The following is a 57,671-nucleotide window of genomic DNA, read 5'->3' as shown; positions in this document are numbered from 1 at the left end:
ATCGGCAATGGTCCGTGCTACTCGTAAAACCCGATGATAAGCACGTGCAGATAAATTTAAACGCTGCTGAGCCATTTCAATCATTCGCTGTGACGTGTCATCCAGAATAGCGAACTGCTCTAATTGTTTTGGTGAAAGCGCTTGATTTAAACAATTTTGTCTTTGCATTTGTTGTTCATAAGCTGAAATTACACGCTGTCTTACAGTTGTAGAGCCTTCAACAGGCGTTGGGTCTTGTAGTTCCTGAGCTTTTAAAGGTGGTACATCAATATGTAAATCGATACGGTCAAGTAAAGGTCCTGATATACGATTTTGATAACGTTTAATACTCTCTGGTGAACACTGACAACGACTGTCTTGATTAAATGCATAACCACATGGGCAGGGGTTCATGGCTGCAATGAGCTGAAAGTTTGCAGGATAAGTAATTTGCCGGGCTGCACGTGAAATAATAATTTCTTTTGACTCGAGCGGCTGGCGTAAGACTTCTAATACTTTGCGATCAAACTCGGGCAATTCATCTAAGAATAGAACACCTAAATGGGATAATGTAATTTCACCCGGTTTAGGGTGTGAGCCGCCCCCAACTAGTGCAATTGCTGATGCTGTATGGTGGGGTGCACGAAAAGGACGCTGCCCAAAAGTATGGGGCGTATTTGAAATCGAATAAATACTAGCAACTTCAAGCGTTTCTTGAGTAGATAGTGGCGGTAAAATTGAAGGAAGACGTGAGGCGAGTAAAGTCTTCCCTGTGCCCGGTGGTCCTTTAAAGAGCAAGGAGTGCCCTCCAGCGGCTGCAATTTCCAATGCACGACGTGGGCGTAGCTGACCTTTTACATCTGCAAGGTCAAATTTATACGGCATGTCATTTGAGCGGGAAGATGATTGGACCTGAGATAGCTTAGTATTTCCTAAAAAGTGTTCACAAACTTCTTTTAAATGGCTCACCGGATAACACTCAAGATTTGGTAAATGACTAATATCCTGACTATTATCTTGGGGTAAAACAATTTTATGCTGAGCTTGCTGGCATGCCATTGCCAAAGTTAAAGCACCTGAAACAGGTCTTACATGACCATCTAGTGCTAACTCTCCAATAAATTCAAAGTCTTCTGTGCAGTTCTCTGGGAGTTGACCTGAGGCAATTAATATCCCTAATGCAATCGGTAAATCTAAACGTGAACCATCTTTGGGCAAATCTGCGGGAGCAAGATTAATGGTCAGCCGTTTAGTCGGAAACTGAAATCCACTATTAATAATGGCTGAGCGAACTCTGTCTTTACTTTCCCTCACTGCCGCTTCAGCTAGCCCGACAATCGTCAGAGAGGGTAAGCCTTGACTCACATGCACCTCTACTTCAATGAGAGGGGCATGCAAACCTAAAAGTCCCCGTGTATAAATTTTAGAAAAAGACATCTTATTGTTCCATTATGGTGCTTAATTTTTAATCGTTGTAAAGTATAAGTGCGCTACATTGGTGCTTATTTTTTATTCTTTAAAGTTTCTTCTAATAGACTCACTTGTTTTTGTAGCTCTTCTAAACGTTGGTTGGCTAAATGAAGTGCAGTTTTTTGTCTTTCGATTTCTTGTTTAGATACGAGGTCTAATTTCTCGACAGTTTCATTTAATAATGCACGTAAGTTTTTTTCTAAATCTTTTTTAGGCTCGTCAATTTGTTCCAAAATAGCCTGTAATAGAGTTTCTAGCATGAGATATCCAAACTGTTGTATTACCTTATGCTTGCCAGTTTAACACTGCTTGAACCTCGGATATAGGCTTCTCGGCTTTTCCATATGGGATAACGATAAAACGAAATAAAAACAGGACTGCAAATTCATTTTATTTTTAGTAGCTCATCTACATCTTGATAACTAAATAGGTTATAAAGAAAGCTCATGCAAAAGATTCATCTCCTCCAACCTTTGAAATATTGGCATGAAAATTGAACATAAAACCTTACTGGTGAAAAGAAGCCGAAGGAAACAAACATGAAGCTTGTAACTGCAATTGTAAAACCGTTTAAATTGGATGATGTGCGTGAAGCACTCTCTGACATTGGTGTACAAGGGATTACCGTAACTGAAGTTAAAGGTTTTGGTCGTCAAAAAGGGCATACAGAACTTTACCGCGGCGCGGAGTATGTGGTTGATTTCTTACCTAAAGTAAAAATCGAAATTGCGATTAGCGATGAAATGGTCGACGCAGTAATTGAGTCAATTACTCGTGTGGCAAGCACTGGGAAAATCGGCGACGGTAAGATTTTTGTGACTAACCTGGAACAAGTCATCCGTATCCGTACGGGTGAAACAGGACCAGATGCTGTCTAAATTGGCACAAAGCTTGCTGAGCAATAAATAGCTCGCAAATGAGGTTGGGGGACACGAATGAAAAAAATGCTTATGGCGCTGAGTCTAACAGGCGCACTTTTGGGTGGTACTGCCGCTTGGGCAGAAGAGACTGTAACAACACCGACATCTGAGGTTACAGCAACATCAACGTCTGCAGCTCCTGCAACAACTGCAGCAGCACCAGCCGCCGCAGTAACTCCGGCAGCTCCAGCACCGACACCAAAACTCGATACCGGCGATACATCTTGGATTTTAGTGTCAACAGCTTTAGTACTGTTGATGACGATTCCTGGCTTGGCATTATTCTACGGCGGTATGGTCCGTAAGAAAAACGTCTTAAGTACCATGATGTTCAGCCTTTCTGCTGCAATTTTGGTAAGTTTGCTTTGGGTGATTGCGGGTTATTCAATCGCGTTCTCTGGCACAGGTGCATACTTTGGTGACTTGTCTAAAGCTATGCTCAATGGTGTAGGCTTTAATGCACTAAGTGGAACAATTCCTGAAAGCTTGTTTGTTATTTTCCAAATGACTTTTGCCATCATTACTGTCGCAATTTTGAGTGGTTCGATTGCTGATCGTATGAAATATTCAGCTTTCATGGCCTTTATTACAATTTGGGTACTTGTGGTTTATGCGCCAATTACTCACTGGGTGTGGGCAACAGATGGTTGGTTATTTAAAGCAGGCGCATTAGATTTTGCTGGTGGTACAGTTGTACATATCAACTCTGGTGTTGCTGGTTTAGTCGCAGCTTACATGCTTGGTAAACGTATTGGCCTTGGCCGTGAATCTATGGCACCGCATAACTTAACTTTAACTGTAATCGGTGCAAGCTTACTTTGGGTAGGTTGGTTCGGCTTCAATGGTGGTAGTGCGTTAGGCGCTGGTGCTCGTGCAAGTATGGCAATTCTTGTTACTCAAGTTGCTGCCGCTGCTGCTGCGTTCTCTTGGTTGGTTGTAGAACGTATGATTCGTGGTAAAGCTTCTGTATTAGGTGGTGCATCTGGTGCTGTGGCTGGTTTGGTTGTGATTACACCAGCAGCTGGTTTCGTCGGTGTCGGCGGAGCTTTAGTGATGGGCTTAATTGGTGGTGTGGTCTGCTTCTGGGGTATTACAGCACTTAAACGTTTACTTAAAGCGGATGATGCATTGGATGCCTTTGGCTTACATGCAGTAGGTGGTATTGTCGGCGCAATTTTAACTGGCGTGTTCTATAGTGATGAAATCATCAAAGCAGCTAGTGTAACTTTAGCTCCAACATTTGCAGGTCAATTGTGGGTACAAGTTGAGGGCGTATTGGCAACTATGGTTTACAGCGGTATTGCAACCTTCATTATTCTTAAAGTGATTGATATTGTGATTGGTCTGCGTGTTAATGCCGATGATGAACGTATGGGTCTGGATTTAAGCCAACATGGCGAACGTATTGAATAATTCGTAATATAACTGTCTTATAAAGAACAGTCTTGCGCTGTGATCAAAGCGATGCTTTGATCTTGCTCAGGACTGTTTTTTTGTCTCATAGAATGCTGGTTCTGTAAGTGTAGAAATTTTGCTACACTAGGTCAAAGTAATTGACCCTATTAAGTCCGCTATGCATTGTCCATTTTGCAACGCCGCAGATAGTAAAGTCATCGATTCGCGTCTAGCCGCAGAAGGTTGTCAGATTCGTCGACGTCGTGAGTGTGTAAGTTGCGGTGAACGTTTTACCACTTTTGAAAGCTATGAAGTGGTGATGCCCCGTGTGATCAAATCGAATGGAAAAAATGAACCGTTCGATGAGGCGAAGCTACGTCGTTCGCTTATGCATGCCTTACAAAAGCGCCCAGTGACACAAGAGCAGATCGAAACGGTTCTAAGCGATATTCAATTGCAGATTCGCCGTTTAGGTGAGCGTGATGTTAAGTCTAGAACTATTGGTGAAATTGTCATGCAATCTTTATTTGCACTTGACCACGTTGCCTATGTTCGTTTTGCTTCGGTTTATCAAGACTTTCAGGATGTTGAAGCGTTTCGCCGTCAAATTGAGCAAATGCAACAACGTGAGCACTAAATATTTGAGATTTATATGTCTGAGTTGAAACAAGATCAGTACTGGATGCAGCAAGCCATTGAACTTGCCAAACGAGGACTCTATTCGACAAAACCAAATCCAAATGTCGGTTGTGTCATTGTCAAAGATAATCAAATCATTGGTGAAGGTTTTCACCCGAAAGCTGGTCAACCTCATGCTGAAGTTTTTGCCTTACGTGAAGCTGGTGAGCAAGCGCAAGGTGCAACCGCTTATGTAACGCTTGAACCGTGTGCTCATTATGGACGAACACCTCCGTGTGCTGAGGCACTTGTAAAGGCACAGGTCAAAAAAGTGGTTGTGGCATGTCCCGACCCAAACCCGCTTGTTGCAGGTAAAGGTGTTCAAATTTTAAGAAATGCTGGTATTGAAGTAGAAATCGGTATTTGTGAAGGCTTAGCCGTTAAACTTAATCAAGGCTTTTTAAAAGCGATGTCTACGGGCATGCCATATGTGCGTTTAAAAGTTGCTTCTAGTTTAGATGGGCGTACTGCAATGGCATCTGGTGAGTCGAAGTGGATTACGGGTTCTGCTGCCCGTCAAGATGTTCAACATTGGCGTGCCATTTCAGGCGCCGTGATTACAGGCATTGATACTGTGATTGCTGATGATTGCCAGCTTAATGTACGTTCACTCCATGATATTGAGATCGAGACGGTTGCTCAACCAAAACGGGTAATTCTAGATCGGAGAGGGCGCTTACCGCTCACCGCTAAAATTTTAGAAAATCCTGAAACTGTCATGGTGATGGGGCCATATCGTCAGGAACTTGCTGACTTAGGCGTGATACAATTAGAAATTCAGCCTTTAAAAACACTATTACAGACCTTATCTAAGCAATACCAAATTTATGATGTGTTGGTTGAAGCTGGCGCAACTTTGTCTACCGCCTTTTTACAAGAAGGTTTGGTGGATGAAATGATCAGTTATGTTGCCCCGACTTTATTGGGGCAAAGTGCAAGAGCCATGTTCAATGCAGATTTTGAATATATGGCACAGCAACTTCGTTTTAAACTTCTTGATGTAATACAACTTGATCAAGATATACGCTTAAGGTTAATCCCTACGCAAGAGAAAGTATGAATTCAGAGCCTTCGGTTTACCACAAACGTCGTCATGCAGCTCGCACGACAGACGAATATCTTTTTCATCAGCTTGTACCATACTTGGGTAACAAGCGCCGATTGCTCCATTTGATTTTAGAAGCTCTGGAAATTACAGGGACGCTGAATAGCAAGAAAAAGAATCCTCCAATTTTTGCCGACTTCTTTGCGGGTAGTGGTGTGGTGTCTCGTTTGGCACGTCAAAATGGTTACCGAGTCATTGCGAATGACTGGGAACCTTATAGCCATGCTTTAAATCATGCGATTTTAGCTTGTGTCGATGCACCTGCGTTTAAAGAGTTGGGTGGATATCAGAAAGCCATCGATTATTTAAATAGGCTGCCTGAGGTTAAAGGTTGGGTAACGCATAACCTTTGCCCTCGTAACGATGATGTCTATGATCCGTCGCGTGACCGTTTGTTCTTTAAGCGTCGTAATGGTATGCGCATCGATGCGATTCGCCAGCAAATTGCAACATGGCAGGCACAAGGCGCAATTAATGATGTAGAAATGAGTGCTTTGCTCGCACCATTACTCTATTCGGCAAGTTTTGTAAGTAATACTAGTGGTGTATTTAAAAGCTTCCATCAAGGGTGGGGCGGACGTACACAAACGGCGTTAGAGCGCATTGAATCATTGCTGTGGCTCACACCTAGCCGTTTTTGTGAGATTGGTGACCGTAAGCGTCCAGCTGCTGAAATGTGGTGTGTAGATGCTCAGCATTTAGCAAATCAGATGAGTGGTTTTGAAGTAGATGTAGCCTATCTTGATCCACCTTATAACCAGCATGCTTATAGTAGTAACTACCACGTTTTAAATGCATTGACGTTATGGGATCAAGTCGATTTACCACCGCCAGATACCAAAGGCTATAAGAGTGGTATTGACCGTGCATGGCGTAAAGAGCGTCCAAGTCCGTACAACTCGTCTAAACATGCAAAAGATGCGTATGAAAAATTACTTTCAACCATCAATGCACGTTATATTCTGACCAGTTATTCGACCGATGGTAATATTGAGCCAAAAGATCTACTGATGGCCAATCTGGAGCGTGGAAAAGTCACTTTACTAACTCAAGATGTTCCACGTTATCGCGTAAGTAAACAACGACAGTCAGAGCGCGCACGTGTGCTTGAGTTTATTGTGATTACCGATACTCATGCCAAACCAGGACCGCCATTACGTCAATTGTTAGGCCAGCTTTACCACTTTGCCGAGCTAGGTGGTGTAGATACTTCAGGTAACAGTACGCAGCTCGCACTTTGGTAAGCGCTGCAATTTAAGCAGTGTAAAAGATTTGGAGATTGAGCCATGTTTACAGGCATTATTGAAAGTTTAGGTAAAGTAGAAAGCCTGCAAAGTGTAGGTGGCGATGTGCGTTTACGTATTCAAACCGATTTGGATATGTCTGATGTACATTTGGGTGACTCAATTGCAACCAATGGAATCTGTCTCACCGTGATTGAGTGGGGTGACAATTGGTACGCAGCAGATGTTTCTCGCGAAAGTTTAAACCGTACTACTTTGGGTAACTGGAAAGTGGGTCAACGTGTCAATGTTGAAAAAGCGATGCTGCCGACAACCCGTTTTGGTGGACACATTGTTAGTGGTCACGTTGATGGCGTAGGTGAAATTACCGTAGTACGTGAAGATGCTCGCTCAATTTATTATGAAGTGACAGCGCCTGTAGAACTAGCTAAATATTTAGCAGAAAAAGGTTCTGTAACTGTAGATGGTATTAGTTTAACCATTAACCATTTGCGCGGTAATATTTTAAGTTTGAACTTAATTCCACACACAGCAGAACGTACCAATATTGGAACATGGCAAGTAGGTAGCAAAGTTAACCTTGAAGTCGATGTATTAGCACGTTATATCGAGCGTTTATTACTGGGTGATAAAGCAGCTGAACAAAAAACCGAGTCAAATATTAGTATGGCTTTCTTAGCTGAAAATGGCTTTTTAAAATAAAGTTTTAAATCGCTAAAATAAAAAACCGGACATATGTTCCGGTTTTTTATTTTTGAAATTAATGCTTGGTCAGAGTAACCGAGTGTGTGCCGACCCATGGTTTATTATGCTGGGTGCGTGTAATTGAAAACTCACCTTTTTCTGACGCTCGTGTAAGCAAGATTGAAAGCGAATTAAAGTCGTTATGACTCATATAAAGTTCTTGTGCTGAAAATGTCCATTGCTCACCCTGATTAAGCTGCTCAAGTTGCGTTGAAATCTGATGTGGAATGTCCATTTTTACCCTCATTAATTTTCATAAGTAACCATGCGTTATTCTAATAATTATTTGAACTAAAAGAATATTATGCATGAACATTTTGTGATAATTAAATGTCATTTTGATGACAAAGATGGTTTTACAAACTTTACTTTTCTATTTTTTCATCAGAAAACTTAGAATTCTTTAAAATGTATTCAATTTCTTCTTGAGCTGCCGAATTTAGCTTAGCTCGGAAAGCCGTTACAGACTGTTCAATTAAGCTCTCAGCTTCAAGTTCTAAACGAATGCGTAAACTTTCAAGCTCAGATAAGATTTGATCATCGGTAATACTAAGTTTTACGCCAGAAGAGTAGTTAACTGCTGGTGTTTCAGGATTTTTCTGATAACGCGCAGTTTGTTCTGCAACTTCTTGTTCTAGGTGACTGCGGAAAGCTTGTAGAGCTTCGGTTTGTTCACTAAATTTACGAACTTCGTCTGCTTGTAATTCAGCAGCATAGGCTGCTTCCATTGCGCGCTTATCTGCAAGAGACTTTTCTAAAGCAAGCTGACGACGAATACGTGCCTGTTCGATTAACTCTGCTTTTAAGTCAGCATAAGCTTGTTCAATGTTTTGCTGTGACTCTAGTTGGGCCTTCTCATCATTGAGTACCCAAAGTTGAATAGGCGTCTGAGGCTCTAATAAATCACAAATACGTGCCAAATCCTGTTGATAGGCATGACGGACAGCTTCAGGCGCATTTAACCATCTTTTTTTAAAATCTTGCCCGACATTTAATGCCACCACAGTTCTCCTTTGTTCAACAGTATCTACATTTTAGCGCGTTATAATTTAAAGGTTCGAGGTTCTATACCCAAACGACGATACATTTTAAATTTTTCTCGGCCAATTTGCTTGGCTGCTTCATTATTTTCAACAATTTCTATAATGTGGCTAAAATGATTCACTTGTTCAAGTGCATGATTGTTAAAATTAAATACCAACCAGCCTTGTTCAGATGGTTGTTTAGCCGAAATACATACTGCTGCGTCTGCCTGATCAATCCCATGTGTAATGAAACTGGTCGGATCAAAGCTCCACAATTTTTCATCAAGTGTTTGTTGTAACTGTACATCTGGGCAATACCACCAGATGTTTGAATGCTTCAGCAAGATCTTTCGACATAAACGGCAAGCACTATCGACTTGCCGTTCTTCACTGGTTTCAAACAGATAAAAGCTAACTTTAGCCATTCGTATTTACACGGTTAGCCAAGAATTGCATAAGTAGTGGTACTGGACGGCCAGTTGCACCTTTGGCTGTACCTGATAACCAAGCTGTTCCTGCTACATCTAGATGAGCCCAACGATAGTCACGAGTAAAACGCTCAAGGAAGCAGGCTGCTGTAATTGCACCACCATGTGGTCCACCAATGTTAGCGATGTCTGCAAAAGGTGAGTCCAATAGTTCTTGATAATCATCAATCACTGGCATGCGCCATACACGGTCAAATGACTGCTCACCCGCTTGTTGAAGCTCAGCTGCTAAGGCATCATCAGGAGAGAATAAACCGCTTAGCACTTTACCTAATGCAACTACACAAGCACCAGTTAATGTTGCGATATCAACAACGACTGCCGGATTGAAACGTTTGATATACGTTAACGTATCGCAAAGAACCAAACGGCCTTCTGCATCCGTATTTAAAATTTCAACAGTTTGACCACTCATGGTCGTTACGATATCACCTGGACGAGTCGCTTTACCTGAAGGCATATTTTCTGCGGCTGCAATTGCACCCACCACATGGATTGGAAGGCGTGCTTCACATAGTGCGCGAATCGTGCCGAGTACAGAGGCTGCTCCACACATATCGAATTTCATTTCATCCATGCCAAGGCCTGGTTTTAAAGAAATACCGCCTGTATCAAAAGTAACGCCTTTGCCGACAAGTACGACAGGAGCTTGTTCAAGCTGTGCTTGGTATTCAAGAGTGACAATACGACCCGGACGCTCAGATCCTTTGCTGACTGCAAGGAATGCATACATGCCTAAGTCAGCCATTTGCTGTTCATTTAAGACAGTCACTTTGAGTAAATCAGGGAATTCTGCTGCTAAAGCTAAAGCCTGTTCAGCCAAATATTCAGGGAAACAGATATTACCTGGACGGTTTCCTAAGTCACGCGCAAAAGACTGACCAGATTGTACCGCGTGCACTAACGCAAGTTGATTTTCATCAAGGCTAGTTTGTGGACTAATTAAATCAACTTGTTGTAACAGAAATTCATTTTTTTTCGATTTAAACTCATCATAACCATAAGCTGCTTGAGTTAAGCTTAAGGCGAATAAATAATGGTATTCGACAGGTAATGCAGCAATATCAATTGCGATATGCTTAAATTTATTTTGTGTCGATTTGATAATGGTTTGTGCCAATTTAGCTAACTTAACTGCTTGAAGTTCAGCTGCTTTTCCTAAACCAAGTAGTTGGCTGTGAGGTTGAGTGCTAAGCTGACCAAATAATGGCAGTGTCTCATTGAAGTTAGCTTTATATTGAGTCGCCGTAAGAATACTTTCTAGGTTATTGATTTGATATGTATTGAGGTTGCTTTGTAGCTGTTCTGAATCAACTAAAACCCACAAAGATTCATTAGATGTTTGTTCAGGAAAAGTTGTATAAGTTGTAAATTTCATGGCTGCCGTGATTGCCTATAGAAAGTTATGTTGGATTAAAACATTGAAACACTTTCAAGCATAGCGTTGCAATGTGCGGTTTTATATTTTTAACATTCGGGTAAACTAGCGTTCGTCCCGTTTAGCCTTTTGGAAGTATTAATTTGATTATTCGGCGTTATCTCGTCAAGCAAGTTGTCTCTACCTCATTGGTGGTCATTGCATTATTGACCCTAATCATGATGGGTGGTCGTCTGATCAAATACTTTGGTGTGGCGGCACAGGGGCGTTTAGATGCAAGTATTTTATTTAGCATCATTGGATACCGTTTACCTGAATTTTTAACCCTAATTTTACCACTGGGATTTTTTATTGGTTTAATGTTGGTGTTTGGTCGTTTATATGTTGACCATGAAATGGCTGTTTTGAATGGTAGTGGGGTAAGCCGTCATCAGTTAGCGCGTTTACTCATTCCAATGACACTGGTTTATATGGTTTGTCAGTCTGTACTTATGCTATGGATGACGCCGTGGGGACTCCGTGAATTTGAAAAACTAACGACGACCCAAGCTGTACGGACAGGCTTTGACTTGGTTCGACCAAGAGAGTTTATTTCTTCGGGGCCTTATACGATTTATGCAGGCTCATTGTCGGAAGACCGTAAAAACCTCAAGGATATTTTCTTTTATCAACGTGCGACCAAAGAAGGCAAGCCAGATGTCATGATTTTGGCAAAAGAGGCAACACGTGTTGAGATGGCTAATGATACAGCCAATGTTGTCGATCTGGTTCAAGGTCGCCGTTATGAAATATATCCGGGACAACCGAAATATACGCAAGCAGAGTTCCAGTCTTACCGCTTAAGACTTGAGAATGATAAAGACGTCAAGTTTGAAAGTAGCGAAGTAGAAGCACTTCCAACTTCTAAGCTATTGGCTAAAACAAATGATCCAGTCATTAGAAGTGAATTGGGTTGGCGTTTATTTGGTCCGTTTACCATTATTGTTGCCCTAATGATGTCGGTTGCATTGTCTGAGGTAAGTCCTCGACAAGGTCGTTATTATCGTCTTATTCCATCTATTTTTATTTTCGCGAGCCTGATTGTGCTTATGATTGCGATTAAGACTCGTATTAGTAAAGGTGAGTTGGATATTTGGGCTTATCCAGCGGCTTTATTGGTTTATGCAATTGCAGCTGCCTTATTTTCACGTAAACAGAAATTAGGGCCGAAAATCAAGAAACAGATCAAGCGAGTGAAATTATAATGTTAGCACGTCGAATAGTCGCCAAATATGTGACGAAAACCACTGCGCTTGCAATGTTTGGTACCACCATTGTCTTATCTGTTTTGCAAGTCTTGTTTACCTATTTGGGTGAGTTGGGTGAGTTAAAGCCTGACTATAATGCATGGCAAGCTTTTATCTATGTATTATGGGGCGCTCCTCGTTATCTATACGAAATTTTGCCTATCTCGGCCTTAATTGGTGCTGTGATTGGGTTGGGCGCTTTAGCATCCAACAGTGAACTCATCGTGATGCGCTCAGTTGGGATTAGTTTATGGCGTATTGTGGGCTGGGTGATGCGTTCAGCTTTGCTACTCATTGTTTTATCTTTTGCGTTAAGCGAGTGGGTTGTTCCCTATACCAATGAGAAAGCACAAAGTATCAAAAGCCATCGTTCAGTAGCGGCTTTAGGCGAAGTGAAAGGTTATTGGTCACGAGAAGGGCAACGCTTTATTTATATTGATTATGCAAACTCGCAAGGAAATTTAAGAGATATTCAGGTGGTCGACTTTGACAAAGAATATCACTTGCAGTCGGTAATTAATGCAGAGCAAGGAAAGTTTATCAAAGACGGTCAATGGTCTTTGCAAAAAGCTAGCCAGACCGACATTCTTACAGATGGTAATTCAATACAAAATAACCATGATCAGCAGTCTTTAGGGTTGGCTTTACAACCTAAATATGTACACATGGTGACTTTAGACCCTGAAGACTTATCTCCAAGTCAGCTCATTAGTTTTATGCGCTATATGGAGGAATATAGCCAAGTTCCTAAAACTTACCAATTGGCTTTCTGGCAAAAAGTTGCCTCTCCATTTTCATTGATTACTCTTGTATTAGTGGCGTGTTCTTTTATTTTTGGTCCACTACGTCAACAGTCAATGGGTTTCCGTTTGGTGATTGCACTCTTTATTGGTTTAGGCTTCTATTACTTGCAAGATTTCTTGGGTTACGCAAGTTTGGTATATGCACCTTCTCCAGCTTGGTTTGTACTTGTACCTATTATTTTAATGTTTGGTGCCGGAAGTTACTTACTTTACCGTGCCCGCTAATTTGAAAGAATATGAATGGCTTTCTCAATGATGTGCATTGGTGAAAGCCATAGGAATAAATAGAGTCTTCACCGAAAATTCGGTAAGATATTGCGATGAAATTGTAGACAAAAGAGAAATTGATTATGACGGATGCAACTGCTGGCAAGATCCCTCACGTTCTGGTCATTATGGATGGTGTTGGACACCGTGAAGCGATTGAAGATAATGCTTTTCTTGCAGCAAAAACCCCGAATTTAACTGCAATGAAAGCAAAGCATCCAAATAGTCTGATTTCTGGTTCTGGCGAAGATGTAGGTCTACCTGACGGACAAATGGGTAACTCCGAAGTTGGCCATATGAACCTTGGCGCTGGCCGTGTGTTGTACCAAGATTTTACCCGTATTACTAAAGACATTCGTACTGGCGATTTTTTCAAACATGAAGTGTTGATTGACGCTGTTGAAAAAGCAAAAGCGGCAGGCGGTGCAGTTCATATTATGGGCCTACTTTCTGAAGGTGGTGTTCATTCACACGAAGACCATATTGTGGCAATGTGTGAGCTTGCATTAAAACGTGGTGCAAAAGTTTACCTTCATGCATTCCTTGATGGTCGTGATACTCCTCCACGTAGTGCTCAACCTTCATTAGAAAAATTAGACGCTTTGTTTGCTCAATATGAAGGCAAAGGACGTATTGCAACCATGATTGGTCGCTACTTTGCAATGGACCGTGACAACCGTTGGGACCGCGTTGAACAGGCTTACCGTTTATTGACTGAAGGTGAAGCAGTTCGTACTGCAAATACTGCAGTTGAAGGTTTAGAGCTTGCCTATACAGCTAATGAAAATGATGAGTTTGTAAAAGCAACTCGTATTGGTGATGTGGCCAAAGTTCAAGACGGCGATAGCGTTGTTTTCATGAACTTCCGTGCTGACCGTGCTCGCGAAATTACTCGTGCATTTGTTGAAAAAGACTTCGCCGGTTTTGAGCGTAAAGTTGTACCGAACCTTTCTAAATTTGTCATGTTGACACGTTATCAGGCAAGTATTGATGCACCTGTGGCATATATGCCTGAAGAGTTGAAAAACTCACTTGGTGAATATTTATCTTCTCTTGGCAAAACACAATTACGTATTGCTGAAACAGAAAAATATGCTCATGTCACATTCTTCTTTAGTGGTGGTCGTGAAGATGAATACCCAGGTGAGAAGCGCATTCTAATTCCATCACCAAACGTTGCAACATATGACTTAAAGCCTGAAATGAGTGCTTATGAAGTAACTGATGAACTCGTTAAGGCAATTAACTCAGGTGAGTACGATTTACTTGTTGTGAACTTTGCCAATGGTGATATGGTAGGTCATACAGGCGTATTTGATGCTGCTGTTAAAGCTGTTGAAGCGGTTGATACATGTTTAGGTCGTGTATACGAAGCTGTGATGGCGAAAAAAGGCCACATGCTTATTACTGCTGACCATGGTAACGTTGAGCAAATGCAGGACTACGAAAGTGGTCAGGTTCATACTCAACATACAACAGAGCTTGTACCATTTATTTATGTTGGTCCAACACAAGCGACTATTGCAGAAGGTGGTGTACTTGCAGATGTTGCACCGACCATCCTTAATTTAATGCAGATTCCTGTACCTGCGGAAATGCAAGGTCGTAATCTGATTACATTATCTGCATAAGCGATAGGTGACTAAATGCTGCAACACAATATATATAAAGCTTTTTTTGGTAGTGTATTGATGTGTTGCAGCCACCTTGCTCTTGCTGCTCCTGTTGTAAAAGAAAAATTATCGCCTCAGCATGCTGATTCACAAGAATCTGAAGAAAGTTATGCAGAAGTCCCTATTGAATCGATTCAGCAGTTTGTACAAATTTACGGAATTGTTCGCGATAACTATGTCGATGAAAAGTCGGACGACGCTTTATTTTTACAAGCAATTAAAGGCCTTGTTAGTGGTCTAGACCGTTACTCCCGTTATTTGTCAGCTGAAGAATATCGTCAACTCATTCAATATACCGAAGGCGACCTTGCTTCGGTTGATTTCGCGTTAAGTCCAGAAGCACATATTCATAAATGGATGATTCGTGACCTGAAGGCGGGTTCAGACTCATATAAATTAGGCTTAAGAAATGGCCAAACTATTTTAAAGATCGACAATCAAGAGCTTAAGAATCTGACGCAAGATCAAGTATTTGGTTTGCTTTATGGATCGATAGGATCAACACTTCAAGTACAGACAGAAGAGTCAAATACCCCAATCAGTTTGGTTCGTAATAAAAAGATTGAAACCGATATCGAACCTGTCATGTTACACAATCAGGTATTGGTCTTAAAAATTAGAGTATTCCAGCAAGATACTGCCAATGAGATCAAACGTTTAATTGAAGAAAATAGCTCTTCACGTTTAAAAGCCGTATTAATTGATTTACGAAATAACCCAGGCGGGCTGTTATCTGCTGCTGTTGAGTCAGCCGATTTATTTTTAAATCATGGCATTATTGTTTCTACAAAAAGTCGTTCGGAAGGCAATCAGCAATTTCAGGCTTTACCGGGAAACGATTTTCAAAATATAAAAGTTGGTATTTTAATTAATCACCGATCTGCATCGGCTGCAGAAGTTTTTACTGCTGCAATGAAAGAGCACCAACGTGCTTGGGTCATTGGTGAGAAAAGTTATGGAAAGGGCGTTGTACAAAAGCTTTTCCCTTTACCAAGTGGGGCAGCCTTACAAATGACGGTCTCACATTACTACACACCAAATGGTAATATGATTGAAGGGCAAGGTATTCAGCCTAATCAGACCTATCCCTTACCTCCAGAAATGAAAGAAGAAGTTTATTTAGATCGTGTTGCCGATCTCCTTCTAAAAAGGAAGTAAGCTTTATACTTCCTGTTCAGTTTCAGTATCTAATCCAAATTTCTTCAAACGATAGCGTAAAGAACGGAAAGTCATTCCTAGTTTTTTAGCTGCTAAGGTTCGATTCCAATGGGTCATATTGAGTGCATTGAGCAAGATATCTTTTTCAATACTTTCTAAATAACGCTCCAAGCCCTCAGTAGGCAATTTCTTTACAGTCTGTGGAGCAGCATTCGCCGGACTCGGTAAGCTTTGAGATGCCGATGTTATTGGATGAGGAATATTTGCTCTTAAAGGTGCAGGATGCAAATGTGGTATATCAATGTTGGCATCGTCACTTAAGGTAATTGCTCGCTCAATCATATTTCTTAATTCGCGAACATTGCCCGGAAAGTGCTGCTGTAACAAGTAAGTTTCAGCTGCTTCGGTTAATTGCTTAGGTGGGGTTTCCCACTCCATACAAATTTTCTGAATAAAGTGATTTGCAAGTAACAAGACATCTTCACCACGTTCACGTAGAGGCGGTAACATCAGGTCCATAACGTGGATACGGAAGAATAAATCCTGACGGAATTTGCCTTGTCTAACCAATAAATCTAAGTCTTGATGACTCGCACTAATTACCCGAAAATCAACATCAATTTCCTGATCGGAACCGACAGGACGGATCTTTTTTTCTTGTACCGCACGGAGTAGTTTAACCTGCATACTGAGTGGTAATTCGGCAATTTCATCTAAAAATAAACTACCGCCATGAGCCGATAAAATTAGGCCTTGTTTGTCTTGCGTGGCACCGGTAAAACTACCTTTTTTATGCCCAAACAGCTCACTTTCCATGAGTTCGGTTGGAATAGCACCGCAGTTAATCGCAATAAAAGGACCTTCACTACGGTTACTCAGCCGATGAACTAGGTTAGCAACTACTTCTTTACCTGTTCCAGACTCACCCGTAACAAATACCGGTGCTTGAGAGCGAGCAATTTTTTTAATTGCGATGCGTAATTGTTGAATAGGCAGAGAACGACCGATTAATAATTTGTTTTCTAAAGCACTCTCGGCAAAATCATACTCTGTTTTTTGCCGATTCAAGGCTTTCTGTAATAACTGATCTAGATGTACTTGGTTGATGGGTTTGCTTACAAAATCAAAAGCACCTGCTTTTAATGCTGCAATTGCAATATCCATATTGCCGTAGGCAGTTAAAACCGCAATGGGTGTGTTGGTGTAATTTTGAGAGACATGTTTGACTAAATCTAACCCACTTCCATCGGGTAGGTTTAAATCGGTTAAACATGCATCGTAATGAAACTGTGTGAAGAGTTGTTTGGCCTGTTCAACCCGATAAGCAAGATGTGTTTTAATCCCCATTCGTGCAAGTGTCATTTGCATTAAAAGGCACAAATCTTCTTCATCGTCTACAAGCAAAACGAGTGGTTGCTGTTCTGCCATTTCCCCAAAAACCTAATAAAAAAATCAATATATTATTGGACATTCTATTCTGAAGCATGCCCCTTGTTTTTGCTCTACATAGGTGAGCTTTGCATGGTTTGCCTCACAAAAACTATGAGACAAGTATAATCCTAAACCAGTTCCATTAATTTCGGTACTAAAAAATGGTTTAAATAATTGAGATATATCACGTTTTGAAACACCTTCACCGTAATCGATCACATCAATATAAATTTTATTTGTTTGTGAATGAATGTCGATCATGACATTCGGTGAGTCGGGTGCATTGTGCCGTAGAGCATTTCGCACCAGATTGATCATGACTTGTCTTAATTGTTTTTCGTCAAATAAAAATTTTAAAGAACGATCAGAAATTTTGAGCTGAATAGAATGCTTAACGTCAGATAAATCTTCATCGAGTAATGTATTTATAAAGTAGTTTAAGTCAATCTGAATGGGGTGTGTTCTTTCACTACGAGCAAGTCCTAAGGTGTCTTGAACAATACTATCAATGCGTTTGGTCTGTTTGCCAATCATATGGCGTAAAGTATTTTGTTGTTCTGGGCCGCTGTCTTTAAGTAGCTCATTTGCTTGAACAATTGCAGCAAGGGGATTGCGAATCTCATGTGCAATACTTGCTGAGAGTTGCCCTAAAGCGGCAAGTTTGAGCTGCTGTGCTTGCTGATTAATTTGCTGGGCATCTTGTAAAATAAGCAGTGTTAGCGCTTGTTGCGGAACTAAAAGATGCTGCACTTTAATATTAATAGAATAGGCTGATAGCCGAGACTCAAAAATAAATCGGTCACCTTCTTGTAAGTCACCAAACTTCAATATTTCAAATAAATCAGCATGCCATTTAGCCAAAGGATATTTTTCATTGGCAAACTGGGGAGGAATGCCAAGCAGTGAGCAAGCGGCCGGGTTGCTGACAACGATGTCGTAGTTTTCATCTAAAACTAAATAGCCTTCTTCAATTTGTTCTAAAATATAACGGTTAATATTTTGTAATTGATAAAGTTCTATTGATTGGTGAAAGGTGAGTGCTTCAAGTAATTTAAAACGCTGCACGGCAATTTGCCCAATACCATGCACCACAAAAAATAAGAAGGCCAGTAGGGCGCTGTTACCGATCGTGTTTAGATTATTGTAGTCGAACAAACTACCCACGAAGCGCTGGTAAATAACCGCAATGATCGCAAGTAAGGTAATGATCAAAGACATTCTTGCGCTGAGCAAAATTGCCGAGGTAAAGATTGCAATTACATAAAGTAGACTAAGCTGTAAATTTGGTTCACCAACAGAAAAAGTCAGCAAACTCAAACAAATAACATCGACAATAAAAAATAAAGCAAGCTGGCGTGTTGCTTGAGTCGCAACCAATTTAAAGCATAACAACTGAATAAGGCTTAAGAGCGAATAGCCGAGTAGTGCGTAAGAATATAAAGCAGGGTGCTGCAAACTATTGTCGGTTTGAGCATTGGTTGAAACCAAAATAATAGTCAGGCTAACCGCAATAATAAGACGGTATAAACCATACCAAGTGCCCAAACGAAAAATCGTATGGGACAGGGATGAATTTAAAGGAGAGTGCATGTAAGTCTGATTATGGTTTGATCAGACCGTAACGAATCGCAAGATGTGTGAGTTTTACATCACTATCAATTCCTAACTTTTCAAAAATACGATAACGGTAAGTATTTACAGTCTTCACACTCACAAAAAGTTTATCGGCAATTTCTTGTGCGCTAATACAGTTGACGACCATCATCGCAACTTGCATTTCCCGCTCCGATAAAGAATCAAAAGGGGATTGTTGAGTGTCGGATAAATAAGAGCTTGCTAGTTGCTCGGCAATATCGGCACTAAAATATTTACCGCCCTGCATGACTTTATTAATTGCACGTACCATCTCGGCAATTGGCGCACCCTTGGTGATGTAGCCTTTTGCACCAGCTTTTAGCAATAAAGATGGGTAGGGTTCTTCAGCAAGGCCACTTACAGCAATGACTTTGGTCTCTGGGGCTGTTTGTAATAAACGACGAGTTGTTTCTACACCACCGATGCCCGGCATGTTGACATCAAGTAGTACGACTTGCGGATGTTGCTGGCGAACGATAGCAATTGCTTCTTCCCCAGATTCGGCTTGTCCAATTACCTCAACATCTGCATGATCTTCTAACATACGGCAAATACCCGTACGTACCAGTTCATGGTCATCGACAACTAAAACTGTAATCAAGAAGACCTCCTTTCTTTCAAAAAACAAGTTTTTTGTTACATAAAGCAAAATAAGCTTGCAATGGAATGACAAAATTAGCAATCCTATTCTTCTATAGTGAGCGAATAGTTGTGCACAATTGTGTCGGTAAAGCTTTATACCTTATATCCCAAATGTAAGGCATAATGATAGTAAGCGCAAATGTGTGTCACCCTGAGTCGAGTATTGTGCCGTGAAAAATTCTAAAAAGTCTTTAATGCATGTGCTAAGCATGTCTATTTTGCTTAGTTTGAGTTCAACAAGCTTTGCAGAACTCGTCAATAACCCGTCCTCAGGGAGTACTGGTACTGCAAGTTTAAATTGGTCAGCAGCGGATGCTAGTCAGCTTTTAAATGATGAAGATGATGAGCCGACGCCGCAAGGTTCAACTTCTGTAACTACAACTTTGCGTGGCGGTAATGCGCCAAAAGTTATTAGCTCTACACCTAGAGTTGCTCCAATCCGTGATACTGGGGGTTATAACGCCCAGCCGAGTGTCAGTGCACGTGCTGCACTTGTGATGGATGCACAAACAGGTGAGGTCCTTTATAGTAAAAATACCAACGCATCGGTACCGATTGCGTCTATTACCAAATTAATGACAGCAGTTGTAACGGCAGATGCGCGTTTAAACATGTCAGAAGAAATTACACTTGAGCAAATCGATTTTGCTGGTGCAAATGGTAAAAACTCAAGCTCAACCTTACGTGTTGGCGACAAGATGAACCGTGCAGAAGTTCTTCTGTTTGCTTTAATGAAGTCTGAAAACCCAGCAGCGGCAGCTTTAGCGCGTACTTATCCGGGTGGTCGTCCTGCATTCGTAGCAGCGATGAATGCGAAAGCACGTTCTTTGGGTATGAGTGCAACTCATTATTATGAATCAACTGGTTTAGACCCACGCAATGTCTCTTCTGCACGTGACTTGGGGATTTTGGCGAGTACAGCATCTCAGTATGGTTTGATCCGTCAATTCTCGACAACACCGACTTATGATTTTAACTTGGGTTATCGCGTATTGAAATCTAACAATACCAATGCTTTAGTGCGTAATGGTGGTTGGAATATCAACTTATCTAAGACTGGTTATATTAATGAAGCAGGGCGCTGTGTTGTGATGCACACGACTGTAAATTCGCGTCCAGCAGTGATTGTATTGCTTGGTGAGCCAAGTACACAGGCACGTAATAACGATGCAACTAACTTATTAGGTTGGTTGAGTAATTTGCCAAAACGTATTTAAGTTCAATATTTTAAAAACGCTTCTACTAAGAAGCGTTTTTTTATGCCATTTAAAAAGCATAAAAAAACGGCTGTATGAAACAGCCGTTTTTTATAAAAACTCAGATCTTACATATTAGATAAAATCGAATCTTTTACTTGGTCCATTGTTGCATCAATTGACAACATCACTGCATCAGCACATTGTTTGATTGCAGTATCAGGATCTTTCAAGCCATTACCAGTTACTGTACATACGATGACAGAACCTTCAGCAATTTTACCTGCTTTAATGTCACGGATTGCACCGCCGATAGAAGCAGCAGACGCTGGCTCAACAAATACACCTTCATACATAGAAAGTAAGCGTTGAGCTTCTAAAATCTCGCTGTCTTGAAGTTCATCAAACCAGCCTTTAGAGTCACGTACTACAGCTTTTGCATGGTTCCAGCTTTGTGGGTTACCAATACGGATTGCAGTTGCAACTGTTTCAGGGCTTTCAACTGGAGCACCACGTAAGAATGGAGCTGCGCCAGAAGCTTGGTAACCTACCATTGTTGGTAAGCCTTCTGGTTTAGGGCCAGTGAATTGATCAGTTGCAGCGTCGTAAACAACTTGTTCGAACTGATCAGCAGGTTGGTTTGCTACAGCTTCTGTATAACCCATCCAGTGAGCGGTGATGTTACCTGCGTTACCTACTGGTAAGCAGTGATAGTCAGGTGCGCGGCCTAAAGCTTCAACGATTTCATAAGCAATGGTTTTTTGACCTTGCAAACGGTAAGGGTTGATTGAGTTTACAATCGTTACAGGTGCTTGATCAGCCACTTCTTTAACTAGACGCATACCATCATCGAAGTTACCACGGATTTGCATAGTGATCGCACCATACATCATGGCTTGAGCCATTTTACCCATCGCAATTTTGCCTTCTGGAATCAAAACAAATGCTTTGATACCAGCGCGAGCAGCGTATGCAGCAGCAGCAGCAGACGTGTTACCTGTAGATGCACAGATAATCGCTTTAGAACCTTCTTCAACCGCTTTGGTTACAGCCATGGTCATACCACGGTCTTTAAATGAACCAGTCGGGTTTAAGCCCTCATATTTCACATAAATTTCAACATCTTTGCCAATAATACGTGGAATATTCTCAAGTTTAATGAGAGGGGTGTTGCCTTCACCCAAAGAGATAGCACGAGTAGTTGCCGAAACTGGCAAACGGTCACGATAACGATCTACAAGACCAGTATAACGATTGGCATTAGACATGATGGTGTTCCAATTATGAGGTGAAGCGGGAGAGGGAATCTTTCCCTCAACCTGATTAACTATCGAGCGATTCTAAACGAATTCTTACGATTTCGCCACGAATTGCAGGTAATGCTTGAATTTGCGCAAGAGCGTCATCCATTTTTGATTCAACGATTGGATCGGTCAAAATTACGATTGGAATGAGGTCTTTTAAGCGTGATTGTTGCATGATGGCATCAATACTGATTCCGGCACGGCTTAAGATGGTCGTTACATCTGCAAGTACACCAGTCTGATCTTCAGCATTTAAGCGGATGTAATAACCTGTGGTCATTTCTTCACGGCTTAAAATTGGCATATTTGTTAATGCTTCAAAAGCAAGTTGAGGAATTGTACCTGCGCCATCTTCTGTATAAGAGATGTCACGAACAATATCAATCACATCGGCAACAACCGCAGAAGCTGTTGGGCCTGCACCAGCACCAGCGCCGTAATAAAGCGTTGGACCCACTGCATTTGCCTGAACTAAAACAGCATTTTTAACACCGTTTACGTTCGCAATAAGTTGCTCATCTGGAATAAGTGTTGGATGAACACGTAATTCAATGCCATGTTCAGCACGACGGGCAATACCTAAATGTTTAATGCGGAAACCAAGCTCTTCGGCATACTTCACATCTTGTGCAGTAATTTTGCTGATACCTTCGGTATAAACTTTATCGAATTGAAGAGGAATACCAAAAGCACAAGACGCTAGAATGGTAAGCTTGTGTGCAGCATCAATACCTTCAACGTCAAAAGTTGGGTCTGCTTCTGCATAACCGAGTTCTTGAGCTTCTTTTAATACATCATCAAATGCACGACCTTTCTCACGCATTTCAGTGAGAATAAAGTTACCTGTACCATTGATAATGCCTGCAAGCCACTCGATATGGTTTGCAGCAAGGCCTTCACGGATCACTTTAATAATTGGAATACCGCCAGCTACTGCTGCTTCATAAGCAATTTGCACAGCATTGTCTTCAGCTGCTTTAAATAGTTCATTGCCATGTTCAGCGAGTAAGGCTTTGTTTGCAGTAACAACTTGCTTACCGTGTTTGATCGCTTCCATGATGACTTCGTAAGCAGGGTGAATACCACCCATCACTTCTACAACCACATCAACGTCTGGTTGACGAACGATATCAAGTAAGTCTGCGCTTTGTTTAATCCCTTCTAATTCAAGATCTGGACGAGGGCGGCGTGTTCCAACGTGGGTAATTTGAATTTCTCGACCGGTGCGACGTTTAATTTCAGCGGCATTTTCTTGTAGTAGTTTAAGGGCTCCTCCACCTACGGTTCCTAAACCGAGTATTGCCAGGCGAACTGGTTTCACGTCACACTCCATATCATCATTTAATCATTTAGTTGAAGCTAGATCATAGCTAAAAAAAACGCCAGACTCTAGCGCTTTTCGTGCCTGTTCAATCAATTAGAGTGCGATGTTCGGAAAAGCAAAGTAGATCAGTCTTTAAACACTGATAGAAAAAGTATTAATTATTGGAAAAACAAAGTGCTGCAATAAGAGCAGCGCTTTGTTGAAGAGATAGCTGATTAATCCTTCATCAGCTTGATGGATGTTATTTATCCAGTTTTTTAACCAATTCATCTGGTGTTAAGTAGCCACCCAAGTACTCGCCATCAACATTATAGATTGCAGGAGTACCATTTACGCCCATGTTTAAACCAAGTTGATATTGTTCGCGAACAGGGTTTTTACATTGCGCAGGTGGAATACTAACGCCTTGTACAGCTTGGTTAAATGCAGCTTTACGGTCTGCACTACACCAAACGGCTTCCATGGTTGGCATGAATTGCTCACCACGTGGCCAAGCAATGTAACGAACCTCAATACCCTTTTCATTAATTTCAGGTATGTGCTCATGTAGTTTATGGCAATAAGGACAGCTTGCATCGGTAAACACATAAATTACATGTTTAGCCTTACCACCCTTGGCTGGGTAAACAATCAAATCTTCATTTTTTAAAGCAGCAAGGTGCTTTTTATTTTCTGAAGCTTGCAGGTTATCGCCAATATTATGTAGCTCTTTACCGCCTAAACGGATGACATCACCTTGAATAAGGTATTTACCATCACTAGTTGTATAAATCGACGTCATGCCTTCGAGATTTACCCAATATAAATTAGGAACTTCAGTAGGCTTAATGTCTAAAATTTTGGCGTTGATATTTGCATTCTTAAATTGTTTTTGCAAAGTTTCAATTAAACGCTGTTTAGCATTACGTTCAATAATAGTTGAAGCTTCCCCAGTAGCAGGTGCGGTCGCTGTGAGCGCATCTTCTTTTTGTGGTTTGTTTTCTTTAGAACAAGCACTGAACAACAAGCTAGAAGCCAAAGCACAGGCAAGAAAAATTTGAGATCGGGTAAAGGACATAGATAACCCTTATTTCATCAGTATTTATAGTCAGAAGCTGCTAAGCATAACAAAAAATCTAGTATGTATTGTTAAAACTTTCTTAACCTTTGTGAACGAAATCAAACGATTGTTTGATGAATTTCAAATAATTCGTTTAAAAATTTTTAACCTCTAGGGTGATGTTTTTCATGTAATTGTTGCATTCTGACTTGTGCTACATGGGTATAGATTTGGGTAGTAGATAAATCACTATGACCCAGTAACATTTGTACTACGCGTAAATCGGCACCATGATTAAGTAGATGTGTTGCAAAGGCATGACGTAAGGTATGAGGCGACAGCTCAGCCTGAATATTGGCTTGTAAGGCATAACGTTTAATCGCATACCAAAAGTTCTGACGACTCATAATTCCGCCATGTTGGGTTAAAAAGAGATAGTCAGTAGAGCTTTTATAGAGTTGAGGCCGAGCATCTTGCAAGTAGCGCTCTACCCAGTCACAGGCATATTGCCCTAAAGGAACCAAACGTTCTTTATTACCTTTACCTGTAATACGTAAATAACCTTGTTTTAAATTGATCAGCTCTAAGCGTAAGTTGATTAACTCAGAAACACGTAAACCACAAGCGTAAAGGACTTCAAACATTGCCCGGTCACGTAAGCCTAAGGCTGTGGTAATGTCAGGTGCTTGAATAAGTGCTTCGACGTCTTCTTCTGATAAATCTTTTGGTAAAGCTCGGCCAATTTTTGGTGAGTGATGAGTCGCTACAGGATTATCGCTTCGTAATTTTTGTTCACGTAGAAACTTATAAAACTGACGTAAGGCAGATAAACAACGTGCAATTGAGCGTGGACTTTTTCCTATTTTGGTGAGTTCAATGAGGACATCAGAAATGTCGTCGCTCGACCATTTCGGCAAACTATTTTTTTTATGAAGTTCACTGCATTGAATAAGGTCAGATAAATAGGCATTTCGCGTATGTGGACTCACTGTTTGTGCAACTAAATAGTCGCGAAAACCTTGTAAAAAGCTCAAATGTTCAGGAATTTGAACAGGGCTTGGAATACGCGGTTTTTTATTTATCATAAACAATATCCTCTAAACCACTGTACTTTAAAAGAAACTTTAAGATTTGTCGATTAAAGTAGGTGAGAATTGAAATCTAACCTTATTTGGTAATTATTCTCATTTATATGTATACTAGAAGAAAAGGTTTAGGATCGGATGCGGTGCGTTTATCAGCGTTGAAAGTGAAGCAAGCGGCTACCATCACCAAAGTAGATCGGATGACACAAATGTCCGAGCAGCAAGATTTGGTCGCAATTCGTTTGGAAAGCTTGGGCTTTGTACCAGGTACTCGAGTGGAAGTGATTACCAAGGGCATTTTTGGTGGTGATCCGATCTTAATCCAAATTGGCTTTACTCGTTTCGCTTTACGTAAGGCGGAAGCGGAAAAAATCGAGATTCAGTTAGAAGGAGTACCCGCATGAGTGATGCGCTACGTATTGCCCTTGTGGGAAACCCGAACTGCGGTAAAACTTCACTGTTTAACCATTTAACTGGAACAAGACAAAAAGTTGCTAACTATGCGGGTGTAACTGTAGAGCGTAAAGTCGGTAACTTTCAGTTACCTTCAGGTCGTGCAGTTCGTGTACTGGATTTGCCAGGTACCTATAGTTTGCAGGCAACCAGTCCAGATGAAGAAATTACCCGTGATGTCTGCCAAGGCAAAATTGCCGAAGAAGGGCAGCAAGATGCTTTTTTATGTATTGTCGATGCGACCAACTTAAAACTGCACTTGGGTTTGGTGCTTGAAATTATTGAATTAGGGCGCCCAATTCTGGTTGTGTTGAACATGATGGATGAAGCGCGTCGTCGTGGTATCCAGATCAATACACAGAAACTCTCTGAGCGTTTAGGTGTTCCAGTTGTTGAAACAGTTGCCGTACGTAACTCAGGCATTGAAAACTTATTACATGCGCTTGACCAAGAGAAATATACCGTACCGCATACTGAGCTGAGTGGTTTAAGTGGTGGACATCATCAGAAAATCGAAATGATTTTTAAAGATGTGGTTAATTTTGTCGATCATGATGATAAGCGTACTGATTTTCTAGATCGAATTTTCTTACATCCTGTGTTGGGTTTACTCAGCTTGGCAGTGATGATGTTTATTGTGTTTCAGGCGGTATTTGCTTGGGCTGAACCTTTTAAAGCTGCAATTGAAGATGGCGTAATCCCATGGTTAGGTGAATGGTTAAATGGAGCTATTCATCAGCCTGTGCTACGTAGTTTAGTGGTAGATGGTGTTCTGGCGGGAGCGGGCACAGTGTTGGCGTTCTTGCCACAAATTTTGATTCTCTTCTTCTTTATTTTGGTACTCGAAGAATCAGGTTATTTACCGCGTGCAGCGTTCTTGCTCGATAAATTAATGTTTAAAGCTGGCTTGAGTGGCCGTTCTTTTATTCCATTATTGTCGAGTTTTGCCTGTGCGATTCCCGGCATTATGGCAACCCGAAGTATTAGTGATTCACGTGACCGTTTTACTACGATCATGGTTGCACCTCTCATGACATGTTCGGCACGTTTGCCTGTCTATGCCTTGTTAATCGGTGCATTTATTCCAAGTCAAACTGTTTTAGGAATCTTCAATTTACAAGGTTTGGTGCTGTTTGGTTTATACATGGCGGGTATCTTAAGTGCGCTTTGTGTTGCCTTTGTGATGAAGTTCTTACGTAAAGACAAATCACAGCATGCCTTGTTAATGGAGTTGCCAAGTTATCGTTTTCCTGACCCAAAAAGTATTGCTATTGGGTTGATGGAACGCGCAAAGATTTTCTTACGTCGTGTTGGTGGGATTATTGTTGCATTAACCATTATTCTTTGGTTCTTGTGTACTTTCCCTCAAGCACCAGAAGGTGCAACGCTACCGGCAATTGATTATAGCTTCGCGGGTATGGCGGGGCACTTGATTCAGCCTTTATTTGCACCGCTTGGCTTTAACTGGCAAATCGTGGTGGCTTTAATTCCTGCGATGGCTGCTCGTGAAGTTGTGGTCGCAGCATTAGGTACGGTATATGCGTTGTCTGGTGCTGATGATAATGCTGTTGCACAAGGGCTTGCCCATTTGATTAGTGCAAATGGCACAGGTTGGTCACTGGCTACAGGCTTGTCTTTATTGGTCTGGTTTGTTTATGCACCGCATTGTTTAGCAACTTTGGCAACGGTACGCCGTGAAACAGGTTCATGGAAACATGTGGCAGTCATGACGGCTTATCTATTTGGTTTGGCTTATCTCATGTCATTTTTAACTTACCAAATTGCATCACGCATTTGGGGTTAATTGGAGGCGTTTATGTTTGATTACCTTATTGTTGCTGTATTGGTGTTGTGGAGTGCCATTGTTGTCTTTAAAAAGGTATTTCCTCAAACATCTGCTTCAGTATTTCTTGCCCTATCAACCCAGTGTCAAAAGTTGGGCTGGCAGCGTTTGGCGACATGGCTGAAGCCTAAACAGGCTGCAGGTTGTGGCGGTAATTGTGGTTGTTCTACGGATGATACTCCTGCACAAAAGTCCGCTCCAGTACAAACGGTGAAGTGGCGTTAATTTTTCTGTATAAAAAGCCATCGAATGATGGCTTTTTTACGCACTGACACAAAAAAAGTAGAATAAAAGTCAAACTGAAAAAGTATTCAAAACAGCAAAGTGCTAACATTTTTGCCATTCTGTCGATTGATAAATTGTGGGGCAAAAATGTTAATACAACGTGGTGGGTTAAAAGTTGTAGCAGGCTTGGGTATATCAGGTGTTTCTGCTGTAAATTTCCTGCATGAACAAGGCTACCAAGTTGCAGTAACGGATTCTCGCCCCACACCTCCCGGTCATGATCAAATTCCTGCAGAAGTGAAGACCAGTTTTGGTCAACTCGACCAAGAATTATTACTACAAGCAGAAGAAATTATTTTAAGCCCGGGCCTTGCACCACAATTACCAGAAATTCAAGCTGCTATTGCTCAGGGTATTTCTGTAGTAGGGGATATTCAGCTACTTCGCCGTGCAACTGATGTACCGATTGTTGCGATTACAGGCTCTAATGCGAAGAGTACTGTTACTACTCTAATGGGCTTAATGGCTAAAGATGCAGGTAAGAAAGTTGCCGTTGGTGGCAATCTTGGTCGCCCAGCTCTAGATTTATTAAAAGATCAGCCAGAGTTATTGGTACTTGAGTTATCAAGCTTCCAGTTAGAAACCACCTCTCACTTAAATGCTGAGGTGGCTGTGGTATTGAACATGAGTGAAGATCACTTGGATCGTCACGGCAACATGTTAGGTTATCACCAAGCAAAACACCGTATTTTCCAAGGTGCGAAGAAAGTTGTATTTAACCGTGATGATGCTTTGAGTCGTCCTCTTGTACCTGATACAACCCCAATGCAAAGCTTTGGTCTAAATGCACCTGACTTAAATCAGTACGGCGTTTTAAGAGATGCTAACGGTACACTTTGGCTTGCTCGTGGCTTGCAGCGTTTAATTAAAAGTTCAGACTTATATATTCAAGGTATGCACAACGTAGCCAATGCTTTAGCGTGTTTAGCATTGGGTGAAGCAATTGGCTTACCTATGGAGTCTATGCTTGAAACTTTAAAACACTTTAAAGGTTTAGAGCATCGCTGCGAGTATGTAAAGACCGTACATGATGTACGTTATTACAATGACTCTAAAGGAACCAATGTTGGTGCTACCCTTGCGGCAATTGATGGCTTAGGTGCTGCGATTGAAGTGAAGAAAGGTAAGGTTGCACTCATTTTAGGTGGCCAAGGCAAAGGCCAAGACTTTGTTCCTTTACGTTCTTCTATCGAAAAGTATGCCAAAGTTGTGGTATTGATTGGTGAAGATGCTCCGGTCATCGAACAAGCTATTCAAGGTGCAACAAAAATTTTACATGCAGCAACGCTTAAAGAAGCTGTAGAGCTGTGTCAACGTGAAACACACGCTGAAGATGTGGTATTGCTATCACCAGCATGTGCAAGTTTTGATATGTTTAAAAGTTATAATGACCGTGGTCAGCAGTTTGTTGCCTGCGTCAATTCGTTGGTTTAAAGAAAATATGATTAGGAATGTAGTATGGCAGGCTTAGCTCAGACCACAATCCAGAAAATCAATCATTGGTATGAACGGATATTGCCGAAATGGCCAACGGAAGTGACGCCACGTAATGTCTTGATTTTCTGTGTCGTTGCATTGTTATGTATCGGTTCGGTGATGGTAGCATCTGCTTCGATGCCTTATGCAGAATATATGCATGAGAACCCGTTTCATTATGTCATCCGCCATGCAATTTCTATTGCAGTTGCTGGGGTAGTGGCGTATTTGACCTACCGAATCTCACTCAATACATGGTTTAAAAATACTTTTCCGCTGTGGTTGTTAACCATGGTTCTTTTACTTGCTGCTTTGGCGGTAGGTTCGGAAGTCAATGGTTCTACTCGTTGGATTAAAATCGGTGGTTTTACCTTGCAGCCTACAGAAGTTGCCAAGGTCATGATGGCAATCTTTACAGCAGACTACGTGGTACGCCGTGCTAAAGAGGTTCGTACGCACTGGAAAGGTTTACTGCGTTTAAGTGGTGTGATGGCAATTACGGTCGGTTTGATTATTGCCGAGCCTGACTTGGGTGCTACGATCGTTATCGTCATGATGATGGTTGGGGTGTTCTTTTTAGCAGGTGCGCCACCAACACAGTTCTTGATTATGCTTGGTGCGATTGTCACCGGTATTGTGTTTTTGATCTTGTTTGAACCTTACCGTTTCCAACGTTTGATTTCGTTTACTGACCCTTGGGCAGACCCATTAGGTGTGGGTTATCAGTTATCAAATGCGTTAATGGCTTTTGGTCGTGGTGAGTGGTTTGGTACAGGCTTGGGGCATAGTGTTCAAAAGCTATCTTATTTACCTGAGGCGCATACTGACTTTATGTTGGCCGTGTTAGGTGAAGAGTTTGGCTTCTTTGGTATTTCAATTGTCATTGGCTTATCTTTCTTGATGTTGGCTTGTTGTATCAAAATTGGTCACCGTGCTTTGAAACATCATTATCTTCGCGCAGGCTATTTGGCTTACGGTATTAGTATTATTTTCTTACTCCAGATTTTGGTAAATGCGGGTATGAATATGGGCTTAATGCCAACCAAAGGTTTGACTCTGCCATTTATTAGTTATGGTGGTACATCTTTAATGATGTGTGCAGCTATGATTAGCTTGATCTTAAAGATTGATGCATCAACTCAAGAAGTGAACCCTGAAAGAGAAGAATCAAACTTCTAAAGTATTTCAGTTTTTATAAAAAAGCCCGATATCAAATCGGGCTTTTTTATTTATAGATATATTCCGCCAAGCTCTTGTCCGTGAGGAATTAAATCTACATTCCACTGCGCTACAGCTTGCTTGAGCATCAGTCTAGGCTGATCTAAATCAACGCTTGGTTGGCCTAGTGCTTGTATGGCTTGTTGTAGTAATTGAGGAGCTTTAGTTAAATCGAGTGCTTGAGCAAGATTTTGTTTAGAAAGCTTTTGCCCTTGATCATTCATCGCGAGTGGAAGGTGCATATAGCTGAGTTTAGGATAACCGAGGAGCTGACCTAACCAGATTTGACGTTCGGTGTTATCTAAGAGGTCTGCGCCGCGAACAACGTGTGTAATACCTTGTAGATAATCATCTACAACTACAGCAAGTTGGTAGTTAATAATGCCGTCGCGGCGTTTAAGAACAAAGTCTCCAAGGTCATATTGCAGATTGGAGCAATGACGTCCTTGTAGGCGGTCATCGAAACAGATTTGCTGATCTTGTACTTTTACCCGAATCGCTTGACCGTGAAAATCAAGATTCAGATCACGGCAGGTACCTGCATAGATTGCATTTGAACCGAGCATTTTACGGGTGCACTTACAAGCGTAAACCAGACCCTCTTTTTTAAGTTGGTCTAATACACTTTCATAAATGTCTAGGCGGTCTTTTTGAAAAATGATCTCGGCATCTGAATCGAACTGAAAAGCTTCGAGTGATGCGAGTATATGGTCTTCACTACCGGGGTAGATGCGGGGAATGTCGGTGTCTTCAACACGAACTACCCATCGCCCTTGATGAGCTCTGGCATCGCAATAGCTGGCAACAGCCGTAATGAGTGATCCGAAATGTAAAGGGCCGGTTGGCGAGGGCGCAAACCGGCCTGAGTATGAGCAGCGATTAAGCGGAACATTGTTCTGCCGCTGCGCAAGAGAAAAGCTATGCTTTTCTGGCAGGCGATTTAACTGCTGCGCAAGAGCAGAGCTGTGCTCGGCTAGAGAATTCTCAACAGTCACAATTAACCGTTATTTTGCTTCTCTTTAATTTCTGCCAAAGTTTTGCAGTCGATACATAACGTTGCAGTTGGACGTGCTTCTAAACGACGTAAACCGATTTCGATACCACAAGTTTCACAGAAACCGTAGTCTTCGTTTTTAATCGCTTCCATAGATTGTTCGATTTTACGAATTAATTTACGCTCACGGTCACGTGTACGTAATTCAATTGCAAATTCTTCTTCTTGGGTAGCACGGTCATTTACGTCTGGCAATGCAGTTGATTCGTCTTGCATCGTATTTAAAGTACGATCAACTTCAGACATTAATTCAGCTTTCCATGCTTGCAGAATTTGTCGGAAATGCTCGAGCTGTCCTTCAGACATGTACTCTTCATTTTTCTTAGGTTGATAAGGTGCAATACCAAATAAACTTGCAGTTGTGCCTACGTCAGAAGTTTTAGGTTTCACTTTACGTGCACGTTTTGCAGAAGCTTTATCACCTTCTACTACAACTTCTGTATGTTCATCCAAAACTTGGTTGTGGTTGTCATTCGCCATAATAGGGCATTCCTCATCATACACGTATTATCTATACGCAAAAAATATGGTGATATGCAAGTGTTTTTATAGAAAACCATCGATGGATTTTTCCATCGGGTCGTCATCATATAGATTTTTCCTGCAAGATGATAGTCATTCCGACCCGTAAATATTTTCAAAACGTGTTTGCACTAGTCATAATTCTATATAAGCATATAAAAAATAGGGCTAATAGCCTGAAATATCAGTATTTATACGGGTTTTAAAATTTTCAAGTCGAAACACTTTTGTTTCAAAACTACCATCGTTATTCAGACGAATGTAACGATAACCCGGTGCATTTTGATCGAGTGCAAAATCATTACTAAACGGCTTAAACTGTACACTTGTGGAAGGTGTCGAGAAAAATTCGATGCCTTGCCAAATATTAAGAGAGTCTTGATGGACGTGTCCGCAAACTAAAGCTTTTACATTTTTAAATGGGCTTAACGTATCAAGAAGAACATTCGAGTTTTGAAGCTTATGGTGATCAATCCATTTTGATTTCATTGCAAATGGATGGTGATGACAAGCCAGTAAAACTGGATGATCTGCAAATTCCTCAAGTAGATTTGCTAAATTTTCTAATTGCTCCGAAGACAAATGACCATCCACTTTTCCCTTTACCGCGCTATTGAGCATAATCACTCGCCAGTTGCCTAAACCGACCACCACAGGTTGCTGATGATTTTCGTTATGCAATGGAAAGTGGTCGACATTGTCATGATTACCGAGAGTCTGGAAAAATGGCAGGCCCAAGGTTTGCATAAAGTTGATGTAACGCTTGTAGGTAACAGGTGTTGGTGCTTGTGCGAGGTCTCCAGTATGAATAATCGCATCGGCTTCGGGATGTTGTTTTAATATCTGTTGAATAATGGCATGGAAACTTTCTTCAGGATTCATCCCCACAAATTCTAGCTGTGGATACTCCAATAAATGTGTATCGGTAATTTGTATGATGACATGATTTTTTTGTGAAAGTGTTGAGACTTGAAAAGTCACCGTCCTACCTCTTCGGATTTATTATCGTTTTGCTGTGTTGAGCCAGCCATTGTAATGCTATAATAACAGGGGCATTTCTTAAACGTCCGCTGTCGAGTAGTGTTTGAATTTCACTATAACTAAACAAATGCAGCTGAATATTTTCACCCTCATCATCTACTCCAAAAACACCGCCTTCAGCGGGTAAATTGGTTTCGGCAACATACAGATGAAATAGCTCTGAACATGCGCCTGCTGATGGATAAAAACTAAATAGATGTTCTAAATCCTGAACTTCACAGCCTGATTCTTCAAGGCTCTCGCGTCGAATGCAACTTTCTGGTGACTCATTGCCATCTAACACACCCGCGATAATTTCGAGTTGCCACGGCGATTGAGAGTCGTCTAAAGCACCAACACGGAACTGTTCAATCAGGGCAAATTGTTGTTTTTGATCATTGTAGAGTAGTACTCCGGCCGCTTCAGGCCGATGCACAAGTTCGCGCTGCAATACAGGAGTATATTCAGATTGATTAAATAGACGATGTCGAAGGCTGACTTTTTCAACTTGAATAAAACCACGGAACAGAGATTCACGTGATGTTACTTCGACATCTTTAGATGTATAACTTGGACGCTCGACAATACTCATGATTCGATCAGGACGAAATCTATTTATTTCATCCTAACCGAGAATCATGGCTAGGCAAGTGTTTTTTTTGAATATTTACACTTTATGATACAGTTTTTGTCCTTGCTCTTGATAAACCTCTTTCATCGCTTTGAGGCCTTCTTCAACCTCTGAATCGCTATTGGTGAGATTGTTGGCATAGTCGCGGACATTCTGAGTGATTTTCATTGAACAGAATTTCGGACCACACATTGAGCAAAAGTGTGCAGATTTATGTGCTTCTTTTGGTAAAGTCTCGTCATGCATGCTGCGCGCTGTATCTGGGTCTAGACTTAGGTTGAACTGGTCGTCCCAACGGAATTCGAAACGGGCTTTAGACAAGGCATTATCACGCACCTGTGCACCCGGATGACCTTTGGCAAGATCGGCTGCGTGTGCTGCAATCTTGTAGGTAATAATCCCGTCTTTCACATCTTTCTTATTTGGCAAACCTAAATGTTCTTTAGGTGTCACATAGCAAAGCATTGCTGTGCCATACCACCCAATCATAGCTGCACCAATAGCAGAAGTGATGTGGTCGTAACCCGGAGCGATGTCTGTAGTTAAAGGCCCAAGCGTATAGAATGGCGCTTCTTTACACACTTCTAACTGCAAGTCCATGTTCTCTTTAATCATGTGCATTGGTACGTGGCCCGGTCCTTCAATCATGACCTGAACATCATGTTCCCATGCGCGGTGAGTCAGCTCACCCAGTGTTTTAAGTTCGCTGAACTGCGCTTCGTCATTTGCATCTTGAATACAACCCGGACGTAAGCCATCGCCTAAACTAAATGACACGTCATAGGCTTTCATGATTTCACAAATTTCGTCGAAATGAGTGTATAAGAAGTTTTCTTCATGATGCGCTAAACACCACTGCGCCATGATTGAACCACCACGAGACACGATACCTGTTAAACGGTTTGCTGTAAGTGGCACATAGCGCAGCAATACACCTGCGTGAATGGTAAAGTAGTCAACACCTTGTTCAGCTTGTTCAATCAGCGTGTCTTTAAAGATTTCCCATGTTAGATCTTCTGCAACACCATCCACTTTTTCAAGCGCTTGATAAATAGGTACGGTACCGATTGGAACAGGTGAGTTACGAATAATCCATTCACGAGTTTCATGAATGTTTTTACCTGTCGACAAATCCATAATAGTGTCGGCGCCCCAACGAGTTGCCCATGTCATTTTCGCAACTTCTTCATCAATTGAAGAGCCAAGCGCTGAGTTACCAATATTGGCATTAATCTTAACCAAGAAATTACGGCCAATAATCATTGGCTCAAGTTCTGGGTGGTTAATGTTGGCAGGAATAATAGCGCGGCCTTCAGCAACTTCTTGGCGAACAAATTCAGGCGTAATTTCTTTTAAATTTTTTGCACCAAAGTTTTGACCTGGGTGCTGGCGCATATCTACAGCTTCGCGTTGGCGCTGATTCTCACGAATCGCAATATATTCCATTTCAGGCGTGATAATACCTTGCTTGGCATAGTGCATTTGCGTGACATTTTTGCCAGCTTTAGCACGGCGTGGGTTTTGAATGTGAGCAAAACGAATGTCAGCGGTACGAATATCTTTTAAACGTTCTTGACCAAACTTTGAAGTTAAACCAGCAAGTACGTCAGTATCGTTACGTTCTTCAATCCATTTTTGGCGAACTGAAGGTAAACCTTTATTTAAATCGATTTGAACATTCGGGTCGGTATAAACACCTGAAGTGTCATAAACCATAACAGGAGGGTTATGTTCACCGCCAAGACCAGTAGGGGTATCGGTTAAAGAAATTTCTCGCATTGGAACCTGAATATCAGGACGAGAGCCTTCAATATAAACTTTTTTTGAAGCGGGTAAGATGCGGGTTAAATCTTTTGCATCTTGTTCATGTTGTGCTGAAATTTCAGCAGAAGAAAGATTCGTTAACTGGTTCATCACATGATCCTTATGAATAACATCAACGAATCAAGCACGACCAAAAACGATGGCGGATTTATCTTTAACTAGATAAATTGAGGGCTGTAAGTTTTCAGATGGCTTGATTCCTACGCAGGTCTTAACCTGATCAGGTTCAACGGTACTTGTGATCAAACTTGTGTTGCGATAACACGGAATTTACACAATCTCAGCGAGCTATTACTCGCGCTCCGTCAAGCGATTTAAAGACTAACATGTTTTAGGTTGGCTGGCATTGTCAATTTGTATCTATACAAACCGCATCCATGTGGCAGTCACGATAAATTTTGGTATTCCATGGTGACTCTAATTTTAATAACTGTTCAAGCTGTTCATGCACAATCTGATAGGTAGATTTCTTTTGCCCATTTTCATCAGTTAAATCTGTCTTAAATTGAGTATTACGCTCATCTACGGGAGTGGCAATAAACTTCAAAAATTGTTGGGCGGGTTTTGCTAAGCTAGATTGGTTTTGTGTAGATAAGAAACGGATTTGTTGAAGCGCATCTTTATCAATCCATGTGTTTGGAGCAAATTCATCGGACACAGGCGTATTATCTAGACCAAAGAAAATAAAATATCGGTACTCATTAAATAATAATTTTGCATCACTAATAAAATAACTCTTTGGATATTTTTGAATAAATTTTTCCCAAAACAATGCACGTTCGGTGAGCTCTTTCCATGAAATAGCTAAAGCACCATCGTCATAGAAAATGTCTTTATTGTCTTTTGCCATACGCGTTAAGAACTCTTTTTGGTCAGCGGGTAGGGCTTTAGCAAAAACATCAACTAAATAGTTCGGCTGACGGCGATAAGTAAACATACCTTCACCTTGATAGAGGAGTTCAATATAGGCTTGGCCTTCATGTTGAATCAGATATTGATCACGAGTACTAAGCTGATCGAATAACTTTTTCTTGGTTTTCATTGTTTTTTTCGCATCTAATGGTTCTTTTTCTAAAATGGCATAGCCAAAAGCTTCAAACGCTTTTGCTGTTTTTTCATTATATTCTTGTTTTAGAAAACGCTGATACATGGCGGTTGAAGCATTAATCAGCTTTAGTTGTTCATCATTTTTTAATGATGGAACACAGGTTTTAAGCTTTTCATTAATTTGATTTAGGTCCTCTATTTTACTGTTTTGATTAATCGTGTGCATAGCTACCATAATTTGTAAGCAGCTACTGTCTTGTTTTTGAGTGGCCTTTTGCTCAGTTGATTTTTGTTCTTTAGATACAACTTGATCTTGCTCTGATGTTTTATTACATCCAGCTAAAAGTAGTGCGCTACACATACTCATCATTAGAACTTTTTTCATCTTTATATTTTTATCAAAGTGAATATTGCTCAAATTATAACTCGGAAAAAGATTGCATCATTGTTAGAAATCTTTATTATTAGGTAGGTCGGTCTACTTAAATAAAGCTATGAATGATAAAACAGCAAGACAGAAAATTCTCGATGCCGCTTCAACTTTGTTTTATAACGACGGCATTACTGCAACTGGCATTAACTCAGTTACGACTAAAGCAGATGTAGCCAAGATGTCGCTTTATAATAATTTTGCTTCAAAAGGTGAATTGGTCGATGCCTATATTGCTGCACGGCATCAAGAGTGGCTAGACCTTTACCAAAACCGTTTAGCAACAACAAAAACAGCTAAAGAAGCTATTTTAGCGGTATTTGATGCCTATCAAGACCATGCGGAATTTGCCTATGAGAAGGGCTTTCGAGGATGTGGGCTTTTAAATGCTGCCGCAGAGTTTCCCGCAAATAGTTCAGGGCGAAGTTCGGTAAGACAACATAAAGAAGAAGTTGAGGCTATTGTTGCCGAGCATTTAAAAAAATTAATACCAGACTCGCAGCGCGTTAACTATGTGGCTACGCAGCTTTCATTTCTTTTAGAAGGCTCTATGGCAAGAGCAGGCTTAGAAGGCAACAGTCGTCAACTTCTATTAGCAAAGCAAATGGCAGAAGATATTTTAGATCGAGAATGCCCACATGATTAGCCTCATTAAAAATAGTAGTTATGGCGGCACAATTGCGATTTTAGTTGCCTCTGTTTTGTGGGGAACAACAGGTACTGCGGCCGCATTTGCACCGACACTTGGCCCACTTGCTATTGGTGCCGCAGCGATGGGTGGAGGGGGGCTTTTACAAGCTTTAGTTGCATCCCGAGCGATACGTGAAAACCGACAATTTATAAGGGAGAATCTTTTAATACTGCTTTTGGGTGTAGCGGCGGTTGGTATTTACCCTTTGGCTTTTTATTCCTCAATGCATTATGCCGGCATTACGATTGGTACTGTGGTTTCAATTGGTTCTGCTCCACTGATCGCAGCAATTTTAGAGCGATTCTTTGATCGCAAAGCTTTGTCTGCCATCTGGTTTCTAAGTTTTATTTGCGGTGTACTTGGCGTAACGATGTTGTCGATGGGTGAAAGTCATGCAGTTCAAGATAGTACAAATCAATGGAATAAATACTTCGGTATTTTTCTTGGGCTTGTCGCAGCTACAACTTATTCGCTTTATTCATGGGCTGCAAAAAGATTAATAGATCGCGGTGTTGCCTCTAAAGCTGCAATGGGCATGATTATGGGCGGTGGGGCAGTTATTTTGCTTCCTACCTTGTTGGTTACAGGTGGAGGGTTATTAGAAAGCTCAACCAATTTACTTGTAGCTGGCTATATGATGCTGATTCCTATGTTTTTGGGTTATTTACTTTTTGGCTTCGGATTAAAAACGGTCAATGCGAGCAAAGCGACCACCTTAACTTTATTTGAACCTTTAGTTGCTGCGATTTTTGCAATTGTGTTGGTAGGTGAGCATGTTTCATGGTTAGGTTGGATCGGCATGTTTTTGATTTTTATTTGTATTTTAATATTATCAAAAACTCGGAACACTTAAAAAAACTAAAACTTTTAATGGCTTGAGTTTGATTCGAATTTTTCTTAGTCTTAAAGCCAAGTTTTATCGTTGATTTAAACAATGAAAATAAAATTAATGCTTGTGGCGGGTTTATGGAGTTTTACCTCGTCGAGTTTTGCTCTGGATTTAGTTGAAACTTATGAGCGCGCGAAACAAAATGATCCGACATGGCAAGCGAATCAACAACAATTTGAAGCAGATCAGCTCAATTTAGGTTTAGCAACGGGTGCTTTACTACCTACAGTTACCTTGTCTGGAAAAATTAATCGTAATAGCCAAACTGTAAAACGTTCAAATTTTCCAGGTGTTGATCAAGAAGGGTTGTCAGATGCTTTGGTGAGTAATACATCGACCACCAAACAAGCAACTTTATCTGCTCGTCAGCCTCTTTTTCGTATGGATGCATGGGAAGGTTATAAGCAAGTTAAAACCTCAGTTGCCTTAAGTGAAATTACCTTAAGACTGCAAAAACAAGATCATGTTTTAAACGTGGCCGAAGCTTATTTTAATGTACTTCGTCAGCAAGCACTTACTGCTGCATATTTACAAGAAGAAAAAGCATTACTCGAACAACTCAATATGATGAATGCCAAGCTTAAAGAAGGTTTGGTAGCGCGTAGCGATGTGAGTGAAGCAAATGCTCAATATCAAAGTGCCAGAGCCAACCGTATTGCGACCAATGTACAGATTCTATTAGCTCAAGAGCAACTGTCGGAATATATTGGTCCTTATCAAGATAAGCTTGCAGTACTGCGAAGTGATTTTACTTTTCAAAAACCTTATCCAGCCCAGCTTGATGATTGGTTAAGTTTAGCCCAACAACAAAATTTAAAGATTCAGCAAGCGCGTTTACAACGACGATATGCTGAAGATCAACGCCGTGTGGAAAAAGCTGCACTTTATCCACAGATAGACGCAGTTGCGAGCTATGGTTATACCAAACAAACCCCAGAAACGCTGATTTCGACTGATGGGAAGTTTGATCAGGTAGGGGTAGAGATGAACTGGAATCTATTTAATGGAGGTCAGACCCGAACCTCTATTAAAAAAGCCAGTGTAGAGTTAAATAAAGCGCAAGCCCAACTCGATGCGGCCATTCGCCGTGCCAATGTTGATGTAAAAAGTGCTTTTATGCAGGTAGATACCGACCGAGCAAAACTTGAAGCAAGAAAGGCGGCAATGGACTCATCAGCACTTGTTTCTCAAGCTTCAAAAGCAAGTTATAACGAAGGCTTAAAAAGTATGGTCGATGTTTTATTGGCGCAGCGTAATGCTTTTTCAGCAAAACAGGATTATCTTAATGCTCAATATGACTATTTATTAAATGTACTGCGTTTAAAAGCTGCTGTAGGCCAGTTAGGTGAAAAAGATCTGGTCGAATTAAACAGTTGGTTAACGTATCAGTAATAAAAATGCTTTTATCTGAAATTTAATTTTGTCATAAAAATTTAATGATTGATGTGTTTTAATGCTCAATCATTTTATCCCTGCGCCATCATGTTGGAGGCTTCCCTTGAGTCCGAGTAATCCGGTGTTAAGCCATCATATTTCTTCTCAATTTAATGAAGATTTGCAAGATGTGAACACAAAGTTTATGACCATGGGTGGCTTGGTCGAACAACAGGTTGCCAATGCAATTCATTCTTTACTTGATACAGATGCAAATTTAGCAATTGATGTTCAATTTAAAGATAATGCGGTCAATCAATATGAGCGTGATATTGATGAAGGTCTGACACTGATTTTGGCGCGTCGTCATCCAGCCGCAATTGACTTGCGTATGGTGATTGCAATGAGCAAAGCCAATACCGACCTTGAACGTATTGGGGATGAAGCTGCAAAAATTGCCCGTATTGCACAAAACCTTTGTGAAGAGGGTGGATCACCTCGTGGTTACATGGAAACCCGTCATATTGGTAACCAAGTACGTGTCATGATTCACGATGCACTTGATGCTTTTGCACGTTTAGATGCAGATCAAGCTTTACGTGTACTTTTAGCAGATGCGGATATTGACCGTGAATATCAGTCAGCAACGCGCACTTTAATGACCTATATGATTGAAGACCCGCGTCATATTGCGCGCGTGATTAACGTGATGTGGGTTTTACGTTCTTTAGAGCGTATTGGTGACCATGCACGTAATATTGCTGAACAAGTAATTTATATGGCGAAAGGTTTTGATGCTCGCCATACCAAAATTGAAGAAATTGAAGCGAAAGTTCACGAAAAATAATACTTGAGCTGAAATATCTAAAGGCCTTGTTTGAAACAAGGCTTTTTTATTTGTTTAAAAATAATAGATAAAAAAATGTCCCGAACTTTGGGGGGAAGTTCAGGACAGAAAATCAAGTGCATTAAGAGAAAACACGACAGGGATCATGTCTCACTTGCTATGAATTGATAATAAGGTTGCAACCAATTCATGTCATGTAGAGTCCTGTGCGCTCTATGTAAGGCTTTATATGTTTGTGTAAGTTTCACGTAAAAAAAGGCAGGTCTATGTATATAAACCTGCCTTTTCAATGATGATGGGCTTAGAAAAAACGAATTATTCCGGCTTCCAACCTTCTGCTTTTTCAACGCTTTCATCATTATTGAAGAACTTCTCACGTTGTTCTTCAAGGAATTTTTTCGCTTCTGGATCAAACACGTTTAAACGCTTTTCATTAATTAGCGTAGTTTGGTGTTGTAGCCATTCTTGCCATGCTTGCTTAGAAACATTTTCAAAAAATTCTTGGCCTTTGGCACCAGGAAACGGAGCAAAGTCTAATCCTTCCATTTCCTTTTGATATTTACGGCAAAATACTTGTCGACTCATTTTGTATCCTTAAGCGTATAACTGTTCTAGACGTGTATGGGCACGAGCAATTGCAGCTTCAACCTGTTTTGGTGAAGTTCCGCCAATATGATCACGTGCATTTACCGAAGCTTCTAGTGTCAATGCTTTATCAAATACGTCTGCTGTGATTAAGTCAGAGAATTGTTGTAATTGCTCAAGTGTTAACTCAGATAAATCTTTTTCTTCAGCAACACCTAATGCAACAGCTTTACCCACAATTTCATGCGCATCACGGAACGCAACGCCTTTTTTCACTAAGTAGTCAGCAAGGTCAGTTGCAGTCGAGAATCCACGAAGTGCAGCTTCACGCATGATTTCAATATTTGGAACTAATGCAGGAATCATATCTGCGAAAGCCATGAGTGAACCACGAACCGTATCGATTGCATCAAATAAAGGTTCTTTGTCTTCTTGGTTGTCTTTGTTGTATGCCAATGGTTGACCTTTCATGAGCGTAAGCAAGCTAATTAAGTCACCAAATACACGGCCTGATTTACCACGGATGAGTTCTGGAACATCTGGGTTTTTCTTCTGCGGCATAATTGACGAGCCAGTACAGAAACGGTCAGGAATATTCACAAATTTGAACTGTGCAGAAGTCCAAAGAATCAGTTCTTCAGACATACGTGATAAATGCATCATGATTAAAGATGCAGCTGCATTAAATTCAATAGCAAAGTCACGGTCAGATACAGCATCGAGAGAGTTTTCAGATACCGCTTCGAAACCAAGTAATTCTGCTGTGTAAGCACGGTCAATCGGGTAGGTAGTACCTGCAAGAGCCGCGGAACCAAGAGGCATACGGTTAACACGCTTACGGCAGTCTTGAAGACGTTCAGTATCGCGAACCAACATTTCAAACCATGCCAATAAGTGATGGCCAAAAGTTACAGGCTGAGCAGTTTGTAGGTGTGTAAAGCCTGGCATAATGGTATTTACATTTTTGGCAGCCAAGCCTAACAAGCCTTTTTGTAAACGCTCTAATAAGCCCAAAATGTCGTCAATTTCGTCGCGTAGATAAAGACGGATATCAGTTGCAACTTGGTCATTACGACTACGACCAGTGTGAAGTTTTTTACCTGTAATGCCAATACGTTGAGTCAAACGTGATTCAATGTTCATGTGAACATCTTCAAGATCGATACGCCATTCAAAGTTTCCAGCTTCAATTTCTGCGCGAATGGTGCTTAAACCTTCAATAATGTCGTCTCGTTCTGCTTCTGTCAGTACGCCAACTTTCGCAAGCATGGTAGCATGCGCAATCGAACCAGCGATGTCTTGCTTATAAAAACGTTGGTCAAACTGAACAGAGGCAGTAAATTCTGCTACAAAAGCGTCTGTCGCTTCAGAAAAACGACCACCCCACATACCAGAGGTTTGGTTTGGGGCTGCTGAATTAGGGGGATTTGAAGATGTGGTCATGGTGGCTCAGTAAAATAAAAAAGAGTATATCACTTGCCGAAGCTCAACAAACAAAGTTGTTTTCTACAGCATATCGAAATCAAAATTCCTCCTATTTTTTTACGAAAATTGACCGTTGGCAACATTTATTAGAATTAATTATCGCAAGTAATGTTTTGGCACTGGTTTTAGCATTGGCTGAAGCGCAATCTTGGCATGCTTTAAGCGGGTCACGCCTTTTACAATATATGATTTTTATTAACTGGGTGATTTTGTCTTTTTTTGCCTTAGTTGAATATTTTCAAAATTTTTTTAGTCAGCTTCAGCAAAAATATGCTTTGGCAATTGGCTTTGTTATGCTGCAAGCGATTGTGGTAGTGACAACCCTAATAAGCAATTTTTTTCAATTTGGAATTTTGAAAAGAACAACAGTTATAGCGCAGGACTGGAGCATTTATTTTACCAATGTCCCGTTATATTTAAGTTATGGAATATTACTCGGTGCATTTTGTCTGCGCTATTTATATGTTCGGGAACAATGGTTACATCAACAATATGCAGAGTTAAATGCCCGTATTCAGGCTATGCAGGCCCGTATTCATCCTCACTTTTTATTTAATAGTTTAAATAATGTGGTGAGTTTAATTACGATAGATCCAGATAAAGCAGAAAGTATGCTGATTAGTCTGTCGCGTTTATTTAGAGCGAGTTTTCAAGAATTAAAATTGGTAAGCTTGCATGAAGAAATTGAGCTCAGTAAACAATATTTAATGATTGAACAAATACGTTTAGGTGAGCGTTTACAAGTCGAGTGGAAAGTGGAGCTTGATCCTTTGCAATTAAAGCAGGTCACGATTCCTTTATTGACATTACAACCTTTGTTAGAGAATAGTATTTTTCATGGGGTGGAACCAATGATGGGTAAAGCGACCATTGGGGTATTGGTTGAAATATTGCAAAATCAGGTCAGTATAGTCATTACCAACCCTTATACAGACGATACAATAAAATCACGGAAAGGGCATGGAATCGCTCTTGAAAATGTTAAGCAGCGCTTGAAAGCGTATTATGGGAATTCAGTTAGGTTCCAGGTGTATAAGGGTGAAACTTTATATACCACTATTATGAGCTATCAATACCAATCAAAATAATAAGTCAGTCAGAGTTAACCATAAAAAAATGGACCAAGTTAACGGTGACAAGGAGGATGAATGAAGGTGCTAATTTGTGATGACGAGCCACTTGCAGTGGAACGATTGTCACGTTTAGTTTCAAAGATGGGACATGAGGTTGTCGCAACAGCTCATCATGGCCAAGATGCCTTGGAACAGGCACGGCTTCATCAACCGGATGTGATTTTACTTGATATCCAAATGCCGGGTATGAATGGTCTCGTCTGCGCGGAGCAGCTAAGTCAGCTTAAACCTCGACCTGCTATTGTATTTTGCACAGCCTATGATCAGCATGCTTTGGAGGCATTTAAGTCACAAGCACAAGCTTATCTTCTTAAACCAATTGATCCAGTAGAACTTGAGCAAGTTTTTAAGCAGTTAACCCAACTTACTCAAGCACAGCTCAATGCCTTGCCAAACCCTGAACTTTTACAGGATTTAAAAACACAAAGGCATCAAATTGCTGCTAAAACCTACCGTGGGGTTGAGCTGATTCCTGTTGAAAATATCTATTACTTTTTGGCAGATCAGAAATATGTCACGATACGTCATAAAAATGGCAGTGTATTAATTGATGAAACACTGAAAGAACTTGAAACTGAATTTGCAGATCAATTTATCCGTATTCATCGAAATGCCTTGGTCTCAATTGCTTATTTGGATGGTTTAGAGCTTGTCAGCTCAGGCCAATATCAGGTTCGATTGCGAGGTCTTGATGAAAGACTTTCCGTTAGCCGTCGCCATTTATCTACGCTTAGAGAGCGGATACATCAGCTTTAACTTGCAGCTGTCTTATTTCTGCTGGTGAGATTTTACTTGCAATTTTAAGGGATCAAGTTAAGTTTAGGGTGTATTGTTTGACCAGCCCATGCTTGAATTTATGAAAACCTTGAAAATTGCTACACGACAAAGCCCACTTGCTCTTTGGCAGGCAGAACATATTCGTGCCCGTTTGCAGGAGCTTCACCCAGATTTAACGGTAGAGTTGGTCAAGTTTGTCACGCAGGGCGATAAAATTTTAGATACACCTTTAGCAAAAATTGGTGGTAAGGGCTTGTTCGTTAAAGAGTTGGAAGCCGCTCTTTTAGATGGTCGTGCGGATCTCGCTGTACATTCAATGAAAGATGTGCCAATGGCACTACCAGAAGGTTTAACTCTGGCAGTTATTTGCGAACGTGAAGACCCATTAGATGCTTTTGTTTCAAATACTTTTGAAAAATTTGCTGACTTACCGCAAGGGGCGAGAGTTGGCACATCAAGCTTACGTCGTAAATCACAAATTTTAAAACAACGTCCAGATCTACAAATTATTGATTTGCGCGGCAATGTTGGAACTCGCCTATCTAAGCTAGATGATGGTCAATACGATGCGATTATTTTGGCGAGCGCTGGTTTGAAGCGTTTAGGGTTAGAACAACGTATTCGTCATTGTATCGAGCCAAATGTAAGCTTACCTGCTGTTGGACAGGGGGCTCTTGGTTTGGAATGCCGTGCAGATGACCAAGAAGTACTAGCTTTAATACAGCCTCTTTTACATCCAGAGACTGATGTGTGTGTACGTGCTGAGCGTGCATTTAATGCCTATCTTGAAGGTGGTTGTCAGGTACCAATTGCAGGTTATGCAACCTTACAAGATGGCAAAATTCATATTGAAGGCCGTGTAGGTAGTCCTGATGGGCAAACATTATTACGTGCTGAAATGACAGATGAAGCTCATAATGCTCAGCAGTTAGGTGAGAACCTTGCTCGAAACTTACTTGAACAAGGTGCGGGCGATTTATTAAAGGCTCTTTACTAACGCCATGTTGTTTATTAATACCCGACCTGACTCACGTGCAGCTGAATTAACGGAAGCTTTGCAAAATAAGGGGTATCAGGTCGAGTCTTTACCTCTTTTAGAACTGGTTGCTCAACCTTTTTCAGAATCACTCTTTCAACTCTATCAGCAGTTGACAGATGCACAAGCGATTGTAGTTGTGAGCCCCACTGCTGTTGAAGTAGGTATGCAGTACTTAACGCAAAGTGGTTTAAAGTTAGATAACTTAAAACATATTCAATGGATTGCGGTCGGACAAGCTACGGCGAATCGTCTCCATGAATATGGAATTGACGTACATGTTCCAGATGTGGAAACTTCCGAAGGCATGCTCACTTTACCTATTCTCTATAATATGCCGCAAACGGGTAGCGTGGCTTTTTGGAGGGGAGAAGGCGGACGCCAATTTATGATGGATAATTTGCAGCAGCAAGGGATTCAGATTTTAAATTTTGTTTTATATCATCGGCAGTGCCCAGAAGTTTCATATTCAACATTCAAACATCTGGCACAGAATTCAAATTATAATTTAGAAAAATGGCTTGTCTTAATTACCAGTGAGGCAAGCTGGAAATATTGGTTAGAGCTTTGTTTAAAAAATAATGTACAACCTGATTGTGTATATTTGGTTTTAGGACCACGTCTTTTTCAACTTGTTAAAAAATATCGCGATCAGCAACAGGCTCATTTTCACATTATTCAACTTGAAAATTTATCGCCTTCGGGGATGATTCATCACATTCAGGCATTATAAGGATTTGTATGAGAAAACTTGTTTCTATCATCATTTTGCTGAGCATCGCTTGGTTGGCTAAGCTCAGTTACGATATGTGGCAAATTTCTCGTACTGTTCCAGAGCTTCAGCAAAGTTTACTGCAATCGGAACAACAATATGCCAATTTGAATGATCAATTGGTGGCTTTAAAAAGGCAAATACAGTCCCAGCCGAGTACTGGTGTTCAAACAGCACCTTCAACAAATAATGAGATTATTCATTCTGGTATTACGCCAACGGTAGTCATTAAGCAAAAATTAGATTTAATTCAGTTTGCGATCGATCAACAGCAGTTTATTTATGCGGTGGATCATTTAACTCAGCTACAACAATCCTTGCCTCAATATGAAATTGCTCCAACATTGCAACACAGCTTAAATCAGGCAATTGAACAGGATAAACAGGCAATACAACAATACGTAATTGCTCAAAATCAGCGTCATCAATTGATTGATGATTTACTACAAACTATTGATAAAAATATTCAGCAAGCATTGGCTCGGCCTAAACTTGAGATGGATCAATCCGAGTCGGTATCTTGGTGGAAGAAATGGTTCCGCATTGAAAAAGTAGAAACGCCGTCTATTAATTTAATGAATCGAAGTGTGGTGCTGAAAGAAGTGCAATTAAGATTATTAATTGCTGAGCAGGCATTAAATCAAGGAAAAATGGCAGAGTATCAAAATGAGCTGCAATCAGTAATGCAGAAATTAAATGAAATGCCAGATGCGACCAGTCAGCAGTTGAAAAATCGTATTGCTAAAGTGTCTCACTTATCTATCGTGCCTGTGCCTAAACTATCGACTCTTGGCCTACTTGGCCCATAAGGAGGACATATGAAACATCTCCTGTGGGTTTATCTTGTCATTAGCTTGGTACTTTTTGCGGCCTTAGCTTTATTGAGCTATGGCTACGGTATGGGTTATGTCTATATCTACTGGCGCCAATTGCAATTGCAAACAAATGTGTGGGGATTAGTCCTTACTTTTGTCGTGATGAGTTTTATTGCTCAGTTAATATGGCTGTGGATTAAACGTTATTCTTCTCGTGAACAAAGAAAAAGAGAAAATATTTTTCAGTTTAAAAATCTTCATCCTTATGAGCAATTAGGTATTGTCTGGCTATTAGAAGCTGCCGAAGATCAACGCGTCTTTATCGAACGAGTTTTTACCCAGTCAGGACTTTTAAAAAATATTATTGATGCCAAATTCTTGGTTTTAAGTGGAGATTATCAAAAAGCATTAGATGCTTTGGATCAATCTCCACCTATGGCTTTTGAATTGGCAGAATTACAGCGTATTGAAATATTTTTAGCTCAAAATGAAGCTGAGCGCGCGTTAACTCATCTTGAGTTTTTATATCAGCATCAATTATCGCCGTGGCTTGAAGAGATCGAGACAGCATATCAACAGCGATTAACTGCGTTATGGGGACAGCTTGCTTTACAGCAACCATGGTTATATTTGCGTTCGATGAAATATGGATTATTAGACGCTGAGCATCGTGATTTATGGTTACAGCAACTTCTTCAACAGTTCGATCAAGCTTCAGTTGATGACTTACATGCACTGCAACAGCGCTATCTAGATTTAGAGTCTGAAATTCAAACTCGACCTTATAGCAGTAAATTACTATGGCTAAAACTCTTGGCGCGTATGCCGGAAATGAGTATTCAGCATGAAACATTAACTTTGCATCTTCTCAAAGAGCAATTTGATCCAGAAGTGTTTTATTTGTGGTTTCAGCAGCAATTGCTTAAGCAGGTTCCTGACTATGCGGATGTTGAGGAAAAGATTAATCAATTTGAATCTCAATATATGAGTTTGCCGGTTTTAACATTTGCAAAATGGCATGTTTACATGGCAACTGAGCGTCAAGCTGAAGCAGAAATATTATTAAGTTTATACCCAGATAATATTTTAATGAGCTATTTACGTATTAAATCAACCTTAAAAGAAGATGATGAGTTAATCAAACAGTTAAACCTAATCTTTGAAAATGATGCGAATTTTTTAAAATTTAAAATTTGAGGTAAAAATGAAAGAACTGTCTGTCTACCCTGTAATATACGACCAGAAAGTAGCATGGGGAGATATGGATGCTTTTGGTCATGTCAATAATGTACAGTATTATAGATATATTGAAAGCTCACGTATTTTATATATGGAAAATGTAAATATATTGACCCCAAATATATATACTGTTGTTGCTTCAAGTCAGTGCAAATATTTAAAACCCGTGTTTTATCCAGATGTATTAAAAGTAGGGGTTCGCGTAGAGGAGATGCGCAATAGTGCATTCCGTATGGCTTATATATTATGGAGTGAGGCACAGCAGCAAATCGTTGCTACAGGTGAAGCTGTAATGGTCTGTATAGATAAAATGACAGGATTAAAATGTGAAATACCAAATGAAGTAAAAAGTAAAATTATTGAATTAGAAAAATCAGTAGGACATGACTTAATACATTTAGCTTAAATAAATATTAAGAAAATATATTTCAATTATAATTATTAATGTAATTAAAAAGTAAATTTATAGCATTATTCTGACGAACTTGTCTTTCAAACTATTGCTTATTGAATAGATTATAAATACTATTGGTTATGATTTAATGTTTTTAAATTTTGTCTGTATTATTTGAATTGTCTGTAAGACTGGAGTATTTATTAATGAAACCGGATATTAGTGAATTATCTGTTGAAGAGTTAAAACGCTTACAAGAAGAAGCAGAAGCTTTAATTGCAAGCAAAAAAGATCAAGCAATCGAAGATGCTTATAATCAAATTATCGAGATTGCAGAAAATGTAGGTTTTAGTGTTGAACAACTTCTTGAGTTTGGTGCTCAAAAACGTAAGAAAACAACACGTAAATCTGTAGAGCCACGCTACCGTAACAAAAACAACTCTGAAGAGACTTGGACTGGTCGCGGTAAACAACCACGTTGGTTAGTTGCTGAAATTGAAAAAGGTGCAAAACTTGAAGATTTCTTAATCTAATTGTATTGCCTCTTAAAAAGCCAAGCGATTTAGCTTGGCTTTTTTATTTTAAAAAGAAATAAAACTTTTATTTTAAAAAGGAAGTATTCAATAAAGTGTTTAAATTCCTAAATAAATACATTGTTGAGACTAAATTTGCATTTAGTAAGATCAATCGTCAATTTTCATGATTTTGTCATACGTACAACTTATAGTCTTTAAGAAGACGCCAAGCCTGATTGCTTGGTTTTTTTATATGAAGTGAATTGGCGATGTTGAAAAAGTATGCATAATGTCAGACTAGAGAGGAACTCTCATATAAGGACGATAATTTGCATGTTGGTAAGGCTGAATGAAGAAAAAGTCTAAGCAATGGAAGTGGTGGTTTTTTGCCCTCATTGCATTTTTAATTTTTATTATTTTACAGATTCCGGCGACTTGGCTTATCTCTAAATTTTCAAAGAATAATCAAACTGTCCATAATGTAAGTGGCAATATCTGGCAGGGGCAAGCTGACTGGCATCGTGGTGCTTTACGAGGAACCATCCATTGGAAAACCAGACCGCTAGATTTACTTTTATTACGCTTTGCTGCAGATGTTGATATTCATAGTGGTAATACGCAATTAGCAGGAATCATGGCATATGGTTTTGGCAAAAAAGTAATTGTACGAAATATGAATGGTCAAGTTGCTCCAGAAACACTGAAGCAGATTGTGAACTGGCAATGGCCTGTAAACAGCATTCAACTTAAAGATATCCAATTTAATTATAAAAAAGAGCAGGGCTTTGCAGCGGTTGATGGGCAATTGCATTGGGGTGGCGGAGCACTAGTTTATAATATTGGTGATCGTCAAGATCGTATGAACATGCCTTCTTTAAGTGGGCAGTTGGCTGACCAAAATGGACAGCTACAAGTTGACATCCGTGATCAGCGAAATCAAAAAATGGCGAATCTTTTACTTGATGCCAATATGATGCTTGATGTTCAACTCACACAGCGTTTATTGCTTAATGTTCCATCTTATGACGGAAAAGCTGGTTTAGATACTTTTGTCATTAGTTCTCGCCAACCATTATTACAAGGTGGTAACTAATGAAAGCATGGCTTGATAAATTACAGCAATTACAATGGCAAAAATTAGATCGACTCAGTGTAGTCGTCTTAGCCATTTTAATTTTATGGTTGTGTTGGAAATTGGCTTCATTTTTTTGGTTGGTGATTGCTCCTCCACAAATGATGCAGTTTGATCGGGTAGAACTCGGTTCCCAGCAGCCACAAATACCAAACATTAGTACTTTTTCACTTTTTAATGAACCTTCTGCCAATGCGGCTCAGGAAAATGTGAATCTAGAATTACAAGGCGTGATGGTGGGTTATCCAAACCGCTTTTCTTCAGCTGTTATTAAAATTGATAATACTGCTGAGCGTTATCGAGTTGGTGAAACTATTGGTTCTACTTCTTACCAACTGGCAGAAGTTTATTGGGATCATGTGGTATTACGTCAAGGAAATGGCAGTACTCGCGAACTTGAGTTTAAAGGTTTGCCAAATGGTTTATATCAACCTATGACGCCAGATGCTTCACAACAACAACCTGCTGCTACACCGTCTCAACCTACGGCACCTGTAAATACGACTCAACAGGCTCTAGGGCAAGCGATTCAGCAGATGCAAGGTAACCGAGAGCAGTACCTCAAAGATATGGGGGTCAGTGGCAACTCAAGTGAAGGTTATGAAGTTACAGAACGTACACCGTCTGCGCTTAGAAATAAGTTAGGTTTAAGGCCTGGCGATCGAATTGTCTCTTTAAATGGTCAAACGGTTGGGCAAGGGCAAACGGATGTGCAATTACTTGAACAAGCTCGTAGAGCAGGACAAGTGAAAATAGAAATAAAACGTGGTGATCAAGTGATGACCATACAACAAAATTTTTAGTGATAACACGTCACCATAAGAGTTAGGAAATATCGCGAGTTATGGCTTTATTGAATCATCAACGTCCACTTTGGGCATTACTTGCAGCAGCCCCATTGATTGCGACAGTGAGTAGCAGTGCCTATGCCCAAACATGGAAGATCAATTTACGTGATGCTGACTTAACTGCCTTTATTAATGAAGTTGCAGACATTACAGGAAAGAACTTTGCTGTAGATCCAAGAGTGCGTGGTAATGTCACAGTCATTTCGAATAAACCATTAAATAAAGATGAGGTTTATGACCTATTTCTTGGGGTTTTAAATGTAAATGGGGTAGTTGCGATTCCTTCTGGTAATACGATTAAGCTTGTGCCAGATAGCAATGTTAAAAACTCAGGAATTCCTTACGATTCTCGAAATAAGGTTCGCGGTGATCAAATCGTTACACGAGTGATTTGGCTTGAAAATACCAATCCAAATGACTTAATTCCAGCACTGCGCCCTTTAATGCCTCAATTTGCGCATATGGCTGCGATTGCAGGGACTAATGCACTAATTGTTTCGGACCGCGCGGCAAATATCTATCAGCTTGAAAATATTATCCGTAACTTAGACGGAACTGGGCAGAACGATATTGAAGCCATCAACCTTCAGTCGAGCCAAGCAGAAGAAATTATCACTCAACTTGAAGCGATGAGTGCAACAGGAGCATCGAAAGATTTCAGCGGTGCTCGTATTCGTATTATTGCTGATAATCGAACCAACCGTATTTTAGTCAAAGGCGATCCAGGAACACGTAAGCGCATTCGCCACATGATTGAAATGCTGGATGTACCTTCTGCTGACCGTTTAGGTGGATTAAAAGTTTTCCGTTTGAAATACGCAAGTGCTAAAAGCCTGTCAGAAATTTTGCAAGGTTTAGTCACTGGTCAGGCAGTATCTTCATCCAGTAACAATAAGAATTCATCTAACTCATCGAATTCGATGAATAATTTGATTGGGAATAACCAGAACTCTGGTTCAAACACATCAGGTTCCAATGGCAGTTCAATATCTACTCCATCAATTAACCTAAATGGTAATTCAAACAATAATAATCAGAACAATATCTCTAGCTTTAGCCAAAATGGTGTAAGCATCATTGCAGATAGTGCTCAAAACTCATTGGTTGTTAAGGCTGATCCACAATTAATGCGTGAAATTGAATCAGCGATTCAACAACTAGACGTTCGTCGTCAACAAGTGCTTATTGAGGCCGCAATTATTGAAGTATCTGGAGATGATGCAGATCAACTTGGAATTCAATGGGCACTCGGTGATTTATCTAGTGGGATTGGTTTACTTAGCTTTAGTAATGTAGGGGCGAGTTTATCTTCTATCGCTGCTGGTTATTTATCGGGTGGTTCGGCTGGAGCTGCATCTGCTATCGCTAATGGAGCTAATAAAGGTAATGGTGCAACTTTAGGATTGGGTAATTTTGATAACTCTCGTAAGGCCTATGGTGCATTAATTCAGGCTCTCAAAGCCAATACAAAATCAAACTTACTTTCTACACCATCTATCGTGACGATGGATAATGAAGAGGCTTATATTGTTGTAGGTCAGAACGTTCCATTTGTCACTGGGTCGGTCACTACCAATAGTACAGGTATCAATCCCTATACAACTGTTGAACGCAAAGATGTTGGTGTGACATTAAAAGTTGTTCCACATATCGGTGAAGGCGGTACGGTTCGTCTGGAGGTAGAGCAAGAAGTCTCTGCTGTTCAAGATAGTCGTGGACAAGCAGCTGACTTGGTGACGAGTAAGCGTGCTATTAAAACGGCTGTTTTAGCTGAACATGGACAAACTGTAGTGCTTGGTGGTTTGGTATCAGATGACACATCACTTTCAAGACAAGGCATACCTGGATTAAGCAGTATCCCTTATGTTGGACGATTGTTCCGATCAGATAACAGAAGTAATGTAAAACGTAATCTTCTCGTCTTTATTCACCCGACGATTGTTGGTGACGCAAATGATGTACGTCGTTTGACTCAGCAGCGCTATAACCAGCTGTATAGCCTGCAATTAGCTATGGATAAGAACGGTAATTTTGCAAAACTACCTGAGCAGGTTGATGATGTTTACAATCAAAAAATGACACCTCCAGGTATTATTTCTCAGCCAAAAAATTATCAACAAGTTCCTTCAGGCGGAAAAACGACGACAGTAATAACACCTGTAGCAGTAGAGCCAACAGTTCAAAAGCAGACATTGCAATTGCCTGATCCAGAAGTGAATCGAACTAAAAATACAGTAACAACTACGACACTGCGTCCAAGCACAGCGCCGTAGTAGCATGTTATGATTGATAAAAAATGAATAGGACATAGGCATGACTTGGAAACTACAAGCAATTACTGGTGAATTTACTGGTCAAGAAATTAGTGTTGATCGTGATATGTTGGTGGGACGCCACCAAGATGCCGATTTGCTATTACAAGCCGCTGAAATTTCACGTCGCCATGCAGCATTGCTTTTAAAAGACCAATTGCTATGGGTACAAGACCTTAATTCATCAAATGGCACGTTTGTAAATGATATTCGTATTGAGCAAGAAAAGCAGCTTCATGATGGCGATATTGTTCAGTTTGCGAGTTTTAAATTCTCAGTTTTAGCACCTACTCAAGAAAATCTCGATTTACCTGAAATCGAAGCAGAACCAGTGCAAACTGCTGCACCAACACAAGACTTAAGTGATCAAGGAATGCCAAGCCTTGCAGAGCGTGCTGCAGAAACAGAAGTTCGCCGCGATGGTATGCCGCAGAATGTTTCTATACCAAAGCCTGCACCTATTCCAGAGGGTGTGGATGTCAATGTAAAACAACCATCACCTGTTACTTTTGATGAGCCTGTTTCTCGTGTTGCTGAAGAAAAAGAGCAGCAGAAGAATGCTTCGATTGGTTTAATCACTATTATTATTTTAGTGATTTTGGCTGTATTAGCATGGTTATTCTTTAAATAATTCGTTGGTGCTTTTACAATCAAGGCATGCTAAACGCATGCCTTTTTAATTTTGAGTAGAAGAAAATGTCTGTTGCACAACTAAGTAAGCGCGATTTAATTTTATTTGATCTGGATGGAACCTTGGTGGATTCCGCTGCCGATTTATATCGGTCTATGAATTTAAGTCTGCAAACACTCGGTTGGCCATTAGTAACAGAAGCACAAATACGTGAATGGGTAGGTAAGGGTGCTTCAAAACTTTGTGAAAGTGTCTTGCTTCATTTGTTTGGGAAACTAGATGCTGAACAACATAAAGTTTTATTGCAAAAGTTTCTAGACATATATGGTGCAGAGCTTTGTGTGAATACTCAAATTTACCCAGGCGTACCTGAATTTTTAAAACATTGTCAAACTTTGAATATTAAAATGGCATGTGTGACCAATAAGCCTGTCAAACTTGCTCAAGGGTTACTAGATGCATTAGAGCTTTCTCCTTATTTCCAAGTTGTACTTGGAGGAGATAGCTTACCTGAAAGAAAACCACACCCACTGCCATTATTGCATTGCATGGAAAGCCTAAAGACATCTGCTTCACAATCGTTAATGATTGGTGACTCAAGTAATGATATTGAAGCTGCACGCCGTGCCGGAATTGATTGTATTGTGGTTAGCTATGGCTATAATCATGGAGAAAATATCTATGATTGCCAACCTCAGCAAGTTGTTGATAGTCTTGCTGAGTTAATTGTCTAATGAAGAAAATGGAGATAAGAATGAATAAGCGTATGGTTTTTCGATGGCGTGTCTAAACCGAATCTAGAAAAACACACTTTTAAATCGAAACCATATTAGAGAAGATTCATGACAACATTAGCGCAATTCGAGCAACTTAAGGCTGCTGGCTACAACACTATTCCAGTTTATCGCCAACGCTTGGCAGATACAGAAACCCCATTATCAGTTTTTGCCCGCTTTAAAGACCAAACACAAGCTTACTTATTTGAGTCGGTTGAGGGTGGAGAGAACTGGGCGCGCTACTCTATGATTGGATTGGGTGAATCGACAGTTTTTTCCTGCAATGCTGGTGTCTTATCTATACAGCATGCTGATGGGTCAATTACACAACAAGATTGTCTAGATCCGTTCCAATACATTCGTGAATTCCAAAAACAATTTAAAGTACCTCCAGCCGAGCTCTTACCGGATTTGCCAACCTTTACTGGCGGATTAGTAGGTTATTTGGGTTATGACGCAGTCCGTTATATCGAGCCACGTTTAAAGAATGTTCCTACAGCCGATCCAATTACGCTTCCAGATTTGTGGTTGATGCTTTCAAAAACAGTTATCGTTTTTGACAATCTTAAAGATACGTTATTTTTAATTGTTCATGCGGATGCAGAGCAGAGTAATGCCTATGCTGATGCACAGCAAAAATTAGATCAATTAGAACAACTGTTGGCTACACCAGTCAGTTTACAAGCGAAGCCACATACACCTCCTCATTTTGAATCTATTACTGGTAAAGCAAAATTCTTAGAGACAGTAGAAAAAGTTAAAGAATACATCCGTGCTGGTGATGTGATGCAAGTTGTTCCAGGGCAGCGCATGGTTTCTGATTTTGATGGTGAAGCTTTACAGGTTTACCGTGCATTACGTCATTTAAATCCTTCGCCTTATCTATTTTTAGTTCAAGGGCAAACGATTACTGATAAGAAACCATTTCATATTGTTGGTTCTTCACCAGAAATTTTATCTCGTTTAGAAAATGGCATTGCTACAGTTCGGCCTTTAGCGGGAACCAGACCACGCGGTAAAACTAAAGAAGAAGATATTGCTCTGGAAAAAGATTTGCTTTCTGACGAAAAAGAGATTGCTGAACATTTAATGTTGATTGATCTTGGTCGAAATGATGTGGGACGCGTATCAAAAATAGGTAAGGTCCAAGTAACGGATCAAATGGTGATTGAGCGCTATTCACATGTCATGCATATTGTTTCAAATGTACAAGGCGAAGTGCGTGATGATATCGACGCGCTTGACGTGTTTAAAGCGACATTCCCAGCAGGAACGTTATCGGGCGCCCCAAAAATTCGTGCAATGGAAATTATTGATGAAGTAGAGCCTGTGAAACGAGGTGTCTTTGGTGGAGCAGTGGGATATTTAGGTTGGCATGGTGAAATGGATATGTCGATTGCAATCCGTACTTGCGTTATCCGTGATAAAAAAGTGTATGTGCAAGCTGGAGCAGGGCTCGTTGCTGACTCAAATCCAGAATCTGAGTGGAATGAAACCCAAATAAAAGCTCGCGCAGTGATCAAAGCGGTTGAATTATCATCAAACGGATTGATTTTATGAGTTTTTAGCGGTTTTTTTTAAAAAACCGCTTGCATCGTTTGGAAGTTTTGCTAAACTGCACACCGTTCCGATACGAAACGTACGAAACACTAAGAAACGCCGGCATAGCTCAGTTGGTAGAGCAACTGACTTGTAATCAGTAGGTCCACAGTTCGAATCCGTGTGCCGGCACCATTTTAAAGTGTTAAGTTGAATGAGTAAAGAACAGCACTGTAGATAAGTGCGATATTGGTGAGATTCCCGAGCGGCCAAAGGGGGCAGACTGTAACTCTGTTGCGAAAGCTTCGAAGGTTCGAATCCTTCTCTCACCACCATCCTAAACTTCGAATGAAGTGGTTATTACCAACGTTGCGGGAGTAGCTCAGTTGGTAGAGCGGCAGCCTTCCAAGCTGCATGTCGCGAGTTCGATCCTCGTCTCCCGCTCCATCGAAGGATAGTCGCTCTTATAGCTCAGTGGTAGAGCACTCCCTTGGTAAGGGAGAGGTCTCGAGTTCAAATCTCGATAAGAGCTCCAGATATTAAAGTTTGAGTGGATTTTCACAAAGTTTTCAAAAAGCAGGCTATATAGTCTGCTTTTCAAGTATTGGGTGTCTGTTTTTTAGGCGATATGTCGATAAGCTGAGTTAGCTCAGTGCCATTTGTAGTTGGTTCGACGTAAACGAGGAAGATCATCATGGCTAAAGCCAAGTTTGAACGTAATAAACCACACGTAAACGTGGGTACAATCGGTCACGTTGACCATGGTAAAACAACTTTAACTGCTGCGATTGCAACTATTTGTGCAAAAA

At 40.5% G+C, this 57,671-nt stretch carries 56 protein-coding genes, 4 tRNA genes and 1 riboswitch (1 of these 61 running past the window's edge); of the genes, 39 read left to right on the top strand and 21 right to left on the bottom strand.

The window, feature by feature from the left end; translation table 11 throughout:
- Together AC1PJ9_RS02930 and AC1PJ9_RS02925 are read right to left on the bottom strand one after the other, a co-directional pair.
- On the bottom strand, positions 1-1,416 hold the 5' portion of the coding sequence (locus tag AC1PJ9_RS02930; protein WP_311086991.1) for a YifB family Mg chelatase-like AAA ATPase. 72 nt of this gene lie to the left of the window's left edge; only the first 1,416 of its 1,488 coding nucleotides appear in the window; the start codon lies at positions 1,414-1,416; its stop codon lies off the left edge, out of view.
- 65 nt (positions 1,417-1,481) lie between these two features.
- Entirely contained in the window at positions 1,482-1,709 is a 228-nt protein-coding gene (locus AC1PJ9_RS02925; RefSeq protein WP_002048939.1) for an accessory factor UbiK family protein, read from the bottom strand.
- A 279-nt stretch (positions 1,710-1,988) separates the two neighbouring features.
- On the opposite strand from AC1PJ9_RS02925, the gene glnK reads away from it, so the two are divergent.
- From glnK to AC1PJ9_RS02895, 6 genes are all read left to right on the top strand, one after another.
- Entirely contained in the window at positions 1,989-2,327 is a 339-nt protein-coding gene (gene glnK, locus AC1PJ9_RS02920) for a P-II family nitrogen regulator (RefSeq protein WP_000780326.1), read from the top strand.
- Between the two features lie 57 nt (positions 2,328-2,384).
- Positions 2,385-3,782, top strand: a complete 1,398-nt coding sequence (locus AC1PJ9_RS02915; RefSeq protein WP_311070224.1) for an ammonium transporter — start codon at positions 2,385-2,387, stop codon at positions 3,780-3,782.
- 160 nt (positions 3,783-3,942) lie between these two features.
- Positions 3,943-4,401, top strand: coding sequence for a transcriptional regulator NrdR (gene nrdR / locus AC1PJ9_RS02910; protein ID WP_000543541.1), 459 nt, complete (start codon positions 3,943-3,945; stop codon positions 4,399-4,401).
- Between the two features lie 15 nt (positions 4,402-4,416).
- Positions 4,417-5,502 carry a bifunctional diaminohydroxyphosphoribosylaminopyrimidine deaminase/5-amino-6-(5-phosphoribosylamino)uracil reductase RibD gene (ribD, locus tag AC1PJ9_RS02905; protein ID WP_311086990.1) on the top strand — a complete coding sequence of 362 codons (1,086 nt, stop codon included), beginning with the start codon at positions 4,417-4,419 and terminating at the stop codon, positions 5,500-5,502.
- Complete coding sequence (locus AC1PJ9_RS02900; RefSeq protein ID WP_001083669.1) at positions 5,499-6,791, top strand: DNA adenine methylase; 1,293 nt, start codon at positions 5,499-5,501, stop codon at positions 6,789-6,791. Before ribD ends, AC1PJ9_RS02900 begins: the two co-directional genes overlap by 4 nt.
- A 42-nt stretch (positions 6,792-6,833) precedes the next feature.
- Complete coding sequence (locus AC1PJ9_RS02895; RefSeq protein WP_004710964.1) at positions 6,834-7,493, top strand: riboflavin synthase; 660 nt, start codon at positions 6,834-6,836, stop codon at positions 7,491-7,493.
- 58 nt (positions 7,494-7,551) lie between these two features.
- Here AC1PJ9_RS02895 and AC1PJ9_RS02890 read toward each other — a convergent pair whose 3' ends face one another.
- From AC1PJ9_RS02890 to AC1PJ9_RS02875, 4 genes are all read right to left on the bottom strand, one after another.
- The gene (locus AC1PJ9_RS02890) at positions 7,552-7,770 is read right to left on the bottom strand and encodes a hypothetical protein (RefSeq protein WP_004883640.1); all 219 of its coding nucleotides are present in this window, start codon (positions 7,768-7,770) and stop codon (positions 7,552-7,554) included.
- Positions 7,771-7,900: 130 nt separating this feature from the next.
- Complete coding sequence (gene blhA / locus AC1PJ9_RS02885; RefSeq protein ID WP_022575135.1) at positions 7,901-8,539, bottom strand: cell division protein BlhA; 639 nt, start codon at positions 8,537-8,539, stop codon at positions 7,901-7,903.
- A 38-nt stretch (positions 8,540-8,577) separates the two neighbouring features.
- The gene (locus tag AC1PJ9_RS02880; RefSeq protein ID WP_031982176.1) at positions 8,578-8,985 is read right to left on the bottom strand and encodes a DNA polymerase III subunit chi; all 408 of its coding nucleotides are present in this window, start codon (positions 8,983-8,985) and stop codon (positions 8,578-8,580) included.
- Positions 8,978-10,426 carry a leucyl aminopeptidase gene (locus AC1PJ9_RS02875; protein ID WP_311086989.1) on the bottom strand — a complete coding sequence of 483 codons (1,449 nt, stop codon included), beginning with the start codon at positions 10,424-10,426 and terminating at the stop codon, positions 8,978-8,980. Before AC1PJ9_RS02875 ends, AC1PJ9_RS02880 begins: the two co-directional genes overlap by 8 nt.
- A gap of 143 nt (positions 10,427-10,569) precedes the next feature.
- Here AC1PJ9_RS02875 and lptF point away from each other — a divergent pair, with 143 nt between their 5' ends.
- The 4 genes from lptF (at position 10,570) to AC1PJ9_RS02855 (ending at position 15,613) form a co-directional block, all read left to right on the top strand.
- On the top strand, positions 10,570-11,670 hold the full coding sequence (gene lptF, locus AC1PJ9_RS02870) for an LPS export ABC transporter permease LptF (RefSeq protein WP_205200467.1): 1,101 nt from the start codon (positions 10,570-10,572) through the stop codon (positions 11,668-11,670).
- A complete protein-coding gene (gene lptG, locus AC1PJ9_RS02865) occupies positions 11,670-12,740 on the top strand; it encodes an LPS export ABC transporter permease LptG (protein WP_039249061.1) in 1,071 nt (356 codons plus the stop codon). The genes lptF and lptG overlap by 1 nt, the downstream gene beginning before the upstream one ends.
- A 125-nt stretch (positions 12,741-12,865) precedes the next feature.
- On the top strand, positions 12,866-14,413 hold the full coding sequence (gpmI, locus tag AC1PJ9_RS02860) for a 2,3-bisphosphoglycerate-independent phosphoglycerate mutase (RefSeq protein ID WP_311086988.1): 1,548 nt from the start codon (positions 12,866-12,868) through the stop codon (positions 14,411-14,413).
- 15 nt (positions 14,414-14,428) lie between these two features.
- Complete coding sequence (locus AC1PJ9_RS02855; RefSeq protein ID WP_311086987.1) at positions 14,429-15,613, top strand: S41 family peptidase; 1,185 nt, start codon at positions 14,429-14,431, stop codon at positions 15,611-15,613.
- Between the two features lie 3 nt (positions 15,614-15,616).
- Here the strand turns inward: AC1PJ9_RS02855 and AC1PJ9_RS02850 are convergent, their stop codons facing one another.
- From AC1PJ9_RS02850 to gacA, 3 genes are read right to left on the bottom strand one after another with little or no spacing between them, the layout of a single operon-like run.
- Positions 15,617-17,041 (bottom strand): sigma-54-dependent transcriptional regulator, encoded by a 1,425-nt coding sequence (locus AC1PJ9_RS02850; RefSeq protein ID WP_311086986.1) that lies wholly within the window; start codon positions 17,039-17,041, stop codon positions 15,617-15,619.
- A gap of 24 nt (positions 17,042-17,065) precedes the next feature.
- Entirely contained in the window at positions 17,066-18,634 is a 1,569-nt protein-coding gene (locus AC1PJ9_RS02845) for a sensor histidine kinase (protein ID WP_311086985.1), read from the bottom strand.
- A gap of 10 nt (positions 18,635-18,644) precedes the next feature.
- Positions 18,645-19,280, bottom strand: coding sequence for a response regulator transcription factor GacA (gacA, locus tag AC1PJ9_RS02840; RefSeq protein WP_000633799.1), 636 nt, complete (start codon positions 19,278-19,280; stop codon positions 18,645-18,647).
- Between the two features lie 211 nt (positions 19,281-19,491).
- On the opposite strand from gacA, the gene pbpG reads away from it, so the two are divergent.
- Positions 19,492-20,538, top strand: coding sequence for a D-alanyl-D-alanine endopeptidase PBP7/8 (gene pbpG / locus AC1PJ9_RS02835; RefSeq protein ID WP_311070215.1), 1,047 nt, complete (start codon positions 19,492-19,494; stop codon positions 20,536-20,538).
- Between the two features lie 107 nt (positions 20,539-20,645).
- On the opposite strand, the gene thrC is transcribed toward pbpG, so the two are convergent.
- From thrC to xerD, 4 genes are all read right to left on the bottom strand, one after another.
- Positions 20,646-21,785, bottom strand: coding sequence for a threonine synthase (thrC, locus tag AC1PJ9_RS02830; RefSeq protein ID WP_019457006.1), 1,140 nt, complete (start codon positions 21,783-21,785; stop codon positions 20,646-20,648).
- A gap of 55 nt (positions 21,786-21,840) precedes the next feature.
- Positions 21,841-23,142, bottom strand: a complete 1,302-nt coding sequence (locus AC1PJ9_RS02825) for a homoserine dehydrogenase (protein WP_263612743.1) — start codon at positions 23,140-23,142, stop codon at positions 21,841-21,843.
- Positions 23,143-23,386: 244 nt separating this feature from the next.
- Positions 23,387-24,202, bottom strand: a complete 816-nt coding sequence (locus tag AC1PJ9_RS02820; RefSeq protein ID WP_311070214.1) for a DsbC family protein — start codon at positions 24,200-24,202, stop codon at positions 23,387-23,389.
- Between the two features lie 146 nt (positions 24,203-24,348).
- Complete coding sequence (gene xerD / locus AC1PJ9_RS02815; protein WP_311086984.1) at positions 24,349-25,269, bottom strand: site-specific tyrosine recombinase XerD; 921 nt, start codon at positions 25,267-25,269, stop codon at positions 24,349-24,351.
- 143 nt (positions 25,270-25,412) lie between these two features.
- On the opposite strand from xerD, the gene AC1PJ9_RS02810 reads away from it, so the two are divergent.
- The 5 genes from AC1PJ9_RS02810 to ftsW all read left to right on the top strand — a co-directional run bounded on the left by AC1PJ9_RS02810 (position 25,413) and on the right by ftsW (position 30,505).
- The gene (locus tag AC1PJ9_RS02810) at positions 25,413-25,673 is read left to right on the top strand and encodes a FeoA family protein (protein WP_311086983.1); all 261 of its coding nucleotides are present in this window, start codon (positions 25,413-25,415) and stop codon (positions 25,671-25,673) included.
- Entirely contained in the window at positions 25,670-27,526 is a 1,857-nt protein-coding gene (gene feoB, locus AC1PJ9_RS02805; protein WP_311086982.1) for a ferrous iron transporter B, read from the top strand. The genes AC1PJ9_RS02810 and feoB overlap by 4 nt, the downstream gene beginning before the upstream one ends.
- A 12-nt stretch (positions 27,527-27,538) precedes the next feature.
- Positions 27,539-27,790 (top strand): DUF6587 family protein, encoded by a 252-nt coding sequence (locus AC1PJ9_RS02800; protein ID WP_311086981.1) that lies wholly within the window; start codon positions 27,539-27,541, stop codon positions 27,788-27,790.
- Between the two features lie 147 nt (positions 27,791-27,937).
- Positions 27,938-29,284 (top strand): UDP-N-acetylmuramoyl-L-alanine--D-glutamate ligase, encoded by a 1,347-nt coding sequence (gene murD, locus AC1PJ9_RS02795; RefSeq protein WP_311086980.1) that lies wholly within the window; start codon positions 27,938-27,940, stop codon positions 29,282-29,284.
- 24 nt (positions 29,285-29,308) lie between these two features.
- Positions 29,309-30,505 (top strand): putative lipid II flippase FtsW, encoded by a 1,197-nt coding sequence (ftsW, locus tag AC1PJ9_RS02790; RefSeq protein WP_191012483.1) that lies wholly within the window; start codon positions 29,309-29,311, stop codon positions 30,503-30,505.
- Between the two features lie 50 nt (positions 30,506-30,555).
- Here ftsW and gluQRS read toward each other — a convergent pair whose 3' ends face one another.
- From gluQRS to AC1PJ9_RS02760, 6 genes are all read right to left on the bottom strand, one after another.
- The gene (gene gluQRS, locus AC1PJ9_RS02785; RefSeq protein WP_311086979.1) at positions 30,556-31,539 is read right to left on the bottom strand and encodes a tRNA glutamyl-Q(34) synthetase GluQRS; all 984 of its coding nucleotides are present in this window, start codon (positions 31,537-31,539) and stop codon (positions 30,556-30,558) included.
- 2 nt (positions 31,540-31,541) lie between these two features.
- The gene (dksA, locus tag AC1PJ9_RS02780; RefSeq protein ID WP_263612749.1) at positions 31,542-32,078 is read right to left on the bottom strand and encodes an RNA polymerase-binding protein DksA; all 537 of its coding nucleotides are present in this window, start codon (positions 32,076-32,078) and stop codon (positions 31,542-31,544) included.
- A gap of 210 nt (positions 32,079-32,288) precedes the next feature.
- Positions 32,289-33,101 carry a 3',5'-cyclic-AMP phosphodiesterase gene (gene cpdA / locus AC1PJ9_RS02775; RefSeq protein WP_263612750.1) on the bottom strand — a complete coding sequence of 271 codons (813 nt, stop codon included), beginning with the start codon at positions 33,099-33,101 and terminating at the stop codon, positions 32,289-32,291.
- 4 nt (positions 33,102-33,105) lie between these two features.
- On the bottom strand, positions 33,106-33,732 hold the full coding sequence (locus AC1PJ9_RS02770; RefSeq protein WP_311086978.1) for an NUDIX domain-containing protein: 627 nt from the start codon (positions 33,730-33,732) through the stop codon (positions 33,106-33,108).
- A gap of 75 nt (positions 33,733-33,807) precedes the next feature.
- Positions 33,808-35,685 (bottom strand): phosphomethylpyrimidine synthase ThiC, encoded by a 1,878-nt coding sequence (gene thiC / locus AC1PJ9_RS02765; protein ID WP_151762841.1) that lies wholly within the window; start codon positions 35,683-35,685, stop codon positions 33,808-33,810.
- Positions 35,686-35,775: 90 nt separating this feature from the next.
- Positions 35,776-35,910: riboswitch (TPP riboswitch) on the bottom strand.
- Between the two features lie 34 nt (positions 35,911-35,944).
- Positions 35,945-37,027 (bottom strand): hypothetical protein, encoded by a 1,083-nt coding sequence (locus AC1PJ9_RS02760; RefSeq protein WP_311086977.1) that lies wholly within the window; start codon positions 37,025-37,027, stop codon positions 35,945-35,947.
- Positions 37,028-37,136: 109 nt separating this feature from the next.
- Here AC1PJ9_RS02760 and AC1PJ9_RS02755 point away from each other — a divergent pair, with 109 nt between their 5' ends.
- The 4 genes from AC1PJ9_RS02755 (at position 37,137) to phoU (ending at position 40,873) form a co-directional block, all read left to right on the top strand.
- Positions 37,137-37,718 carry a TetR/AcrR family transcriptional regulator gene (locus AC1PJ9_RS02755; protein ID WP_311086976.1) on the top strand — a complete coding sequence of 194 codons (582 nt, stop codon included), beginning with the start codon at positions 37,137-37,139 and terminating at the stop codon, positions 37,716-37,718.
- Positions 37,711-38,616, top strand: a complete 906-nt coding sequence (locus tag AC1PJ9_RS02750) for a DMT family transporter (RefSeq protein ID WP_151818666.1) — start codon at positions 37,711-37,713, stop codon at positions 38,614-38,616. Before AC1PJ9_RS02755 ends, AC1PJ9_RS02750 begins: the two co-directional genes overlap by 8 nt.
- An 81-nt stretch (positions 38,617-38,697) precedes the next feature.
- Complete coding sequence (gene abuO / locus AC1PJ9_RS02745) at positions 38,698-40,044, top strand: multidrug efflux outer membrane protein AbuO (RefSeq protein ID WP_479761701.1); 1,347 nt, start codon at positions 38,698-38,700, stop codon at positions 40,042-40,044.
- A gap of 106 nt (positions 40,045-40,150) precedes the next feature.
- A complete protein-coding gene (gene phoU, locus AC1PJ9_RS02740) occupies positions 40,151-40,873 on the top strand; it encodes a phosphate signaling complex protein PhoU (protein WP_000075183.1) in 723 nt (240 codons plus the stop codon).
- A 315-nt stretch (positions 40,874-41,188) separates the two neighbouring features.
- Here the strand turns inward: phoU and AC1PJ9_RS02735 are convergent, their stop codons facing one another.
- Positions 41,189-41,458, bottom strand: a complete 270-nt coding sequence (locus AC1PJ9_RS02735; protein ID WP_002053140.1) for an oxidative damage protection protein — start codon at positions 41,456-41,458, stop codon at positions 41,189-41,191.
- A 9-nt stretch (positions 41,459-41,467) separates the two neighbouring features.
- Positions 41,468-42,901, bottom strand: a complete 1,434-nt coding sequence (argH, locus tag AC1PJ9_RS02730; protein ID WP_087605894.1) for an argininosuccinate lyase — start codon at positions 42,899-42,901, stop codon at positions 41,468-41,470.
- On the opposite strand from argH, the gene AC1PJ9_RS02725 reads away from it, so the two are divergent.
- The 19 genes from AC1PJ9_RS02725 to AC1PJ9_RS02635 all read left to right on the top strand — a co-directional run.
- A complete protein-coding gene (locus AC1PJ9_RS02725; protein ID WP_263612755.1) occupies positions 42,892-44,031 on the top strand; it encodes a sensor histidine kinase in 1,140 nt (379 codons plus the stop codon). The genes argH and AC1PJ9_RS02725 overlap by 10 nt on opposite strands.
- Positions 44,032-44,091: 60 nt before the next feature.
- Positions 44,092-44,832, top strand: coding sequence for a LytR/AlgR family response regulator transcription factor (locus AC1PJ9_RS02720; protein ID WP_311086975.1), 741 nt, complete (start codon positions 44,092-44,094; stop codon positions 44,830-44,832).
- A gap of 100 nt (positions 44,833-44,932) precedes the next feature.
- Positions 44,933-45,850: a hydroxymethylbilane synthase gene (gene hemC / locus AC1PJ9_RS02715; RefSeq protein ID WP_263614937.1), complete on the top strand. Its 918-nt coding sequence runs from the start codon at positions 44,933-44,935 to the stop codon at positions 45,848-45,850.
- 4 nt (positions 45,851-45,854) lie between these two features.
- Positions 45,855-46,622 (top strand): uroporphyrinogen-III synthase, encoded by a 768-nt coding sequence (locus AC1PJ9_RS02710; RefSeq protein ID WP_311086974.1) that lies wholly within the window; start codon positions 45,855-45,857, stop codon positions 46,620-46,622.
- 8 nt (positions 46,623-46,630) lie between these two features.
- Entirely contained in the window at positions 46,631-47,470 is an 840-nt protein-coding gene (locus tag AC1PJ9_RS02705; protein WP_311086973.1) for a hypothetical protein, read from the top strand.
- 9 nt (positions 47,471-47,479) lie between these two features.
- Positions 47,480-48,673 carry a heme biosynthesis protein HemY gene (locus tag AC1PJ9_RS02700; protein ID WP_263612759.1) on the top strand — a complete coding sequence of 398 codons (1,194 nt, stop codon included), beginning with the start codon at positions 47,480-47,482 and terminating at the stop codon, positions 48,671-48,673.
- Positions 48,674-48,680: 7 nt separating this feature from the next.
- Positions 48,681-49,121 carry an acyl-CoA thioesterase gene (locus AC1PJ9_RS02695; protein WP_263612760.1) on the top strand — a complete coding sequence of 147 codons (441 nt, stop codon included), beginning with the start codon at positions 48,681-48,683 and terminating at the stop codon, positions 49,119-49,121.
- 194 nt (positions 49,122-49,315) lie between these two features.
- Entirely contained in the window at positions 49,316-49,642 is a 327-nt protein-coding gene (locus AC1PJ9_RS02690; protein WP_002053185.1) for an H-NS histone family protein, read from the top strand.
- 331 nt (positions 49,643-49,973) lie between these two features.
- Positions 49,974-50,717: a type II secretion system protein N gene (gene gspN / locus AC1PJ9_RS02685; RefSeq protein ID WP_212260002.1), complete on the top strand. Its 744-nt coding sequence runs from the start codon at positions 49,974-49,976 to the stop codon at positions 50,715-50,717.
- The gene (locus AC1PJ9_RS02680) at positions 50,717-51,559 is read left to right on the top strand and encodes a type II secretion system protein N (RefSeq protein ID WP_311086972.1); all 843 of its coding nucleotides are present in this window, start codon (positions 50,717-50,719) and stop codon (positions 51,557-51,559) included. The genes gspN and AC1PJ9_RS02680 overlap by 1 nt, the downstream gene beginning before the upstream one ends.
- 41 nt (positions 51,560-51,600) lie before the next feature.
- Positions 51,601-53,877 (top strand): type II secretion system secretin GspD, encoded by a 2,277-nt coding sequence (gene gspD / locus AC1PJ9_RS02675; protein WP_311086971.1) that lies wholly within the window; start codon positions 51,601-51,603, stop codon positions 53,875-53,877.
- Positions 53,878-53,917: 40 nt separating this feature from the next.
- Positions 53,918-54,547: an FHA domain-containing protein gene (locus AC1PJ9_RS02670; RefSeq protein WP_311086970.1), complete on the top strand. Its 630-nt coding sequence runs from the start codon at positions 53,918-53,920 to the stop codon at positions 54,545-54,547.
- A gap of 65 nt (positions 54,548-54,612) precedes the next feature.
- Positions 54,613-55,281 (top strand): phosphoglycolate phosphatase, encoded by a 669-nt coding sequence (locus AC1PJ9_RS02665; protein WP_263612765.1) that lies wholly within the window; start codon positions 54,613-54,615, stop codon positions 55,279-55,281.
- 108 nt (positions 55,282-55,389) lie between these two features.
- A complete protein-coding gene (gene trpE / locus AC1PJ9_RS02660) occupies positions 55,390-56,883 on the top strand; it encodes an anthranilate synthase component I (RefSeq protein ID WP_031952251.1) in 1,494 nt (497 codons plus the stop codon).
- A 98-nt stretch (positions 56,884-56,981) separates the two neighbouring features.
- Positions 56,982-57,057, top strand: a tRNA-Thr gene (locus AC1PJ9_RS02655).
- A 56-nt stretch (positions 57,058-57,113) separates the two neighbouring features.
- A tRNA-Tyr gene (locus AC1PJ9_RS02650) sits at positions 57,114-57,197 on the top strand.
- Between the two features lie 36 nt (positions 57,198-57,233).
- Positions 57,234-57,309 (top strand) — tRNA-Gly (locus AC1PJ9_RS02645).
- A gap of 13 nt (positions 57,310-57,322) precedes the next feature.
- Positions 57,323-57,397: transfer RNA gene (locus tag AC1PJ9_RS02640), tRNA-Thr, on the top strand.
- 159 nt (positions 57,398-57,556) lie between these two features.
- The coding region (locus AC1PJ9_RS02635; RefSeq protein ID WP_041172161.1) for a GTP-binding protein at positions 57,557-57,671 on the top strand (115 nt) is incomplete at its 3' end.

It is taken from the genome of Acinetobacter sp. 70_2 (assembly GCF_056736115.1).
This window is presented reverse-complemented; position numbering and strand designations above follow the sequence as displayed.

What these genes read in the sequence shown, in the direction of transcription:
- AC1PJ9_RS02925 (WP_002048939.1), bottom strand. Translation starts at nt 1,709, where the DNA reads ATGCTAGAAACTCTATTACAGGCTATTTTGGAACAAATTGACGAGCCT.
- glnK (WP_000780326.1), top strand. Translation starts at nt 1,989, where the DNA reads ATGAAGCTTGTAACTGCAATTGTAAAACCGTTTAAATTGGATGATGTG.
- AC1PJ9_RS02915 (WP_311070224.1), top strand. Translation starts at nt 2,385, where the DNA reads ATGAAAAAAATGCTTATGGCGCTGAGTCTAACAGGCGCACTTTTGGGT.
- nrdR (WP_000543541.1), top strand. Translation starts at nt 3,943, where the DNA reads ATGCATTGTCCATTTTGCAACGCCGCAGATAGTAAAGTCATCGATTCG.
- ribD (WP_311086990.1), top strand. Translation starts at nt 4,417, where the DNA reads ATGTCTGAGTTGAAACAAGATCAGTACTGGATGCAGCAAGCCATTGAA.
- AC1PJ9_RS02900 (WP_001083669.1), top strand. Translation starts at nt 5,499, where the DNA reads ATGAATTCAGAGCCTTCGGTTTACCACAAACGTCGTCATGCAGCTCGC.
- AC1PJ9_RS02895 (WP_004710964.1), top strand. Translation starts at nt 6,834, where the DNA reads ATGTTTACAGGCATTATTGAAAGTTTAGGTAAAGTAGAAAGCCTGCAA.
- AC1PJ9_RS02890 (WP_004883640.1), bottom strand. Translation starts at nt 7,770, where the DNA reads ATGGACATTCCACATCAGATTTCAACGCAACTTGAGCAGCTTAATCAG.
- AC1PJ9_RS02880 (WP_031982176.1), bottom strand. Translation starts at nt 8,985, where the DNA reads ATGGCTAAAGTTAGCTTTTATCTGTTTGAAACCAGTGAAGAACGGCAA.
- AC1PJ9_RS02875 (WP_311086989.1), bottom strand. Translation starts at nt 10,426, where the DNA reads ATGAAATTTACAACTTATACAACTTTTCCTGAACAAACATCTAATGAA.
- lptG (WP_039249061.1), top strand. Translation starts at nt 11,670, where the DNA reads ATGTTAGCACGTCGAATAGTCGCCAAATATGTGACGAAAACCACTGCG.
- gpmI (WP_311086988.1), top strand. Translation starts at nt 12,866, where the DNA reads ATGACGGATGCAACTGCTGGCAAGATCCCTCACGTTCTGGTCATTATG.
- AC1PJ9_RS02855 (WP_311086987.1), top strand. Translation starts at nt 14,429, where the DNA reads ATGCTGCAACACAATATATATAAAGCTTTTTTTGGTAGTGTATTGATG.
- AC1PJ9_RS02850 (WP_311086986.1), bottom strand. Translation starts at nt 17,041, where the DNA reads ATGGCAGAACAGCAACCACTCGTTTTGCTTGTAGACGATGAAGAAGAT.
- AC1PJ9_RS02845 (WP_311086985.1), bottom strand. Translation starts at nt 18,634, where the DNA reads ATGCACTCTCCTTTAAATTCATCCCTGTCCCATACGATTTTTCGTTTG.
- thrC (WP_019457006.1), bottom strand. Translation starts at nt 21,785, where the DNA reads ATGTCTAATGCCAATCGTTATACTGGTCTTGTAGATCGTTATCGTGAC.
- AC1PJ9_RS02820 (WP_311070214.1), bottom strand. Translation starts at nt 24,202, where the DNA reads ATGTCCTTTACCCGATCTCAAATTTTTCTTGCCTGTGCTTTGGCTTCT.
- xerD (WP_311086984.1), bottom strand. Translation starts at nt 25,269, where the DNA reads ATGATAAATAAAAAACCGCGTATTCCAAGCCCTGTTCAAATTCCTGAA.
- feoB (WP_311086982.1), top strand. Translation starts at nt 25,670, where the DNA reads ATGAGTGATGCGCTACGTATTGCCCTTGTGGGAAACCCGAACTGCGGT.
- AC1PJ9_RS02800 (WP_311086981.1), top strand. Translation starts at nt 27,539, where the DNA reads ATGTTTGATTACCTTATTGTTGCTGTATTGGTGTTGTGGAGTGCCATT.
- murD (WP_311086980.1), top strand. Translation starts at nt 27,938, where the DNA reads ATGTTAATACAACGTGGTGGGTTAAAAGTTGTAGCAGGCTTGGGTATA.
- ftsW (WP_191012483.1), top strand. Translation starts at nt 29,309, where the DNA reads ATGGCAGGCTTAGCTCAGACCACAATCCAGAAAATCAATCATTGGTAT.
- dksA (WP_263612749.1), bottom strand. Translation starts at nt 32,078, where the DNA reads ATGGCGAATGACAACCACAACCAAGTTTTGGATGAACATACAGAAGTT.
- AC1PJ9_RS02770 (WP_311086978.1), bottom strand. Translation starts at nt 33,732, where the DNA reads ATGAGTATTGTCGAGCGTCCAAGTTATACATCTAAAGATGTCGAAGTA.
- thiC (WP_151762841.1), bottom strand. Translation starts at nt 35,685, where the DNA reads ATGAACCAGTTAACGAATCTTTCTTCTGCTGAAATTTCAGCACAACAT.
- AC1PJ9_RS02760 (WP_311086977.1), bottom strand. Translation starts at nt 37,027, where the DNA reads ATGAAAAAAGTTCTAATGATGAGTATGTGTAGCGCACTACTTTTAGCT.
- AC1PJ9_RS02755 (WP_311086976.1), top strand. Translation starts at nt 37,137, where the DNA reads ATGAATGATAAAACAGCAAGACAGAAAATTCTCGATGCCGCTTCAACT.
- AC1PJ9_RS02750 (WP_151818666.1), top strand. Translation starts at nt 37,711, where the DNA reads ATGATTAGCCTCATTAAAAATAGTAGTTATGGCGGCACAATTGCGATT.
- abuO (WP_479761701.1), top strand. Translation starts at nt 38,698, where the DNA reads ATGAAAATAAAATTAATGCTTGTGGCGGGTTTATGGAGTTTTACCTCG.
- AC1PJ9_RS02735 (WP_002053140.1), bottom strand. Translation starts at nt 41,458, where the DNA reads ATGAGTCGACAAGTATTTTGCCGTAAATATCAAAAGGAAATGGAAGGA.
- AC1PJ9_RS02725 (WP_263612755.1), top strand. Translation starts at nt 42,892, where the DNA reads ATGTGGTCATGGTGGCTCAGTAAAATAAAAAAGAGTATATCACTTGCC.
- argH (WP_087605894.1), bottom strand. Translation starts at nt 42,901, where the DNA reads ATGACCACATCTTCAAATCCCCCTAATTCAGCAGCCCCAAACCAAACC.
- AC1PJ9_RS02720 (WP_311086975.1), top strand. Translation starts at nt 44,092, where the DNA reads ATGAAGGTGCTAATTTGTGATGACGAGCCACTTGCAGTGGAACGATTG.
- hemC (WP_263614937.1), top strand. Translation starts at nt 44,933, where the DNA reads ATGAAAACCTTGAAAATTGCTACACGACAAAGCCCACTTGCTCTTTGG.
- AC1PJ9_RS02710 (WP_311086974.1), top strand. Translation starts at nt 45,855, where the DNA reads ATGTTGTTTATTAATACCCGACCTGACTCACGTGCAGCTGAATTAACG.
- AC1PJ9_RS02705 (WP_311086973.1), top strand. Translation starts at nt 46,631, where the DNA reads ATGAGAAAACTTGTTTCTATCATCATTTTGCTGAGCATCGCTTGGTTG.
- AC1PJ9_RS02700 (WP_263612759.1), top strand. Translation starts at nt 47,480, where the DNA reads ATGAAACATCTCCTGTGGGTTTATCTTGTCATTAGCTTGGTACTTTTT.
- AC1PJ9_RS02695 (WP_263612760.1), top strand. Translation starts at nt 48,681, where the DNA reads ATGAAAGAACTGTCTGTCTACCCTGTAATATACGACCAGAAAGTAGCA.
- AC1PJ9_RS02690 (WP_002053185.1), top strand. Translation starts at nt 49,316, where the DNA reads ATGAAACCGGATATTAGTGAATTATCTGTTGAAGAGTTAAAACGCTTA.
- gspN (WP_212260002.1), top strand. Translation starts at nt 49,974, where the DNA reads ATGAAGAAAAAGTCTAAGCAATGGAAGTGGTGGTTTTTTGCCCTCATT.
- AC1PJ9_RS02680 (WP_311086972.1), top strand. Translation starts at nt 50,717, where the DNA reads ATGAAAGCATGGCTTGATAAATTACAGCAATTACAATGGCAAAAATTA.
- gspD (WP_311086971.1), top strand. Translation starts at nt 51,601, where the DNA reads ATGGCTTTATTGAATCATCAACGTCCACTTTGGGCATTACTTGCAGCA.
- AC1PJ9_RS02670 (WP_311086970.1), top strand. Translation starts at nt 53,918, where the DNA reads ATGACTTGGAAACTACAAGCAATTACTGGTGAATTTACTGGTCAAGAA.
- AC1PJ9_RS02665 (WP_263612765.1), top strand. Translation starts at nt 54,613, where the DNA reads ATGTCTGTTGCACAACTAAGTAAGCGCGATTTAATTTTATTTGATCTG.
- trpE (WP_031952251.1), top strand. Translation starts at nt 55,390, where the DNA reads ATGACAACATTAGCGCAATTCGAGCAACTTAAGGCTGCTGGCTACAAC.